The following is a 57671-nucleotide window of genomic DNA, read 5'->3' on the forward strand; positions in this document are numbered from 1 at the left end:
GTACTTGAGCGATTCCTTTGTCATTTAACTCTTGCTGGGTCTGTTTTAATCTCTCTTCATTCACATCGGCGAGCAAATAGATATCTTCCTTGTTTAACGCTTCTGCAATCGCTTTTCCCATGCCACCTGTACCACCAGTTATTACATGAACATTTGTCACTTATGTTCCCCTCCGTTATACTTCAATTTACTATCACTTATAATTGTAAAAAAACAAGCCAATACAAACAAACGACATTTTCACACTAAATGTCCAATTTAAGGAGATGAGGAAGCAATGCTACAAAATACATCTGCAAAAGCTTATATCATCACAGCACTACTAGAGCTATTACATCAAAAGACATTCTCTTCTATAACAGTAAAAGAGATTGTAAAAAGAGCAGGCATTAGTCGCTCTACCTTCTATGTCTATTACTATGATAAATATGATTTGCTTGAGCAACTCTCAAAGGACATTATCAACGAATTTTTAGCCTTTTATCCTCAAGCTAAAAAAATGCACCATCCCCATTTAAAGGTTGAAGAAACAACCAAGGATATATGTAATCATGTCTTTTCTTATCAATCTTTTTATAAAGAACAGTTAAAAAACCCACAATTCATTCACCAATTATCACGAGAACTATCTGCAGCATTAATGCATGTCTATAACCATAAAAGTTACGCCTCCTTTTCTAGCTATGGCACAGTTGGCTTTCTGGCTGAATGGGTATATGACTCTTTTCAAATGACACCTGAGGAAGCTGCTATTGAATTAAGAAAGATAGGGACTACAGATTGGTCAAGCTTCACATACAAACATGAAAACGGCGAACTCTAAGGAAAAATGATTATTCCATTAAGGATCTTTATTCTTTGGATATACAAGTCAATTGAATTTCTCTATGCAATAATATAAAAAAAGCAAGGTGAATACTTCCATTAAAGTAACCTTGCTTTTTATTTTATCTTCATTTATTTAACAAAAGTTCCTGCATTTAGTCGTCGTTGCATTTCTTTTACAACGAGGGATGGACGACTTAGTACACCATCAACAACCGTCCCCAAATATATTTGTAACGCTCTTACTGTATGAGGACCCATAAAACCATCAGGATTTGCACCAATCATTCGTTGTAATGCTTTTACCATCGGACTTCCTTGTTTTCCACTAGCAAAGTGAATCGTTCCATCATAGAAGGCATTCGTTACACTATTTTTCGGCTGATTACTGATGATACCATCAACAGGAGTACCAAGTGCTTTTTGTAGTGCTCTCGTTGTTGATTTTCCCCATTTTCCGTCCACATTCAGATTCGCTTTCGGGGCTATTTGTGGCTTCTTCGGCACTCCTTTTTTGATTTTTTCTAATAAAGCAATGTTTTGCGCCGCCGTACCTTGATAATTATTCATCCCATATTGCTTTGCTAATATTGCTCGATTCTTGAAAGATGAGTCGATCCCTTGTGCGTTAAGATAGTCGACAATACTATTTCCATTCTCAACCGGTTTTGGTTTTGGTTTCGGCTGATTAGGACCGGGGGAAGGGGATCCGAAATTTTCCTCTTCCTGCACCCCATCTACTTTATTCAAAAAATCCTCCCATGTAATGCCCTTATAACCCGCGCGCAATTGTGCTGGGCAGTTTTTCCCTGACCAATCGTGATGTTGTTTAATTCTACTCCGATCCAACCCATACTTGTCCATCAACATTTTGACTAATGCTGCTCCATTATTGATTGTCTGTTCATAACCTCCATCGGCATTGATGCACATTTCAATATGAATCGACGCCGTATTCCCCGGACCTCGCCCATCTCCTGCTGCCCAGCACATCACATCATCTTCAAATGACTGAATTACCATGCGATCATCCACTTGGTAGTGCCAACTAGCTTGTCTTGCATTTAAGTTCGACTGTAAATTAGCGTGCATCTGTGCATTTGCTCCGATTCCCATATTTCCTGTTTGATGTGGTGTTATATATTGAATTTTGTTCCCTTTACCATAAGAGCGTTGATTAACCACTTCCTGAGATACCAGCTGCTTTATCACATTAACCATATAAAAACACTCTCCTTTCTATAATATATAAGTAAAAAGGACTGCCCGTGTGGACAGCCCTTCATAAAAATACATATAGAAAGCCTATTTTTTCTATAGAATGGAGGAGTAAAAATATAATGAGCAAATTACTGGTCTAGGTATATAAGACGCATTTGCTACTCTATTGTTTCAACCGTGTTGTTAATGCAAATGCATTTGGCTTCCCAAAATAGCGTAGTAACCTAAAAACATAATCGACATTCAAAAATTATGACAATAAACGAACGACTTGCTGTTTTTGGGTGGGGAAATTCCTTGCATGCATCTCACTCTGTAGACAATTATGAAAAAGTAGCATGACTGATTAAACTAAATAACCTCTGACTTAAACTCAAAAAAAGAAGACGAACTAAAAAAGTTCGCCTCATATACTAAAAATAAACGAGAAAATAATCTGAATCGGCACGAACGTATTTTCCCTCTATTACTCCAAACAAAAAACCCTTAAATAATAAGGGTTTTAAGCATTTATCCAATTGAACCTTCCATCTCGAACTTGATCAAACGGTTCATTTCAACAGCATATTCCATTGGAAGTTCTTTTGTAAATGGTTCGATGAAGCCCATAACAATCATTTCTGTTGCCTCTTCTTCAGAAATACCTCTGCTCATTAGATAAAATAGTTGTTCTTCAGATACTTTAGATACCTTTGCTTCGTGCTCTAATGAAATATTGTCATTCATGATTTCATTATAAGGAATCGTATCAGAAGTTGACTGATTATCCATAATTAATGTATCACATTCAATATTTGAACGTGCGCCAGTTGCTTTACGTCCAAATTGAACAATTCCACGGTAAGTTACTTTACCACCTTGTTTAGCAATTGATTTAGAGACAATTGTCGAAGATGTATTAGGTGCTAAGTGTAGCATTTTCGCACCTGCATCTTGGTGTTGTCCTTTACCTGCTAATGCGATGGACAATGTCATACCACGAGCGCCTTCACCTTTAAGAATAACGGCTGGATATTTCATCGTTAGTTTGGATCCGATGTTACCATCAATCCATTCCATTGTTGCATTTTCTTCACAAACTGCACGTTTTGTAACGAGGTTAAACACGTTATTTGCCCAGTTTTGAATTGTTGTATAACGGCAATATGCGCCTTTTTTGATGATAATTTCAACTACGGCACTATGCAGTGAATTTGTTGTATAAACAGGTGCTGTACAACCTTCAACATAGTGTACATGTGCGCCTTCATCTACAATGATTAACGTACGCTCGAACTGACCCATATTCTCAGAGTTAATACGGAAGTAAGCTTGTAATGGTGTGTCTACTTTAATTCCTTTAGGAACGTAGATGAATGAACCACCAGACCATACGGCTGAGTTTAATGCAGCGAATTTATTATCTGTCGGTGGGATTACCTTTGCCCAGTGCTCACGGAAAATATCTTCGTTTTCACGTAGGGCAGAATCTGTATCTTTAAAGACAATTCCTTTTGACTCAAGATCCTCTTGCATATTATGGTAAACAACCTCAGATTCGTATTGAGCTGAAACCCCAGCAAGATATTTTTGCTCCGCTTCTGGAATACCTAACTTATCAAAAGTTTGTTTGATTTCTTCAGGTACCTCATCCCAAGAACGCTCTGTTTTCTCAGATGGTTTTACATAATACGTAATCTCATCAAAGTTTAGTGCTGATAGATCGCCACCCCATTGAGGCATTGGCATATTGTAGAAGTGCTCTAAAGATTTTAATCGGAAGTCAAGCATCCATTGAGGCTCTTCCTTCATTTTAGAAATCTCTTGCACGATTTCTTTAGTTAAACCGCGTTTTGACCGGAAAATGGAAATGTCCTTATCGGCAAATCCATACTTGTAATCGCCGATTTCAGGTGCTTTTTTTGCCATTTCGTATTCCTCCATTCTTATGGTTAGAAAAATCCTTCACCATGATTTATTTTAACGTCACAACTCTATGACTACTTAGCTGTATCTTCCTCGTTCATTCCCTTTTCCATCGCCTTCCACGCTAGTGTCGCACACTTAATACGTGCCGGAAATTGGGAAACACCTTGAAGTGCTTCAATATCACCCAAATCGATATCGTCGTCATAATCTTTCCCAAGCATCATATCAGAAAAAATATGAGATAGCTTTACTGCTTCTTCCTTTGTTTTTCCCTTAATCGCCTGTGTCATCATAGATGCCGATGACATTGAGATAGAACAGCCTTCACCTTCAAATTTGGCATCAGCGACTTTCCCATCTTCGAGCTTTAAGGTTAACTGAATTCTATCTCCACAAGTCGGATTATTCATATTAACTGTTAAGCTATCATCTTCAAGCACGCCTTTGTTTCGAGGGTTCTTGTAGTGATCCATAATCACTTGGCGATAGAGGGTATCTAAGTTATTAAAAGACATCGCTGAAATACTCCTTCGTTTTAATAAGCCCTGCTGTAAGCTTATCAATATCTTCTTCTGTGTTATATAAATAGAAGCTTGCTCTAGCTGTTGCTGATTGCTTCAACCATTTCATTAACGGCTGTGCACAATGATGTCCCGCTCTAATAGCGATTCCTTCAGCGTCTAATACCGTTGCCACATCATGCGGGTGAACATCATCTAAATTAAATGTAACAATTCCTGCACGATTTGCTGCTGTTTTTGGACCGAAAATTTTCATGCCTTCTACTTCAGAAAGTCTCTCTAAAGCATAAGCAGCAAGCTTATGTTCATGAGCCTCAATTTGGTCTAAACCAATTTCTTCCAAGAAATCAATCGCTGCACCTAGTCCAATCGCTCCAGCAATGATTGGTGTGCCACCTTCAAACTTCCACGGAAGTTCTTTCCATGTAGACTCATATAAGCCGACAAAATCAATCATTTCGCCACCAAATTCAACTGGCTCCATATTTTCTAAAAGTTGTTTCTTTCCATAAAGAACACCAATACCAGTAGGTCCACACATTTTATGTCCTGAAAAAGCAAGAAAATCACAATCTAGATCTTGCACATCAATTTTTAAATGCGGTGCCCCTTGTGCAGCATCAACAACCATTACAGCTCCATGCTGATGAGCAATTTTGGCAATATCTTTAATAGGATTGATTACACCCAATACGTTAGATACAAGTGTAACAGAAACAATTTTCGTTTGGTCTGTAATTGTAGCGGAAACATCACTCAGAGCAATTGTTCCATCTTCTTGTAATGGTAAATATTTTAATGTTGCACCAGTTTCCTTAGCCACTTGTTGCCAAGGAATAATATTACTATGGTGCTCCATATAGGAGATAACAATCTCATCCCCTTCTGAAAGATTCGCTCTCGCATAGCTTGCAGCCACTTTATTTATACTAGTCGTTGTTCCTCTAGTAAAGATAATTTCTTCAGTGGATTTTGCCCTGATAAACTTGCGGACTTTTTCTCTGGCGCCTTCATAGCCGTCAGTAGCCCTTGTACCTAAAGTGTGTACACCTCTATGAACATTTGAATTATCGTTATGATAATATTTTTGTACCGCTTCAATCACTTGAATTGGTTTTTGTGATGTAGCACCGCTATCTAAATACACTAATGGATGGCCATTGACTTCTTGATTTAGTATTGGAAATAGCTCGCGAATCTCTTTTGCATTCATTATTGAACTTTCCCTTCGATCACAGCTGTTAATTGCTTTTTAACCCCTTCGATAGGAAGAGCATTAACTACTGGAGCAAGGAAGCCATGAATAACAAGGCGTTCTGCTTCTTTTTGTGAAATACCACGACTCATCAAATAATATAATTGTAACGGGTCGACACGACCAACAGAAGCTGCGTGACCAGCTGTTACATCATCTTCATCAATCAATAGAATTGGATTCGCATCTCCACGTGCTTTTTCGCTTAACATTAATACACGAGATTCTTGTTCTGCATTTGCCTTTGTCGCTCCGTGCTCAATTTTACCAATTCCATTAAAGATGGAAGTAGCTGCATCCTTCATTACACCATGTTTTAAGATGTAACCTTCAGATGCTTTACCAAAGTGTACGATGTTTGTTGTAAAGTTTTGCGTTTGTTTCCCGCGACCTACAACGACTGTTTTCATATCTCCATATGAACCATCGCCGATTAAATTCGTTTTATTATCAGATACTGTATCGCCATCATTCATTAAGCCTAATGCCCATTCAATACGTGCATCTCGGCCAGCAACTCCGCGACGATTCACATATACAGTAGTTCCAGCAGATAAAGTGTCTACCGCTCCATAAGTTACTTTTGCATTTGTATTAGCAACAACTTCGGAAATGATGTTAAAAATGCCTTTGCTTTCTTCCATTGTTGAAATGTAGTTTTCTACATAAGTAACAGAACTATTATCTTCAGCAACCAATAATACATGATTGAATAGGTTTGCTTCTTGATCGTCGTGAATAAATACAGAGTGTAGTGGCTCTTTGATTTCTACATTTTTAGGAATATAGACAAATACGCCACCATTCATCAGTGCAGCATGTAAAGCTGTTAACTTATGTTCGTCAACCTTTACCCCATCTGTCATATAATATTTTTGTAACAGCTCTCCGTGCTCTCTAGCAGCAGTAAAGATGTCGGTGAAAATAACACCTTGATCTAGAACTGTCTTTGATAAAGAGATATATGCCGGACGATTATTACGCTGAATATATAAATTTTGGTCAGCTGATTCTAAATTGATTAAGCTTCTTACTTCTTCTGGCAAGTCAGTTAATGAAGAGTAATCTTCACTTCCCACGATATGCTTATCAAATTGAGTGAAATTCCATTTTGAAATATTTGTTTTATCAGGCTTAGGCATTGGAAGATCTTCAGCTTTCTCCAGTGCGTTTACACGGAGATCTGTCATCCATGCAGGCTCGCCCATATCTTTTGAAAAAGAATGTACGTATTCTTTATCAAATGGTAACTTTATTTCTGTTGACATAGTGATCCTCCTAACTTACGCTTCTTGCTCAACTGATTCGTCTTCAATACCTAATTCTTTTTTAATCCAGTCATAACCTTCAGCTTCTAGTCTTTGTGCTAATTCTGGTCCACCAGACTTAACGACACGACCTTGCATCATTACATGCACGTGATCAGGCGTGATGTAGTTTAATAGACGTTGATAGTGAGTAATAATTAAGCAACCAAATTCCTCACCGCGCATTTCATTAATCCCTTTAGAAACGACTTTCAATGCATCGATATCTAATCCAGAATCAATTTCATCAAGAATCGCAATTTTAGGCTCAATCATCATCATCTGTAGGATTTCATTACGTTTTTTCTCCCCACCAGAGAAGCCTTCGTTTAAGTAACGTTGGGCCATATCTGTATCCATTTCAAGATACTCCATGTTTTTATCCATTTTACGAATGAATTTCATTAGAGAAATCTCTTCGCCTTCTTCTCGACGGCTATTAATTGCGGAACGTAAAAAATCTGCATTTGTTACGCCACTGATTTCACTTGGGTACTGCATTGCTAGGAATAGACCTGCGCGCGCGCGCTCATCTACTTCCATTTCAAGTACATCTTCACCATCTAAAATAATACTTCCTTTTGTTACTTCATATTTCGGATGTCCCATAATTGCGGAAGATAATGTTGATTTACCTGTTCCGTTAGGACCCATAATTGCGTGGATTTCTCCACCCTTTATCTCAAGGTTAACACCTTTTAAAATCTCTTTTCCTTCAATTTCAACATGAAGGTCTTTAATTGTTAATGTAGATGCCATGTTTATACCTCCGTAATAAAAAAGATTTGCACTGTTAAGTCAAATCTCATTTCTAGTTTAATTCTCACTTTATTCTCATTACAATCTTATAACAAATTAAATGTGATATCAACTCTTTGCACATATTAGACGATATTTCCACTATGTATATGTTGTAAACCTATCACCATCCATTATTCTACACTAAATTTAGCGAAAATAACTCATTTTTCTTCTATTTATATATGACTTATTGTTAAGTTCTTTTCTACTTGCATTTATGTCCAAATTAAAATCGGCATAATCATCTTGTTCATAAGCCATTATATAAACAAAAGAAACCAAATTTTTACACAATATATGGTTTCACGCCACCTTAACATTGACGTAATTAAATCTCATTTTCATTTATTATATACAAAAAGAGCCGTCTAACTGACAGCTCTCCTCTTTATTTAAGCATGTGCTTTACGTTCGATATCGGCAACAATTCTTTGACTCTTTAAGTAATCTTTTTCACGCTGTTTTTCTACGCGCATCCTTACATCCTGTCTTTGGCAATACGTTTCATAACCTACTCCATATGCTCCGTGCATGGCCTTTTCCATTTCGCTTGTGTAATTCAGCTGTAGCTGACTAATAATGAATCAATCCTTTCAAATTTTCGCCGTTTAAAGCGTTATAATGATTACAATAAAAATACTACACTATAAACTTACCCGACTCAAACACGATAAAACACGAAAATACGCTTTTTTACTGAATTTATCGTGATTGGTTTTATCCACCTCTTTTATTCATAAATTCATGGGTCAATACTTACAAATATTCACCTTTACTCATACAAAGGTTAGGAATGACTATTTTGTCTGTGCAAAACACCTCTAATCAACAGTTAAGGTCACCTTTGTAAGATTAAGCAATATACAGAGAATTATTATTTGTTTTTTATTAAGATTTTTATTTTCAACTTCTGATATACGATCTAATCGGTTTTTGTTCTGCTATCTTTGCAATTTTCTCTCTCGTTCGCAAGCCGCTTTTATTAGCAATTTTTCGTATCCTTAACCTTGATGTACGCTGAAAACCGATCATGGGGAAAAGCTTGTAAATTATATTTATCATTTTCTTTCTTAATAATACAAATTTTCCTCACTTCTTGTTTCTATCAAATCAAATTCAGGGATTCTTCAAAAGCCATCTACCTTATCTCCATCAATTGTCCTAGTTAGCCCCAAAAGGTGATTGACTCAGTGGATGTATCTTTTACATCGCCTTACAAAAAAAAGAAGCCTACAACTAAGTAGACTTCTTTAATAAATTTCTATTATTCAGTAACAGGTACAACTGCACCTTCATATTGTTCTTCAATGAAACTTTGGATTTCTTCAGAGTGTAATACTTCTAGTAGTGCTTTTATTTCTTCTTTGTCTTCATCCCCAGCTCTAACTGCGATTACATTCACATATGGAGAATCACTTTCTTCAAGTGCAATTGCATCTTCCACTGGATTTAAGCCAGCATCAATTGCATAGTTAGAGTTAATTAGAACTGCGTCACCTTCTCCATTATTATATATTTGTGGAAGAAGTGCTGCTTCATACTCCGTATCAAACTTTAGATTTTTCGTATTTTCCTCAATATCATCAATTGTCGCTGTCGTTTTATCGACATCAGCTTTTAGTGTAATCAAACCTTCCTTTTCTAACATTGTCAAAATACGACCATGGTCAGGTACAGAGCTACTCATAATAACTGTTGCTCCTTCTGGAAGATCATCTAAGCTATCATATTCTTGTGAATAAACACCAATTGGCTCGATATGAACACCACCAGCATTAACAAAATCATAATCATTTTCAGCCATTTGAGATTCTAAATAAGGGATATGTTGGAAATAGTTCGCATCAATATCGCCACCCTCTAACGCTTGGTTCGGTACAATATAATCTTGGAACGTTGTGATATCCAGCTCAATTCCTTTTTCTTCTAATAAAGGTTTTGCTTCATTAAGGATTTCAGCATGCGGTACGTTAGATGCCCCAATTTTTAATGTTTTTGTTCCTTCATCAGATCCTTCGCTACCTTCATCTGAAGATCCACAGGCAGCAATAAATAATACAACAGCTGCAATCATTAAAACAGATAACCATTTTTTCATTTTTTTAGCTCTCCTATCGTTTGTCTAGTTTGGAAGTAATCAAATCACCAATCATTTGGATGATAAACACGATAATTAAGATAATAATCGTTGCAATCCATACAACGTCATATCTACTTCTTTGGAAACCTTCTAAGTAGGCAAGGTTCCCTAATCCTCCTGCACCTATGACACCTGCCATTGCCGTATATCCGACTAGCGCAATCGCTGTAACGGTAATACCCGAAACAAGCGCTGGCATAGATTCAGGGATGAGTACTTTCCATATAATTGTACTTGTTTTTGCACCCATCGATTTAGAGGCTTCAATGACACCTTTATCAATCTCACGTAAGCCAATTTCCACCATTCTTGCATAGAAAGGTGCTGCACCAATAATGAGTGCTGGTAATGCTGCATTTTCACCAATCATTGTCCCTAAAATCATTTTTGTGAAAGGGATTAATAACACAATCAAGATTAAAAACGGAATGGATCGAAAGACATTGACGAATGCCGCAATGATCTTATTAACTAGCTGATTTTGCCATATATTACCTTTAGAGGTTAAGAACAAAAGTAATCCAAGAATAATTCCTAAAATAAACGTGGCTATAACAGAAATACTTGTCATATATAAAGTTTCTTTTGTTGCTTCCCACATTCTTTCCCAATCCACATTTGGTAGCCATTCATTAAGCATGGGAAATCACCTCCACGCCAACCTTCTGCGAATGAATATATTCAATCGCGCGGGTAACCTCATCCGACTCTCCATCTATATGAATAAATAAGGTACCGTAAGAGCCACTTTGTGTTTGGGATATCTTTCCTTGTAATACATTCACTGTTACATTGTAGTGGCGAATTAAGTTTGTGATTAATGGTTGTTCCGCTGAACCACCTACAAATCCAAGTTGAACAATTTGGCCATTTGGATAAGCACTCAGTAAATGTGTAATCGTTTCCTTCGTTTCTTCCGGTTCGGTCACTTGTTGAACAAATCGCTTCGTAATAGGTTCTTTTGGCTTTTGGAACACATCTAGCACTTCGCCAATTTCAACAATTCTTCCACCTTCCATGACAGCCACACGGTGGCAAATCTTGCGAATGACATGCATTTCATGCGTAATTAACACAATAGTTAACCCTAAACGTTCATTAATATCAACAAGTAAGTCGAGAATACTATCAGTTGTTTGCGGATCTAGAGCACTTGTCGCCTCATCACATAACAGTACTTTAGGATTATTGGCAAGTGCTCTAGCAATACCTACTCGCTGTTTTTGTCCACCGCTTAATTGCGAGGGATAGGCATCCTCTCGACCATCTAGTCCAACCAATTTAATTAATTCATTAACTCTCTCTAGTCGCGCTTTCTTAGGTACACCAGCAATTTCTAATGGAAACGCAATGTTTTCTCGTACTGTTCGAGACCACAATAAATTAAAATGTTGGAAAATCATGCTTATTTCTTGTCTAGCCTTTCTTAAGCTAGCACCTTTTATGCGAGAAACTTCATTCCCAGCTACAGATACAACGCCTTCAGTCGGGATTTCAAGTCCATTTAACATACGAATCAATGTACTTTTACCCGCACCACTGTATCCGATTACACCGAATATTTCACCCTCGTTAATTTCGAGGTTAACATTGTCTACTGCATTTACTTTCCCGTTTTTCGTTGAGAAAATCTTTTTTACATCTTTTATTGAAATCATTTTATACTTCACCTCTTCAATCCAGAAAAACCAACACATTTATAGCATATCCATTGTTTATAAAAAAAGCCTTCCTGCTTATGAGCAGAAAGGCTTGTTATGAAAATTCCTTTCTCTCATCTTTCAAAGCTAATGCTTTGAGTGAATTGGCACCATTTCAATTAAATGACGGTTGCCGGGCTTCAAAGGGCACTTCCCTCCACCTCTCTAAATAAGAGCAAACTATGAATATATTGAATTTTTTTGTGTACCTGTGTAATAGTATCATGTCATTGAAGTAGGTGTCAAATCTGAAATAATAGTTGTTAGACCCTTATATTTAATGAAGCAATACCGGTTGCCGCTTCAATAGCAGATTCAAGATCATCGATCAAATCTTCTACATTTTCAATTCCAATTGATAATCGGATTAAGTCTTCAGGTACACCTGCTTGTTTTAACCCATCTTGATTAAGTTGTTGATGCGTTGTGCTTGCTGGATGTATAATAAGACTTTTTGCATCACCTACATTCGCTACATGTGCGAACAGCTCAACCGAATTAATAACCTTCGCACCTGCTTCACGCCCACCAGATATGCCAAAAACGACAACTGCCCCTGCACCTTTAGATAAATATTTGTCTGCTAATTCTTTATTAGGATGGTTGTCATCGCCCGGATAAAGTACCCAATTAACAGCAGAGTGATTATTTAAATATTGCACAATTTTTTTCGTATTAGCAATATGTTCTTTCATTCGAACCGTTAACGTTTCTAAACCTAACGTAAATTGGAAGGCGCTTTGTGCACTTAGTGCTGGACCTAAATCTCTTAGAAGCTGCACTCTCGCTTTAGTAATATATGCTACAGGGCCAAGTGCCTCACTATATACTAAATCGTTATAGCTTGTATCCGGCTGACTTAATCCTGGATACTTCTCTGAGTTCCAATCAAATTTACCACCGTCAACAATGATCCCCCCCATTGTCGTCCCATTCCCAAGTAACCATTTCGTAGCAGAATGAACAACAATATCTGCGCCATGCTCAATCGGCCGACATAGATAAGGAGTTGCAAATGTGTTATCAACCACTAACGGCACACCATGTTCATGGGCGATATTTGAAACTGTTTCAATATCTAGTACTTGTAAACTCGGGTTACCAATGGTTTCGGCAAATACAGCTCGTGTCTTCTCATTGATTGCTGCTCGTAGTTCCTCTTCATTATTAATATCGATAAGCCTAACGTTGATGCCGTACTTTGGTAAAGTGACTGTAAATAAATTATATGTACCTCCATATAAATTAGAGGCAGCTACAATTTCATCACCCGCTTGAACAATATTAAGAAGAGCTAAGTAAATGGCTGCTTGCCCGCTTGCTAATGCTAATGCGCCTGTTCCCCCTTCTAACAATGCAACTCTTTCCTCAAACACAGTAACCGTTGGATTATGAATACGAGAATAAATATATCCTGTTTCTTTTAAGCCAAATAAGTCTTGCGCATGCTCTGTATTCTGGAATTGATAAGCATTATTTTGATAGATTGGGACCGCTCTTGCCCCTGTTACTGGATCAGGTTTTAGCCCACCATGAACACCAATTGTTTCAAATCGAAGTTGCTTTTCTTTTTCTGCCATTTTACATCTCTCCTCTTTTTTAAATTGGAAAGAAAAGACGACCAAAAACCCTCTTCACAAAGAAGAGGGTTTATCATCTCTTCTTATCTACCAGAGCTTTTATGCTCTGCTGGAATTAGCACCGTGTATCAAACAACCGGTTGCCGGGTTTCATAGGGCCAGTCCCTCCACCACTCTCGATAAGAATATTTAATTTTCTAATTATTCTAAGGATAGAATAACAACCTTTTTTTGGGAAGTCAATCTTTTTTTAGGACATTTGATGTATTTATGATTATTTTTGATTTAATACGAAAATGGCATCTAATTTTAATAATTGTCTAAAAGTCGACTTAAGGATGATATGCTTTTCATCCACTTGTTTCTTTAGACTCGTACGCCCTTGAAGCAAAGAATGAAAGTGGTCAGCAGTAGTTTGAATGTTTATATGATAATTTTTCAATGGGCGAGTATGTTTAATTAGCAGCCTTTTACGGTCTAATGTCAAATACATTAGATTTTGTTCTAATTCTACTCGAATCCTTATAGGTTCCTTTAACATCATTAAAATATGATCATTTACTCTTAAAGATTGATTAAAATGATAAATGAGTTCCTCTATTGAAACCACCCCCAGCCCGCGTCTTATATTCTATAATTCTGTTCCAAGAAATGATTTCCTTCTCCTAACTATCGACTTTAACTGACAGAACATTTATTTCCAACAATGTTCACAACCTATTTCCCGAGAAATATGTCAAAAGCTAGACTTATCGACAGAAAAAAGAAATATCCCATCGATTCATCTGCCTAGAATGAGTGAGGGGTGTAATTAAACATTTACGCAACCCCCCTTGATTAAAAGCATAAGAAAACCACTTATTCCTAAACAATAAGTGGTTTTAAAATTGAGACTGTAATTCATATGATTGAATTTGTTCAAGTAAATAAGGTACTGAATGGAAAGCATAAAGCTTATCAACTAACTCTCCTTTTTTAAACACAAGTAAACACGGTACACTTTCAATTTCATACTTTTCTGCCACTGCTGGCAAAAAATTCAGGTCGGCTTTACCTATAGGAAGGTTCTGCAACAGTTGCTCAGTAATTGTTAGCATTTTCCCGGCAACTTGACATGTCCCACACATAGGAGTGAATAAATAAAATAAGCCGGATTGCTTCCTTGCGATCAAATCATTTAAGTCATTGTTTGACCAGTCAATCATGTTATCATCCTTTATCTAAATACTCGGTATATATATCTATATTTGCACTTATTAAGGCTGTAGCTAAATGATGCGCAGGTGCCGCCTCGACTTCACGATACATTTTATCAATATAGATATGCTCTGCCTCTGGTAATTCTCTCTTAAATTGTTTACGAAGTTTTTCTCCTGATGCGTCAGCATCGACTAATATATAGACTTCCTTCCCAATTAAATAATCAATTAATTCATCCAACTTCGAAGTGCCAATCGTTCCATTTGTACATAAGATCTCTACAGGTTCTCTGATTAGTCCTTTCACTTTTCGTTTGTCAGATTTACCTTCAACAATAATCACTTTATTGCCATGTTCTATATGCATGCTCATCACCTAATATATATCATTTATATATTTTATAATAGTAAGCCTTTTTACATTTGAAAACTTTTCAGCACTCATCTGGTATGTCTATATAGAAATTTAGAAAAAGGTCAAACCATTTAATGATTTGACCTTCTTTATTTAACTACAATTAATCTTCTTTTGTCATTTCTTCATATTGTTCAGCTGTCATTAGCTTGTCAATTTCACTTGCATCGGATGGCTCAACAACAATCATCCATGCTTTCTCGTAAGGAGATTCATTCACAAATTCTGGACTATCGCTAAGTTCTTCGTTAATCTCAACGATTTTACCACTAATTGGTGCATATAACTCAGAAACTGTTTTAACAGATTCTACGCTACCAAACGGTTCATCAGCAGTTACTTCATCTCCTACTTCTGGAAGCTCAACAAATACGATATCTCCAAGTTCTGATTGAGCAAAGTATGTAATACCAATACGAACTTTATCTCCTTCTGTTTTTACCCACTCGTGTTCTTCTGAATAACGTAATTCTTTAGGTGTGCTCATGTTTCATACCTCCATTAATTTAGGAAATTGTTTATTTTAATGACCGAATAAACGATCGTTTAAAACGTATAAAGCGCATCCACCATTTACAGCCAATTTTGTTCAAATTCTAGCTCTTTAAATCCGACTGTTACTTTCGTACCATCCGTTGTTAATGGACGTTTAATTAACATTCCATCCGATGCTAATAAATCTAACAGTTCCGACTCTGAGGCCGTTTTCACTCGGTCTTTTAATCCTAACTCACGATACTTTTGACCGCTTGTGTTGAAAAATTTTTTTAGCTCTAACCCACTCTTTTTGTAAAGATCTTCTAATTCCTTGCGGGATGGAGGATTTTCCACTATATGTATTGCATCATAGGCTATTTCATGTTCATCTAGCCATTTTTTCGCTTTTCGGCAAGTACCACATTTAGGATACCAATAGAAAGTAAGTGCCATGTTTTCACCACCTATTTTATCATACCTATATTCATGAATACTATCGTTTCATTAGCATAACATATTTCTTTTTATTTTCATAACGAAGAATTGTAATTATTATCATATTAAAAACAAAACAAAGAGGCCCAAATTTGTTCTTGAGCCTCAAGTCATAAACTTCGCAAATGGAGGAAGTAAATAGGTTACTTTCCTTCACTTTATTCAAGATAAATATTATACTACAAACCTTTCAGCTTCAATAATTTTCTCAGCCGCTTGACGTTTTTTCGCAATTACATTTGTTGGAGTATGTCTCGTAAACTTCTTAAGCGCTGAAAGCATCATTCGTAATGTATCGCCTTCTTCCACACCTACTAAAGTTTCTTTCGCAATCAACTCAATTTGATTAAATGCTTCTTGGCAGAAAATTTGTGTGTATAATAGCTTTTGCTCAGCTTTTGCTACTCCGTCTTTTACAATGGCTTTTTCAGTACGAAGAACAGTAGATTCCATAGAATAGGCGTAAGAAACCAGATCAGCAATATTCACAAGAACTTCTTGCTCTTTATCCAAAGCTTTTCCATATTTTTGTGCACATAAACCTGCTGCAAGTAATGCGATTTTCTTAGCGTTCTTTACAAGATATTTCTCTTGCTCTAATGCTTCAGAACCTGGCTCTTCTGGCATCATCATCATCAATTCCTCTTGAAGTGCCATTGCTTTTTCGAATAAAGGCAGTTCACCTTTCATTGCTTTTCTAACATACGTTCCTGGTACTAAAAGACGGTTGATTTCGTTTGTTCCTTCAAAGATTCGATTGATTCTAGAATCACGGTAAGCTCTTTCTACTTCATATTCTGCCATAAAGCCATAACCACCATGTAATTGAACTGCCTCATCAACTACATAATCTAGAACTTCGGTAGAGAAGAACTTATTAAGTGAGCATTCTATTGCATATTCAGCAATAGACTTCGCTACTTCTTTACCGTCTTTGACTTCTTCATCACTCAATTGACTCATTCTGTCATCAAATAGACCCACTGTACGGTAAACGGAGCTTTCAGCTGCATAAATTTTACTTGCCATTGTTCCGAATTTTTCCTTCGTTAAATTAAAAGAAGAAATAGGCGTACTGAATTGTTGACGTTGGTTAGCGTAAGTTACCCCTAATTTAAAGGCATGCTTAGAACCACCTACTGCACCTACACCAAGTTTGTAACGACCAATATTCAAAATGTTAAAGGCAATGACATGACCACGACCAATTTCACCTAGTACATTTTCAACTGGTACTTGTGCATCTTCTAAAATAAGTGTTCTTGTAGACGAGCTCTTAATACCCATTTTCTTTTCTTCAGCACCTGTTGATACACCCGGATATTCTCTTTCAACAATAAAAGCTGTGAATTGGTCACCGTTTATTTTGGCATAAACAACGAACACATCGGCAAACCCAGCATTCGTAATCCATTGTTTTTCCCCATTTAATAAATAATGTGTGCCTTCTGCGTTTAATTTAGCAGTTGTTTTTGCTCCTAATGCATCAGATCCTGAACTTGGTTCTGTTAGTGCATAGGCAGCTAATTTTTCGCCTGTCGCAAGCACCGGTAAGTATTTTTGCTTTTGCTCTTCATTCCCGAACAATACAATTGGAAGAGAACCAATACCTACATGGGCACCGTGTGAGATAGAGAAACCACCGACACGTGACATTTTTTCAGCGATAAGTGCTGAACTTACCTTATCTAAACCGAGTCCACCGTATTCCTCTGGCACATCTGTACCAAGTAAGCCCAAGTCACCAGCTTTTTTCAATAGTTTTACAGAGCGATCGAATTCATGCTGTTCTAAATAATCCACTTGAGGGACCACTTCATTTGTCACATAATCTTCTGTTGTTTTCGCAATCATGATTTGTTCTTCGCTAAAATCCTCTGGTGTGTACATATTTTCATAAGAAATATCTTCAATTAAAAAGCTTCCACCTTTAATAAATTTTTCAGTTTGATTTGACACGTTCATCATCCTCCATCTTCATTCTTTATGCTTTTTGCAGTTTTTGTTAACATTGTTTTTTCAAAGGTAGTTAAATAGAACTTTCACTTCGGTTCATTGCGGCACACACTCACTTTTTGCGGGGCTCAAATTTCTTTGATCTTTAACCGCAGGAGTCGAGTGTCTTCCGCTCTATAACACTATTGGTTTTAAAAACAAATATAGTCGTTTTTAAAGAAGTTCAAACACACCTGCGGCACCCATTCCGCCACCAATGCACATCGTTACAACACCAAATTGCTCATTTCTACGCTTCATTTCATGAATTAATGATAGAGTTAGCTTAGCCCCGGTACACCCAAGTGGATGCCCTAAAGCAATAGCTCCACCGTTAACATTCACTTTCTCTTCATCCAACCCTAATTCTCTAATAACTTGAATGGATTGAGAAGCAAAAGCTTCATTTAGTTCGAATAATCCGACATCTGATAGCTCTAACCCCGCTAGTTTTAAAGCTTTAGGAATTGCTACAATTGGCCCAATCCCCATAACCTCTGGCGGCACGCCTCCGACAGCAAAAGAACGAAACTTCACTAAAGGCTGCAGTCCTTGTGCATCTGCTTTCTCTCTGTCCATAATCATTACAGCTGCTGCACCATCACTTGTTTGTGATGAATTCCCCGCTGTGACTGAGCCTTTCACATTAAAAGCTGGTCTCAGTTTCCCTAAAGTTGCAACTGTTGAATCGCTCCGTACACCTTCATCTTGTAAAAACTGGAAGGTGCGTTCTTTCACTTTATTATCCGATCCAATTTGACGGAGTGTTACATCAACCGGAGTAATTTCATCAGCAAATTTACCTTCACTTATTGCTTTCGCTGCTTTTTGATGACTACGCACAGCGAATGCATCTTGTTCTTCTCTTGAAATGCCGTATTTCCCAGCAACTTGCTCTGCTGTATGCCCCATACTCATATAATATTCAGGAGCTGTCTCGGCTAAAGTTAAATTAGGACGGACAACATGACCCATCATAGGTACAAGACTCATGGATTCAGCTCCACCGGCGATCACTGTATCTGCGTGACCAAGCATGATTTTTTCGGCACCATAAGCGATTGATTGCAACCCTGATGAGCAATAGCGATTGACTGTGATTGCTGGTACCGAGTCTGGAAGCCCAGCTAATGCACCGATATTTCTGGCCATATTCAAACCTTGCTCTGCTTCTGGCATGGCACAACCAATAATTAAATCATCTATACTACCTTCATAATTTCCAGCTCGTTTCAACGTTTCTTTTACAACAAGTGCACCTAAATCATCTGGCCGTACAGTGGCAAGTGAGCCTTTTTTTGCTTTACCGACAGGTGTTCTAGCACCTGCAACAATTACAGCTTCTTTCATTGCTTTTTCCCTCTCCTTCTACTCTCGGTATCTTTTATTCTCTCTAGCAATCTATAATTAGTTACGGAGTGGTTTACCCTTTAAGAGCATGTGTTGCATTCGTTGTTGAGATTTTGGCTCTGCAATAAGTTTTAAAAATGCTTCTCTTTCAAGGTCTAACATATATTGCTCATCCACTTCTGTACCAAAAGGCACTTTGCCCCCAGCAATGACATATGCCAGTGCTTTGGCGATTTTCAAATCATGTTCTGAAATATAACCAGATAAATGCATAGAATTAGCACCTAAAAGTAATGCGGCATACCCTGTTTCACCAACTACTGGGAATTTCACTTTTGCTGGTGGAAGGTAACCTGCATTTGCCAATGCTAATACCGCTTGTTTAGCATCATAAATGAGGTGATCTCCATTCACACTAATTGCATCCGAAGCATTCAAAAAGTTATTTTCTCTCGCCTCTTCTCCTGATGTAGATACCTTTGCCATCGCAATTGTTTCAAAGACTTTATTGGCCACGTTCTGTAGATCAAACTGAACTCCTTTAGGCATGCTTGCTAAATGTTTCAAATATAGTGACTTGTTCCCTGCACCACCTGGAATTAATCCAACTCCTGCTTCCACCAAGCCCATATAAGTTTCACTTGATGCTTGAACATGTGCCGCACTTAAAGCTACTTCCGCTCCTCCGCCAAGTGTCATACCGAATGGGGCCACTACGACTGGTTTTGCACTATACTTGATTTTCGTCATCGCATTTTGGAATTGTTTGATAACCATATCTAATTCGAAGTAATTATCATCTTGAGCTTCCATTAACATCATTCCGATATTTGCACCGACACAGAAGTTCTTTCCTTGATTGGAGATAACAAGACCTTTATAATTTTTCTCTACTTCATCAATAGCGAAATTAATCATTTGAATAATGTCTAAACCAATCGCATTACTCTTTGAATGGAACTCTAAGATAGCGACGCCATCGCCTAAGTCGATTAAGCTTGCTCCAGTATTTTTCTTAATCACACCTTGTTTTTGTTTTAATTGCTTTAAGTTTATTACTTTTGCATTTAACTTAATCGGCTGATACTCACCATTTTCATACACATAAGTTGTCGCGTTCTCTTCCTTATAGAACTGTGTATGCCCATCAGCGATCATTTTCTCAACCCATTCTGGAATGTCTAATCCTTCCGCTTTCATTTTGTTAACTGATTGTTCCAAACCAATGGCATCCCATGTTTCAAATGGGCCCATATTCCAACCAAATCCCCATTTCATTGCATCATCAATGGATTGAATATCATCGGCAATTTCCCCTAGGAGTTGCGCAGAATAAACTAATGCTGGTGATAACACCTTCCATAATAATTCTCCAGCGCGATCATCTGCGTATACAAGCGCTTTCATTTTGTTTGCTGTCCCTTTTTGTTGTTTAGCTATTTCTACCGCTGCCGTTTTCAACTTTTTACGAGGACCGTATTCCAAGGTTTTAGGATTTAACTCTAAAATTTCTTTCCCCTGTTTTAAGAAAAAACCTTGTCCTGTCTTACTGCCTAACCAGCCTTTGTCTAACATCTTATTAATAAAATCTGGTACATCGAATACTTGTTTTTCTTCACCTTCTACTTGGTCATAAACATTTTTAGCTACATGGGCAAACGTATCTAAACCGACAACGTCCAATGTACGGAAAGTCGCACTTTTCGGTCTACCAATAAGTGGTCCCGTAATTGAATCTACTTCACCAACAGTAAATCCACCCTTTAACATTTCTTGTACTGTTACAAGGAGACCATATGTGCCGATTCTATTGGCAATAAAATTCGGCGTATCTTTTGCGATAACAACACCTTTTCCTAAAACATCCTCACCAAAAGTTTGCATAAAAGAAAGTACTTCAGGAGATGTTTCCTTAGTTGGAATCACTTCCAATAGTTTTAAGTAACGTGGTGGATTGAAGAAATGAGTGCCTAGGAAATGCTTCTTAAAGTCTTCAGAACGTCCTTCAGCCATTGCTTCGATGGAAATACCAGATGTATTAGAACTGACAATTGTTCCAGGACGACGATATTTGTCTACTTGGGCAAACACGTCTTTTTTCACACTGAGATTTTCTACCACCACCTCAATAATCCAATCCACTTCTTTCAAGCGCTCCATATCATCATCGAAGTTACCGGCCTCAATAAGATGAATATTTTTCTTCGCTGTTAACGGTGCAGGTTTTTGCTTTAATAGTTTTTGCTTACCACTTTCGGCAATTTTATTTTTGAACTGTTTATCCTTAAGGGTAATCCCCTTTACCTCTTCTTCTTTACTTAATTCGCGAGGAACAATATCTAATAAAAGTGTTGGTATACCAATATTCGCTAAATGTGCGGCTATTCCAGAGCCCATAACACCTGAGCCTAAAACAGCAGCCTTTCTAATCTGTTTGGTCAACTGTTCTTCCTCCTTCGATTTTGAATGAATGCTCATTCATTTTTTCTGTAAAAAATTTTGGAAATTCCTTTGATACTTATAATAATAAAATATTTGCAAAATTTAATCAATCATTTTCCTTATAGATTTTTTATTTCTTTTTCACTTTTTTCTTTCTGCATAAATTTTTCAGCAATTGACAAACTATTTTAGAAGAAAATCATCAAAATGGAGGTATTGGGATGCAACAACAAAATACAAACTTCTCGAATCAACAAGGAATTATGCAACAACCCCCAGTTATGGTATCAACAAAAGATGCACTTTACTTTAATGACATTCTTTCTTGGAATTTATTAGCAATGAAAAAAGCTCATTTCTATGCGGAACATTGTCAAGACCCTGCTTTAAAAACTGTTTTTGAACAATGTGGACAAATGCATCAACGCCATTATGAGCAGGTTTTGAAACATCTTAATACGACACAACCGTTTAATAATATGCAATAAGGAGGAAACTCAGTTGACTAATTCAAAAAAAGTACAAAATCCTGAAAAACAGATAGCCAAAACACCACAAATGAATGATCGTGATTTTACAAACGACCTACTCGCAATGGAAAAGTACATGAGTGATTCTTATAGCATTTATTTAAATGAAGTTAGTAATCAAACACTTTATGAAGATTTTATGCGTATTTTTACTGAAACAAAGAATGAACAACGTCATCTTTATAACCTCATGTTTGAAAGAGGTTGGTACAGTCTTGATGCAGCAGATCAACAAAATCTGCAACAATCTTACCAACAATTCCAAGGTTACTCTACACAATTTCCCTATGGAACAAACGGTAACATCCAATAGCTAAGTTAAAAGGAATAAAACAGGAACAGATGTTGACCAACAATCATCATCTGTTCTTATTTTTTTATTTTTTTTTATTATCATCAGGCTTTTGTTGCCGCTGTTTTTCATTTAAATCTTTAATCTTTGTAATTAGCTCCATCATTTCTTGCTTCCCTTCAGGGTACAATTGATTCCAATGTTTTACTAAAGGTGGCATCTGTTTAGCAATGAATGAATAGATAATCCATGATTTTACTTCTCCTTTTAATGTTTCGTCACTTTCTCCTAATAACAATTCCGTGTATTTTTCTACCATTGCTTCTATCTTCTGATCCAAATCATGAGCCAACTTTTATCGCTCCTTTACCATTTTTTAATCCTCATTCATAACACAACCAAATTTGGTAACAATATTAATTAGATGCATTTAATACTTCTGATTGACGGTGATACCTTTGAGCATATGGGATAAGTTTAAAAAAATCAAAGATGATGGTTGGAAATCTTTATTAAAGCAGTCAACTGATTTTCAGTCTACCTATTATTTTAATGAAAAAACGAATGAACGGTTTGGTTTTCATTTTTATGCGACTTTAGTAGATGAACAAATTATTCAGGAAAGTGCTTTACCAGCGCTTTTAACAAAAAAATTTGAATCACTGGAAGATTTGCATAGAATAGTTCCCATAGCAGATATTCATATTTTAAAAAATCCAAGCGATATAGAACAAAAGTTATTAAATGGATATGTACTTGTCACACTAGATTCTGATAAAAATCGTTTTGGATTTATTGCCGCTCAGAAAGAAATTGTCCGTTCTCTCACTCAACCTGAAATTGAGTTTTCTGTAATTGGACCTAAGGAAGCGTTTGTTGAGGCTATTGGTCAAAACTTAAACTTGATTAGAAAAAGATTACCTATTAAAGAATTAATTTCACAAGAATATACTGTTGGAAAACTTTCGAAAACAAAAGTAGCTGTCTTACATATAGAAGGAATTACTAATAAAGACAATGTTGATACTGTGAAACAACGTATAAAAAATATTGAGATTGACACGATTTCTGATAGTTCAAATATTGTTGAATTATTAAGTGATAATTCCAATTCCCTATTTCCACAATTGCTGGACACTGAGAGGCCTGATCGAGTAGCAGCTATTCTTGCTGAAGGAAAAATCGCCATAATCGTTGATGGTTCACCACATGTGTTAATAGCGCCCACGACGTTAATTGAATTTTTTAGCGCTTTCGAAGACTATTTTCTCAATTGGATTGTCGCTACATTTTTTCGCTTAGTGCGATTTTTTGCTGTTGTCTTTTCAGTATTGGTTACACCGATTTACGTTGCAGCTATGACATATCAATACGAGCTCATACCACCAGACTTATTAGGGTTATTAGTAACATCAAGAAGAACCATTCCGCTCCCCCCGATTCTCGAAGCATTATTCCTTGAGCTAACGATTGAATTATTGCGTGAGGCGGGGGCACGGCTCCCTACTAAAGTCGGTCAAACTATTGGTATCGTAGGGGGTATTGTTATTGGTACAGCATCAGTTGAAGCCGGTCTTACTAGTAACGTACTGTTAATCTTTGTCGCATTAGGTGCATTAGGTTCCTTTACAACACCTGTTTATAAAATGGGTAATACCATTAGGGTTTTACGATTTCCCTTTCTTCTGTTTGCACAATTTTGGGGTGTATTAGGAATTCTTTTTTGTTTCTGTATTCTCATTGCCCACTTATTACGCCTGACCTCACTAGGAAGACCTTTTTTGGCGCCAATATACCCGCTTAGATTAGCAGATATGAAGGATACACTTATTCGCGCACCATTACAAAAAATGTACAGGCGTCCACATGTTTTAAGAACGCAAAAACCAAAACGATTCAATAAGAAGAAAGCTGAAAACCCAAAAGACATTGATGAATAACCCTAGCCTTAATAGAGGTGATGAATATGCAAAGCCAAACGATTCCCAATAACTTAAAAATATCTCCCTATCTCGTTTTTTATGTGATGATCGCTATGCAAATTGGCATTGGCATTCTAGGATATCAAAGAATTATTGCCGACTATGCTGGATATGATGCATGGATTTCCATTCTCATTTTAGGTGTTTATATTCATATTGTATTATGGATGATGTACAAATTATGTGAAATGGTTAATGGAGATATTATTACCGTTCATGAATTTCTTTTTGGGCGATTCATTAGTAAAGTGGCAAGCTTCGCCTTTGTTTTATTTTATATCACTTACCTTCTTTCCTTTATATTGAATTTTATCGAAGTTATTCAAATATGGATGTTTCCAGATATAAATAATTTTGCGTTTTCGGTATTGTTCTTACTTCTATCAATATATATTGTATACGGTGGACTTAGGACAGTTGTGGGTGTTTGTTTTTTTGGAACCATTTTACCAGCCTATTTAGTATTCACATTCACCTTTACGCTAAAGTACGCTGACTTCACCCACTTATTACCGATTTGGCAACATAAAATCACCGAATTATTACAAGCTTCCTATCATATGTCACTAACTTCTGTTGGATTTGAAGCAATTTTATTTATCTATCCTTTTATTAACCAACCGCAGAAATCGAAAAAATGGGCACATATCGGAGTAGCCACCACGACAATTTTTTATACGATATTAGCGATAATTGCTTTTGCTTATTTCTCAAAAAAGCAATTAGAAAATACGATTTGGGCTACACTTTCTATGTGGCAAATGGTGCAATTTCCATTTGTTGAACGCTTTGAGTATATTGGGGTTGCCAATTGGTGTTTAATACTACTACCGAATATATGTCTCTCCCTTTGGATTGCTTCAAGGTTACTTAAAAGAGCCACTAAATTAAAGCAAAGAAAAGGTTCCATACTGATTTCAGTCATCTCTGTTATTATCGTTACTTTTTTTGAGAAGGGCTTAGATATTGAAAGGTTTAATCAAGTGGTTGAACTGGTGTCTGTTGCTTTTGTATTTGTTTATATTCCCTTTTTGTACTGTTTATCCCTCATTATAAAGAAGGTGAAGAAAACATGAAAAAATGGATATGTATCATTTGCTCCCTGTTTATACTTACTGGATGTGTACAAAAAAGAATAATAGATGAACTCAATATCGCAGTCGCAACTGGCTTTGACCCTGATACGAAAGATGAGCATTTGTTAAAGACAACCTTTCTTATGGAAGTATTCAACAAAGAAATGAGTGTAGAGAACAAAACTGTTACAACAACCGGTGATCTCAGGAGAGAGACACTGTATAAAGCAAACCGGCAATCACCCAATCCAATTGTAGTCGGTGGTTTAAGGCTTACATTATATAATATTGCCATTGCCGAACGTGGATTAACTGTTTATGTGGACGCCTATCAACGAGATGCTTCAATTGGAAAACGAATCTACTTTGCAACCACTGATAGTAGTACGGAGGAAATTTTAACAGGTGAATATGGCCCTCAAGGGAATGGAACTTTTATTTCTGACTTAATTGAACACAATGTTGACTATGGAGATTTACCTAAAACGAACTTAACCTTATTTATGAGAGATTTTTATCAAGAAGGGAAGGATATCTTCTTACCACATATCAAAAAAATCAATGAGCAAGAAATAGAACTAGCCGGCATATCATTATTCAAAGATGATGCTGCATATAAAATTCTTCCTAGTGATAAATTATTTTATTTTAAATTACTCGTTGATCGTTATAGTAGAGGTGATTTCTCTATCGACTTGCCGGATGGTCAAAAAGTGGCTATTAAAAGTATACATTCCAACCATAAATATAAATTAGATAAAAAGGATCCAACAAACATCACCATTAAAATTAAGGTCCAAGGTAATATAAAAGAATATTCAGGAAATAATTTGGATGATAAAAAAATAAAAGAGATAACGAATTTTATCAATAAGAAAATAAAAAATGAATGTTCAGCGCTTATTCAGTCATTTCAAGAAGATAATGCCGATCCAATCGGAATAGGTAAGGTTTATAGCACAAAAATACGCAATTTTGATTATAAAGAATGGAAAAAGGGATATCCTGACTTAAACATTAAAGTTGATGCGAAGGTAATTATACTGGATACTGGTGCATCTATCTAACAGCATTAACCCGAGAATTTAAAATTCTCGGGTTTCTTTTTCCTACGAAGATCTGGAAAACATGTACCGTTTACTATGAAATCCAATTGAAAAAATTAGCCCCATAGCGAGCATATTGCCCATTAGTGAGCTTCCTCCATAACTAATGAACGGTAGTGGGATTCCTGTAATCGGTAAAACACCAATTGTCATTCCGATATTTTGAAAGACATGGAAAGTTATTAAACTAATTACCCCTACACAAACATATGTATAGAATGGCGTTCTCGTACTAATACCTATTTTAGTCAAATGATAAATCAATAAGAAAAATAAACTAACAACCACACTTGCCCCAATAAAACCGAACTCTTCTCCTATGATACTAAAAATAAAATCTGTGTGACTTTCTGGTAAGTAAACTTCTCTTGTGCCGTAGCCCTTTCCTGTTGTCTCACCAGAACCGATTGCAAGTAAGGAGCGCGTTAGTTGAAAACCTGTAGAACTTTGATAATTATAAGGATCGATCCAAGAATAAATTCGCCCCAATTGGTATTCCTTTACTCCCAAATATTTCTCCAACAACTCTGGATGCCACAATACAAAATAAAAAATACCAACAACTAAAGTTACACCTACACTTACAATAGGCGCAAGTATTTTCCAAGTGATACCTGAGATAAAAACCATTCCGAGCAAAATCGCTAAAATTACCAAGGAAGTCCCCAAATCTGGTTGTTGCATGATGAGTAACAAAGGGAACCCAGTAACAATTAGCATTTTAAATAATAGGAAAAAATCTGTTTTCACAGTTTTTAATTGTGTCTTTTGATGATGGTCATCGATGACCCTGGCTAAAGCTAATATGAGAAAAACCTTTACTAACTCAGCAGGCTGTATTTGTCCAAGACCAGGCAGCCGTATCCATGATTTCGCTCCATTAATTACAGGAGCAATACTTTCAGGTGCGACAACAAGAAACCCAAGTAGCAATAGTCCAAAACCGTAAGCATACCAAGAAATTTTCTTTAATTGTTCAGCATCTAATGTAATGACTGCTAGTATAATCCCTATTCCCACTACATACCATACAATTTGTTTTAGTAAAAAATTCTCACCGTATTGTTCAGTCGTTTGTGCACTATATATAGAAATACAGCTCACTAAAAACAATAAAAATAAAATAAGAACTAAAGTATAATCAATTCTCGATGTTGTCGTTCGTTTAGAAGTCATTAATCAATCTCCTTATGAAACAAAGGCTCTTCATTAAAAATAATCTGTGTACAATACTTCATTATATTTTTTTTAGATGAAAATCACAACAGCTACGTATATTTCTTTTTTGTAACAAAGAAAAAATGCATATTATAATTGTACATATTTACTTTGAATATCCTTCACCATCCACATGATGTTATTAGGTACTTGTGGCAAGAAATATCCGATAAAAAGAGGGCTTGTTACATATCGAGGGACAATTTTTGCAAATATTTCATTCTCGAAATGGTAAAAGAATAGATTATAGCTGTTACATGTAAAAGGAAAATCCCTCAAAATATATTTGGTTGCCATTTGAATATATTTAGCAAACGCTGCGATATCCTTTTTCTGTCCTAATTTAACATTAAATTCATAAAAACCAATACGTGGTTTATTAGATAAAGAAAATTCAGTATCACCATGTTGATCAATTAACTCTCCTACAAAATCGTCAGCCTGCACCTTATTTTGATATACGACATCATATAAACCTACAATTTGCATATGAGGATGAGCAATGCTTCCACCTGAATGAGGACCATGATTCTTGAAAAAAATCACAGATTTATATTTATCACTTTTCTCCATACTTAACCAATTGTCTAAACCAAATGTAATCAATCTGACTAAATGGTTGTCATCATACTGTGAAAGTTCCGTGTCACACTGATCTGTCTCGATTAAGACCGTTTGATGAGCATTTTCTAATACGGGATATTTATTCTCCAACCAAATGATTGGACCATCCTCCGCAATAATCTTCGTCAATTGTTCTCTCTGACAGAACGGACACACTTGTTCTTTATTCCTTATACTATTAGGTTTCTGTTTACCAATGCTTGTATTAAAAAATAAATGAGTATTTGTCATTTGTTATTCTCTCCTGATTTCAATTACTTACTTCTATTATAAAGGGCTTCTTCTTTATAGTGTGAAAGTTTGATTATGATTAGTATAAAATTCATCAATATTAAAGGCAACTTCACTTGCGTAACATGAAAACAAAAGTACATTATTAAATAAGATAAAAAAGATATTTGCATATGCAAATATCTTTCTTCTACTGTTAATTTACTATGACCTCAAATTCACTATGTTCATGTAATCCTTCATCATTTTCTACATGAACGACAATCTTGTATGTTCCATTATCAGTAAATGCATGTGCTGCTGTATACATCCCACTAGTTTCCTCTACTGCATCTACCCATGCCACCTGATGATCATCAATTGACTGAACGATTTCTAACCTCACATTTGCCTCTTCAAGTCCTTGTTCTTCTTTAGTAATATGAATATCAAATGGAGTTTCCTCATTCGTCTTAATATCAGCAGTAGGACTTATATGTATCGCTACATTTCCATCATGCTCATGTGCGCTGTGGCCTTGATTTTCTTCTTCGTTATCTATTTCAGCACTGCCTACCGCCACTTTAACTTTAGGCATAGTGTGCATACTTCTTGCGGTGACATGTGACTGAATATGATAGATAGCATCTTTTTCAAATGTATAGGATGCAACGTACTTGCCATCATTCTCGTGTTCTGCTTCTATTAATTCACCATTATCCTTTTTCCCATCTTCCCACAATTCAAATTTTACTTCATCTGCATCTTCCACAGACTCGTCTCCCTGAGTAACAGTAACTTCCAAGCGTACTTCTTCGTTCCTTTTAATCTGACTTGGTATCGAGATACTGGCATCGATTGCAGCAGGAACTGATCCTTCCCCACCACTAGAGTTTGCATCATTCTCTGCATTTCCACAAGCAGCAAGAAAAATAATCATAATTACAGAAAAGGTTGATATCCACTTCTTCATAAAAAGCCCCTCTTTCTTAAACATCTAATCTTTCTCATCTATATTACTAATAATATGTGTTAGAAAAGTGAAATAATTTGTTAATGAGAGAAATATGTAAAATAAAGAAAATATAGGTATAAAAAAAGATTTATTTGGAGAAACTTCTATTACAAGTGTAAATCCCCCTTTTTAGCTTCCATTCATGGAAGCTTTTTTTTTGTACTTATCTACAAAGCTTTCAACTAGATGCCTAGAAGCTTAATTTAAAATTAATCATACAAAAAAAGCTCATAAACCTTATAGAAGATTTAAGAGCTTTGACGCGCCTTAGAGGATTCGAACCTCTGACCCACAGCTTAGAAGGCTGTTGCTCTATCCAGCTGAGCTAAAGGCGCAAACTAAAATATGTATGGCTCCGCAGGTAGGATTCGAACCTACGACCGTTCGGTTAACAGCCGAATGCTCTACCACTGAGCTACTGCGGAATAATATAAATGGTGGGCCTAAATGGACTCGAACCATCGACCTCACGCTTATCAGGCGTGCGCTCTAACCAGCTGAGCTATAGGCCCCTATTTAAGCGGGTGAAGGGAATCGAACCCTCATCATCAGCTTGGAAGGCTGAGGTTTTACCACTAAACTACACCCGCATTTAAGAACTTTAACATACCGGTGGTCGGGGTCGAACCGACACTCCCGAAGGAACACGATTTTGAGTCGTGCGCGTCTGCCAATTCCGCCACACCGGCATAAAGGCAACACCCGGATTTGAACCGGGGATAAAGGTTTTGCAGACCTCTGCCTTACCACTTGGCTATGCTGCCATAACTGGGCTAGTAGGGTTCGAACCTACGAATGACGGAATCAAAATCCGTTGCCTTACCACTTGGCTATAGCCCAATAAAATGTTTGAAAATGGGGCGGCTGATGGGAATCGAACCCACGAATGTCGGAACCACAATCCGATGCGTTAACCACTTCGCCACAACCGCCATAATTGGCAGGGGTAGTAGGAATCGAACCCACATCAAAGGTTTTGGAGACCTTCGTTTTACCATTAAACTATACCCCTAGATGGTGGAGGGGGGCAGATTCGAACTGCCGAACCCGAAGGAGCGGATTTACAGTCCGCCGCGTTTAGCCACTTCGCTACCCCTCCAAAAAAGACTAAATGGTGGCTCAGGACGGAATCGAACCGCCGACACAAGGATTTTCAGTCCTTTGCTCTACCGACTGAGCTACTGAGCCAAAATAATAAATATGTAAATGGCGGTCCGGACGGGACTCGAACCCGCGACCTCCTGCGTGACAGGCAGGCATTCTAACCAACTGAACTACCGGACCAGATTGCGGGGGCAGGATTTGAACCTGCGACCTTCGGGTTATGAGCCCGACGAGCTACCGGACTGCTCCACCCCGCGATAATAAATATTAATGGCGGAGGAAGAGGGATTCGAACCCCCGCGGGCTTTAACACCCCTGTCGGTTTTCAAGACCGATCCCTTCAGCCAGACTTGGGTATTCCTCCATTAATAAAAAAGCAATAGCGGCGGAGGGGATCGAACCCCCGACCTCACGGGTATGAACCGTACGCTCTAGCCAGCTGAGCTACACCGCCATAAAATATATTGTTAAAAATTAAATTGGTGGAGCCTAGCGGGATCGAACCGCTGACCTCCTGCGTGCAAAGCAGGCGCTCTCCCAGCTGAGCTAAGGCCCCTAAAAAGTATTCGTGGTCGGGAAGACAGGATTCGAACCTGCGACCCCTTGGTCCCAAACCAAGTGCTCTACCAAGCTGAGCTACTTCCCGAAATAAAACGCGCCCGAGAGGAGTCGAACCCCTAACCTTTTGATCCGTAGTCAAACGCTCTATCCAATTGAGCTACGGGCGCATATGGAGCGGAAGACGGGATTCGAACCCGCGACCCTCACCTTGGCAAGGTGATGTTCTACCACTGAACTACTTCCGCAAATATCCATTATAAAATACTAATGCGGGTGAAGGGAGTCGAACCCCCACGCCTTGCGGCGCCAGATCCTAAGTCTGGTGCGTCTGCCAATTCCGCCACACCCGCAAATATAAATGGTGAGCCATGAAGGACTCGAACCTTCGACCCTCTGATTAAAAGTCAGATGCTCTACCAACTGAGCTAATGGCTCGTACAAAGGACGAGTGGTGCCGGCCAGAGGACTTGAACCCCCAACCTACTGATTACAAGTCAGTTGCTCTACCAATTGAGCTAGGCCGGCAAATAAACACAAAAATGGTGGAGGATGACGGGATCGAACCGCCGACCCTCTGCTTGTAAGGCAGATGCTCTCCCAGCTGAGCTAATCCTCCAAAATGGTGACCCCTACGGGATTCGAACCCGTGTTACCGCCGTGAAAGGGCGGTGTCTTAACCGCTTGACCAAGGGGCCAAAAAATAACCCCAAAAATTGGGGTAGTTTGCCCGGCAGCGTCCTACTCTCACAAGGGGACAGCCCCTAACTACCATCGGCGCTGAGAAGCTTAACTTCCGTGTTCGGTATGGGAACGGGTGTGACCTTCTCGCTATCGCCACCGGACTATGAAATTGTAAGGGAATCGTTCCCTCAAAACTAGGTAATGTTGAAGAAGATATTTATTGAGTAATCGCCTGAATGCGTGCTGTAGGATACTACTTACGTAGTTCTGTCCAGCTGCGGCGCCTAGGTGCTCGAGGTCATAAGTCAAATTTGTCATGAGGTTAAAGAACAACCTCCTGTCAAATCTGTCTTATGCTTGTCGCACCTGTGCAAGGCGCTTTCGCTTTTCGTTTTTGGTTAAGTCCTCGATCGATTAGTATTAGTCAGCTACATGTGTCGCCACACTTCCACCTCTAACCTATCAACCTGATCATCTTTCAGGGATCTTACTAGCTTGCGCTATGGGAAATCTCATCTCGAGGGGGGCTTCATGCTTAGATGCTTTCAGCACTTATCCCTTCCGCACATAGCTACCCAGCGATGCCTTTGGCAAGACAACTGGTACACCAGCGGTGCGTCCATCCCGGTCCTCTCGTACTAAGGACAGCTCCTCTCAAATTTCCTGCGCCCACGACGGATAGGGACCGAACTGTCTCACGACGTTCTGAACCCAGCTCGCGTACCGCTTTAATGGGCGAACAGCCCAACCCTTGGGACCGACTACAGCCCCAGGATGCGATGAGCCGACATCGAGGTGCCAAACCTCCCCGTCGATGTGGACTCTTGGGGGAGATAAGCCTGTTATCCCCGGGGTAGCTTTTATCCGTTGAGCGATGGCCCTTCCATGCGGAACCACCGGATCACTAAGCCCGACTTTCGTCCCTGCTCGACTTGTAGGTCTCGCAGTCAAGCTCCCTTGTGCCTTTACACTCTACGAATGATTTCCAACCATTCTGAGGGAACCTTTGGGCGCCTCCGTTACTCTTTAGGAGGCGACCGCCCCAGTCAAACTGCCCACCTGACACTGTCTCCCATCCCGATAAGGGATGTGGGTTAGAATTTCAATACAGCCAGGGTAGTATCCCACCGACGCCTCCACCGAAGCTAGCGCTCCGGCTTCTAAGGCTCCTACCTATCCTGTACAAGCTGTACCAAAATTCAATATCAGGCTACAGTAAAGCTCCACGGGGTCTTTCCGTCCTGTCGCGGGTAACCTGCATCTTCACAGGTACTATAATTTCACCGAGTCTCTCGTTGAGACAGTGCCCAGATCGTTACGCCTTTCGTGCGGGTCGGAACTTACCCGACAAGGAATTTCGCTACCTTAGGACCGTTATAGTTACGGCCGCCGTTTACTGGGGCTTCGATTCAAAGCTTCGCGTGAGCTAACCTCTCCTCTTAACCTTCCAGCACCGGGCAGGCGTCAGCCCCTATACTTCGCCTTGCGGCTTCGCAGAGACCTGTGTTTTTGCTAAACAGTCGCCTGGGCCTATTCACTGCGGCTCATCAAGGCTTTAACACCCTAATGAGCACCCCTTCTCCCGAAGTTACGGGGTCATTTTGCCGAGTTCCTTAACGAGAGTTCTCTCGCTCACCTTAGGATTCTCTCCTCGCCTACCTGTGTCGGTTTGCGGTACGGGCACCTTATTCCTCGCTAGAGGCTTTTCTTGGCAGTGTGGAATCAAGAACTTCGGTACTAAATTTCCCTCGCTATCACAGCTCAAGGTATGTGACCATGGGATTTGCCTCATGGTCCCTCTAACTGCTTAGACGCACATCCAATAGTGCGCTTACCCTATCCTCCTGCGTCCCCCCATCACTCAAACAGAATACGGTGGTACAGGAATATCAACCTGTTGTCCATCGCCTACGCTTTTCAGCCTCGGCTTAGGTCCCGACTAACCCTGAGCGGACGAGCCTTCCTCAGGAAACCTTAGGCATTCGGTGGATGGGATTCTCACCCATCTTTCGCTACTCATACCGGCATTCTCACTTCTAAGCGCTCCACCAGTCCTTACGGTCTAGCTTCAACGCCCTTAGAACGCTCTCCTACCACTGAACATCAACGATGTTCAATCCACAGCTTCGGTGATACGTTTAGCCCCGGTACATTTTCGGCGCGGAGTCACTCGACCAGTGAGCTATTACGCACTCTTTAAATGGTGGCTGCTTCTAAGCCAACATCCTGGTTGTCTAAGCAACTCCACATCCTTTTCCACTTAACGTATACTTTGGGACCTTAGCTGGTGGTCTGGGCTGTTTCCCTCTTGACTACGGATCTTATCACTCGCAGTCTGACTCCCATGGATAAATCTTTGGCATTCGGAGTTTGTCTGAATTCGGTAACCCGATGAGGGCCCCTAGTCCAAACAGTGCTCTACCTCCAAGATTCTTACGCATGAGGCTAGCCCTAAAGCTATTTCGGAGAGAACCAGCTATCTCCAAGTTCGATTGGAATTTCTCCGCTACCCACACCTCATCCCCGCACTTTTCAACGTACGTGGGTTCGGGCCTCCATCCAGTGTTACCTGGACTTCACCCTGGACATGGGTAGATCACCTGGTTTCGGGTCTACGACCACATACTCATTCGCCCTATTCAGACTCGCTTTCGCTACGGCTCCGTCTGTCCAACTTAACCTCGCATGTAATCGTAACTCGCCGGTTCATTCTACAAAAGGCACGCTATCACCCATTAACGGGCTCTAACTACTTGTAGGCACACGGTTTCAGGATCTCTTTCACTCCCCTTCCGGGGTGCTTTTCACCTTTCCCTCACGGTACTGGTTCACTATCGGTCACTAGGGAGTATTTAGCCTTGGGAGATGGTCCTCCCTGCTTCCGACGGGATTTCTCGTGTCCCGCCGTACTCAGGATCCACTCTGGAGGGAACGAAGTTTCAACTACAGGGCTTTTACCTCCTATGGCGGGCCTTTCCAGACCTCTTCGTCTATCTCGTTCCTTTGTAACTCCGTATAGAATGTCCTACAACCCCAAGAGGCAAGCCTCTTGGTTTGGGCTAATCCCGTTTCGCTCGCCGCTACTCAGGGAATCGCGTTTGCTTTCTCTTCCTCCGGGTACTTAGATGTTTCAGTTCCCCGGGTCTGCCTTCCATACCCTATGTATTCAGGTATGGATCCTATCCCATAACGGATAGGGGGTTTCCCCATTCGGAAATCTCCGGATCAAAGCTTACTTACAGCTCCCCGAAGCATATCGGTGTTAGTCCCGTCCTTCATCGGCTCCTAGTGCCAAGGCATTCACCGTGCGCCCTTATTAACTTAACCATTGTTCGGCTTGCGATAAGCTACGCATTTCGGCGTCAGCTCACTCGTCAACATCCTCATGTGCACAAGACGCACACTCCGGTGTTTCCTCGCTCGCTTCCTTGAACTGCTTGCTTCTCACAACCCTCTCGGTTGTGTTTATTAAAAAAAGTTTAGTATTTTAAATCAATCTATAATATATAGAGAGTAAAAATAACTAAGGTGGCGATTACTCGGTAATCTTCTTCATTACATTATCTAGTTTTCAAAGAACGATTGAATTGAGAGATTATACTCTCAAAACTGAACGAACAGTCTAACATCAAGTTAATTCCGTATATTCCTTAGAAAGGAGGTGATCCAGCCGCACCTTCCGATACGGCTACCTTGTTACGACTTCACCCCAATCATCTGTCCCACCTTAGGCGGCTGGCTCCAAAAGGTTACCCCACCGACTTCGGGTGTTACAAACTCTCGTGGTGTGACGGGCGGTGTGTACAAGGCCCGGGAACGTATTCACCGCGGCATGCTGATCCGCGATTACTAGCGATTCCGGCTTCATGTAGGCGAGTTGCAGCCTACAATCCGAACTGAGAATGGTTTTATGGGATTGGCTAAACCTCGCGGTCTTGCAGCCCTTTGTACCATCCATTGTAGCACGTGTGTAGCCCAGGTCATAAGGGGCATGATGATTTGACGTCATCCCCACCTTCCTCCGGTTTGTCACCGGCAGTCACCTTAGAGTGCCCAACTAAATGCTGGCAACTAAGATCAAGGGTTGCGCTCGTTGCGGGACTTAACCCAACATCTCACGACACGAGCTGACGACAACCATGCACCACCTGTCACTCTGTCCCCCGAAGGGGAAAGTCCTATCTCTAGGATTGTCAGAGGATGTCAAGACCTGGTAAGGTTCTTCGCGTTGCTTCGAATTAAACCACATGCTCCACCGCTTGTGCGGGCCCCCGTCAATTCCTTTGAGTTTCAACCTTGCGGTCGTACTCCCCAGGCGGAGTGCTTAATGCGTTTGCTGCAGCACTAAAGGGCGGAAACCCTCTAACACTTAGCACTCATCGTTTACGGCGTGGACTACCAGGGTATCTAATCCTGTTTGCTCCCCACGCTTTCGCGCCTCAGCGTCAGTTACAGACCAGAAAGTCGCCTTCGCCACTGGTGTTCCTCCAAATCTCTACGCATTTCACCGCTACACTTGGAATTCCACTTTCCTCTTCTGCACTCAAGTTCCCCAGTTTCCAATGACCCTCCACGGTTGAGCCGTGGGCTTTCACATCAGACTTAAGGAACCGCCTGCGCGCGCTTTACGCCCAATAATTCCGGACAACGCTTGCCACCTACGTATTACCGCGGCTGCTGGCACGTAGTTAGCCGTGGCTTTCTGGTTAGGTACCGTCAAGGTACCGGCAGTTACTCCGATACTTGTTCTTCCCTAACAACAGAGTTTTACGATCCGAAAACCTTCATCACTCACGCGGCGTTGCTCCGTCAGACTTTCGTCCATTGCGGAAGATTCCCTACTGCTGCCTCCCGTAGGAGTCTGGGCCGTGTCTCAGTCCCAGTGTGGCCGATCACCCTCTCAGGTCGGCTACGCATCGTCGCCTTGGTGAGCCGTTACCTCACCAACTAGCTAATGCGCCGCGGGCCCATCTGTAAGTGATAGCAGAACCATCTTTCAATCTAATTATATGTATAAATAGATATTATCCGGTATTAGCCCCGGTTTCCCGGAGTTATCCCAGTCTTACAGGCAGGTTGCCCACGTGTTACTCACCCGTCCGCCGCTAATCTTTGGGAGCAAGCTCCCTCAGATTCGCTCGACTTGCATGTATTAGGCACGCCGCCAGCGTTCGTCCTGAGCCAGGATCAAACTCTCCAATAAAGTGTTTGATTAGCTCATTTGCACCTATGGTGCTTTGTTGCTGATAAATCAGCTTTTTAAAATTACGCTTGACGTTTTATGTTCGTTCAGTTTTCAAAGAACAATCTCGTTCGCTTCAGAAGCGACCTTCTTAATATATCACCCAGTGTGTTTGATGTCAATAACTTTTTTATAAAATCTTATGTAAGTTACTGCGTCAGTAACGACTACTTTAATATAATATCACCTGTTATTATTATTCGTCAATAACTTTTTTAAAAAAATTAATCTATTACATAAATAAAAAGGAGTCAGCACTTTCATGTTATGCTGACTCCTTTTTATTATAGTATTTGCGATAAGAACGCTTTCGTCCTTTCATGTTGTGGGTTATCAAATAATTCTACTGGTGTTCCCTCTTCCACAATTTCACCGTAATCAAATAGAACAATACGGTCAGCTACTTGGCGAGCGAATCCCATTTCATGTGTAACTACTACCATTGTCATTCCTGATTCAGCCAACGTCTTCATTACATCCAATACCTCTTTTACCATCTCAGGATCTAACGCTGAAGTCGGTTCATCAAATAACATGATTTTCGGTTGCATCGCCAGCGCTCTTGCAATAGCCACCCTTTGTTGTTGTCCACCTGAAAGTTGACCTGGATATTTATCAGCTTGTTCAGGGATACCCACCCTTTCAAGCAACTCTTTCGCGATTTGTTCAGCTTTTTGCTTCTTCCACCGCCTCACCCATATCGGTGCTAAAGAGATGTTTTTTAGAATCGTCATATGCGGAAAGAGATTAAAAGATTGAAAAACCATCCCTGTTTCTTTTCTTATTTCTTCTATATTCTTTAAATCATCAGTCAACTCAATACCATCTATCTTTATTTGTCCTTGTTGGAACTCTTCTAAAGCATTAAGGGTGCGAATAAAAGTAGATTTCCCTGAACCAGATGGCCCCAGAACAACAACAACCTCACCTTGTTTCACACTAATATTTACATCTTTTAAAACATGCAGTTGTCCAAACCATTTATTTAATCCCTTCACTTCTATTATATTTTCTCTTTTTTCAATAGGTATATCTATTTTCTCAACTCCAAATATACTTTCCATCTATATATATCCCCCTAACGCTCTCCAGCACCTAAAGTATTTTCTAATCTTCTACTTACATACGACATAAGCGAACAGAATATAAAGTAAATAAACGCGATAAACAGAAATACTTCCATGTTCTTACCTAAAAAGGCAGGATTTGCAATCACCTTTTGCCCCATCCCTAATAATTCAGTTAATCCTACAATCGCTACAAGAGAAGTATCTTTGAAAATTGAGATAAATTGACCAACACAAGCTGGAATTACAGCTTTGATAGCTTGAGGAAGAACAACAAAACCCATGGTATATGTGGAATTTAAACCTAAAGCTTGCGCTGCCTCGAATTGTCCCCTCGGGATCGATTGCAATCCACCTCTTATATTTTCAGCTAAATACGCCGCACTAAATAATGTGAAACCAACCATTGCCCTGAGGACATTACTCACGTCAATACTATTACCTAAAAAAAGCGGCAACATCAACTGAAATACAAATAGTATTGTAATTAGAGGGATCCCTCTTATCAGTTCAATATAAATGATACAAAACCATTTCACTACAGGGAGTTTACTTCGTCTTCCTAGAGCTAATAAAACTCCCAAAGGAAAAGAACAAACAATTGCCACACTTGCAATAAGTAGCGTTAACAAGAAACCTCCCCAAATATTAGAATTCACTTTTGGTAAAATACCGAAACCATTGAATAGAGAAATAACAAGCGGAATGAACAATATCCATAATAATAAAACTGGGATTTTTAGCTTCTTCACTTTTCTTCCTATTATATAAAAGAGGAAAATAAAAATAATATTCCCTACAAGAATAAGCCTCGTATTTGTTTGGATAAATGGCAGGACAAGCGAAACGAGCATTAGCCCAGCAATAACCAATGCCACATGCCTCATCACTCCTCGCCATAGCCCCCATGAGCTTCCTAAAAGAGCAGAAATGAGAAAAATAGCTACCCAAACTCTCCAAGTCTCCTCTAATGGAAATTGCCCAACCATGAGTAAACGAAAGTTCGTTTCGATAACAGTCCAATCAGCTGTGAAAATAAATTCCCCTGTATGGAAGACAACATATGAAATAATGGCAACTGACACGATAGTTAATATAATATTTGGCCAAGTACCGAATAAGTTTGTCTTTAACCAACCACCTACACCGACTGTTTTTTTAGGCGGTCCCACAACCGAAGTATCAGTAGTAACGTTTATTTGAGGTTCATTGTTCATGCTTACACCTACCTTTCAACGAGTTGTGCTTTCTTATTAAAGTAGTTCATAAATAAAGAAGTAATTAAACTAAACGTTAAATAAACAGCAATCATTATCGCAATGGCCTCTATTGGGCGCCCCGCTTGATTCATTACTGTGTTTCCGATACTTACAATCTCTTGATAACCAACTGCAACAGCCAAACTTGAATTCTTAGTTAAGTTCAAATACTGACTGGTTAAAGGTGGGATAATAATTCTAATAGCCTGTGGGAAAATCACCAATCTTAGAGCTGTTGAATTTTTTAACCCTAATGCTTTCGCAGCTTCAGACTGCCCCTTATTGACTCCATTGACCCCAGCTCGTATGATCTCTGCAATAAATGTAGATGTATAAATGACCAACCCGAGTAATATAGCGGAAAATCCAGGTGATAGGACAAAACCACCATCAAACCCATTTCCTGCAACAGACGGAGCATGGAAGGTTACTGGTGTATTTCCAGTGACTACGTAAGATATAATAGCAACCACCACGATAACGCCCAACGCCCACAATGATGGAAAAATCTTTTTCCCAGACTCGATTTGTTTCTTTAACATCAAACGATATACAAAAAAAGCAATTACCAGTGACACAAAGAATAAAATGCCCCAGAGTAAAATCCCTTGATTTTCTTCGTACCAAGGAATAGCTGTACCGCGATTTGAGAAAAGCATTGGTCCAATCTGAAGGGCTTCTTGAATTTTTGGCATTGGTAAAAACACGGCATAAAACCAAATAAAAATTTGTACAAGCAATGGTGTATTTCGAAAAATCTCGATGTACGCTCCGGCAAGTTTACTTAATAACCAGTTATTCGACATTCTCGACAACCCTACAATCAATCCAAGAATAGTCGTCAAAATGATACCAAAGAATGCAACCCTCAATGTATTAAGCATGCCTATGAGTAAAGCTTTTCCATATGTATCAGTCGGTTGATAATCAATCATCGCCTCCGAAATAGAAAACCCCGCTGTATTGACAAGGAAATCGAACCCTAACTGTAAACCTATTTGTCTTAGTCCACTTAACGCATTGTTAATTAAAAGATATCCGAATGCTAAAACGATAATAGCAAATACTACTTGTAATATAATTGGGATAATCTTTTTATTTCGCCAAAATGGTGGAGAAATCGACTTCTTCTGATTCGACAGTTCACTCACATCTTACACTCCCTTCTAGAGGTACCTATTTAACTAATAGTTTAAAATAGACCTGCTATAGAGAATTCTCATCAAGCAGGTCTATCTTTACTTAACGGAATGGAGGAGAGTAAAGAATTCCGCCATCAGTGTATAATGCGTTTAACCCTCTATCTAACTTGAAAATAGTATCTGCTCCAAGATTCTTCTCGAAAATTTCGCCATAATTCCCTACTTGTTTAATAATCTGGTAGGCAAAGTCATTAGGGAGCCCTAACTGTTCTCCAAGATTTCCTTCAGTTCCTAGCAATCTTCTAATTTCAGGATTTTCCGATTCTAAAAATTCATCAACATTTTTAGAATTGATGCCAAATTCTTCAGCTTGAATAGTAGCATTAACCATCCAGTTCACTGCATCAAACCACTTATCATCTCCACCTTTTACTGACGGTCCAAGTGGCTCTTTCGATAAGTTCTCTTCCAAAATCTTATGGTCATCAGGATTTTCCATAACTGCCTGTCTTGCAACTAATCCTGATTTATCTGTTGTCCATGCATCGATGCTTCCTGATTCATATGCCGCTACCACTGCATCTTGACCATCAAACACAACCGCCTCATGCTCAATACCAAGCGCCCTCATCTGATCTGCTAAGTTCAGCTCTGTTGTTGTTCCTGTATCTACACCAATACGCATACCTTTTAAATCCTCAAGAGACTCTACCCCACTGTCAGCTCTCACCATAATACCTTGCCCATCATAGAAAGTTGTTGGAGCAAAATTCAAACCAACTTCCGAATCCCGGTTTGTTGTCCATGTTGTGTTTCTAATTAACACATCAACTTCGCCTGTTTGCACAGCTGTAAATCTCTCTTGAGCAGATAAAGGTCTAAACTCAACGGCTTCGGCATCCCCTATCGCACCCGCTGCTAGTACTCGAGCGAAATCAACATCAAACCCAACGTTCTTACCACTCTCATCGATGTAGCCAAACCCTGGCAATTCATCATTCACCCCAGCAACTAGCTTCTTATTATCAATCACTTTACTAAGAATAGAACTTCCAGATGATCCATTATTTGAATCCCCGCTTTCCTTCCCCCCCGCCTCTTCATTTGAACAACCAGTTAAAGCAAGCAATACTACTAAAAATAAACTCATAAAACCAAAAGAAATTTTCTTCATAATTAACCCCCTTTATTCTGTTATTTAACAGAATTTTTAGATATTTAACAATAGTAATAGACTTACCATGTAAGATTGTCTATCACTATATGTTATATATTAACTTTATTGTTTTTTATAGTCAACATTTATATTTTAAATATTCTTAAAAATATAAATATTTAGAATTAATAAATCAACTTAAAATTTTACTAACATACTAATCTCTTCCTATACGATTGACGTCTAATCATGTTTACTTACAAATAAGAGTATTTCTTAATAATGTTTCTCGTTTAACTAACACTCATCCTAAATACCCATTCTACACATCGGATTAATAATCTTTTTTTACCAAAACGGACCACATTTTACCTTCCCCTTCTCTTCTTCCATTTTTTCGTAATTAATCCATAAAAGTAGTTTCTCAATATAACACTTTATCTTCTTTCTTTTTGCAGAAATAATGAATGAAAAAGATATAACTTTCGATTATAAATGACAAACGATTATAATATTGATGAGGTGAATAAATATGGGTAGAGATAGAAAGTTCTCCATTACAGAATTATACGAACATACACAAGCATTATTACTAGAAGTTGGATATGAAGGATTTACGTTTAGTTTACTAGCAGAAAGGCTACATGTAGCTAGAGGGACAATTTATAAGTATTTTGAAAATAAAGATGAACTTATTACAGCTTTTATGATTTATGAAATGAATCAGTTTATGAAAAAACTCGAGCAAATTGAGGAAAAAGGGGATTTTGAACGGCAATTTACTTACTTAATGGAGATTATCTTTGAAAGAACTGAGATTCAGGAATTAATCAATATTACAAAGCAAGTGAATACAACAAACGAAAAAACAGTTGCAAATCAAACTTATTTTAAGAGCATGAGTATAAATATGTATACATGCTTACAAAACTTTGTCCAATTAGGTAAGCAAGAAGGAAAGTTAAACCCCTCCTTGCCAGACACAATGATATTAGGCTTTATTTTTCAATCAGTAGCCATTCCAAATCATTTTCAGTTACCACGTGAGCAATGGGTTCAATCCATTATTGAAATGGTAAGTAACGGGATACGCACATAATAATTGACACATGTGTCACTTTGGAGCAAAATATGATAGAAGCATGGATTTTTATGATATTTACCCCAACCTAACTTGAAAGGATGTCCTATCAAATGAAAAACTTGCTCCATACTATTACTGATCGAGTAGCAACGAAAAAAGGGGCCTGGATTACCATCGTCTGTTGGCTAGTTATCGCGCTAGGGTTAGCATTTTTTGCTCCTAATGCGAAAGATTATCAAGTGGGAAGAATTGCTACTCTCCCTGAAGATAGCCAATCGATTATCGCCCAAAACAAATTAGAAAAGTACTTTCCAAGCGCTGACGGTATTCCTGCCATCCTTGTCTTTCAGGATAAAAATGATGAGCAACTTGAAACCTCTGTTTTAGCAGAACAACTAAATAGCTTTAAGGATAATGACATTAAAGGAATAACTGAGGTCATTCCACTAGAACAATTACCACCTGAAGCACTCAAAGGCTTCTTTTCTGATGATCAATCCATAGCAGTTATTCCACTACAATTTGCATCTAGTATGGAAAGCGGAGATATTCAAACTTCCATTCATCAAATGCAAGATATTGTCGAAGATCAAACAGACCTAAACTTTTGGGTAACTGGACCTGCTGGCATTAGTGCAGACTCTCTTGACCTATTTTCAAGAGCTGATGTTGTCCTTATTTTATCTACTGTCGCTTTAATATTAGTCTTACTTATTGTTATTTATCGCTCACCACTGCTTGCTATCATTCCTTTATTGGCTGCTGGCTTTGTTTATGAAGTTGTTATGAAGTCATTAGGTATTTTCGGAAGCCTAGGGTTAAATCTCAGTCAACAAACTATTTCGATTATGTTGATCTTGTTATTTGCAGCAGTAGTTGATTATTCACTTTTCGTATTTTCACGTTTTAGAGAAGCATTAAAAAACCATGAAAACTCTTTTGAAGCGATGAAAGTGGCCATGAGAAGCGTTGGCATGCCTGTTTTCTTCTCTGGAGGCACGGTTCTTGCCGCTATGCTTGTTCTGTTCTTTGCCGAGTTTGGTGATTATCGAAACTTCGCTCCAACTTTCGCAACAGCAATGGCGATTATCATGATCTCATCCATAACGCTCATCCCTGCGTTATTTGCGTTATTTGGCAGAAAAGCATTTTGGCCAAAAGTACCGCAAGTGGGAGACCATTCAGTGAAAGGAAGTTCTTTCTGGAGTAAGGTAGGACAATTCGTTGTCAAAAAACCGATTGTATCAGTTGTATCTGTCGGGGTTATCTTGGTCGTTTCTGCATTAAATATTTCAAACTTAGACTATGAATTTGATACGATAAAATCTTTCCCTGAAGATATGCCATCTCGTGTCGGTTATGAAGTATTAGAAGAAAACTTCTCTAGCGGCGATCTTGCACCAACAACTGTTTTAGTTGAATCATCACAAGCATTATCTGAAGAACAAATTTCTTCTATTGTCGAACAACTTTCATCAAGGTCAGAAGTAAATGAAGTTAGACCTTCTGGGACAGCTGAAAACAATCAAGTTCTTCAACTGAGCTTGACTTTCAATGACAGTCCTTATGCGATTGAAAGTATTAATGAACTAGAAAAAATAGTAAATGAGAAAGAAGAGTTATTAGATAACAGTAATATAGATGGTGACATTTATTTTTCAGGGGAAACAGCGTCATCATTAGATGATCGTAAAGTGAACAATAATGATATCCTTTTGATTGTTACCCTTGAAACGGTCCTAATCTTCTTGCTCCTTATTGCTTTGACAAAATCGATCAAAATGCCAATCTATATGATGGGAACTATTCTCATATCATTCTTAGCAGCATTAGGATTGGGAACATTTTTAACAGAGATATTTTTTGGAATCGATGCTGTAAGTAACCGCGTTCCTTTATATGCCTTTGTATTTCTTGTCGCACTTGGAATCGATTATAATATTATGCTCGTTTCTCGCTTTCAAGAAGAAAGAAAGCACCATAGTGTCAAAGAAGCTGTTCAATTAGCTGTTTCTCATACAGGTGGAGTCATTTCTTCAGCCGGCTTGATTCTAGCCGCAACATTCGCTGTTCTAATGACACAACCTATCGAGTTACTATTTGTATTCGGATTTATTGTAGCCGTTGGAATTCTATTAGATACATTCCTTATAAGAGGTGTACTTTTACCAGGATTAATTGTTTTATTAGAGAAAGATAAACAAGGAGATAAGCAAAAATCTAAATCTGCTAATAACGGATAGAATACAAAAATTAATTTATGTTTGTACTGCCACAGATGATGTTCTGTGGCAGTTTTTATACACTGAGAATATAACAGCCAAGGAGTTCTTACTGCAAACTTTCCTTTTGAACGGTCTTCAATTAGATAAACAGCGTTTAATACTCCTCTCCCAATATAAGATATATCTTTCACTTGCCAGGCCTCTTCAGACTCTAACGCTATTCGGATTTGTTGCTTTAAATGCTAATTCAACCTAAAATCACATTAGATTCCCCTAACTACTCTAACGTTTCTATACATATTTCGATCGCCCTTGTTAAATCCTCTTGACTCCAACTAGGCAGTTTACTATTGGTCAATGCTAATCGATGAGACGCAGGAATATGAATAAACCCTGCTGGGATATTAATGTTATGTTTTTTTATATAATACAGTACTTGATACATCACATGGTTACATAAATAAGCTCCTGCTGTATTAGAAATTTTTGCAGGGAAACCATGATGATGAAGCCTTTCGATCATTTGCCTATTAGGTAGCGTAGAGAAATAACCATCTTCGCCATCCATGTGAATAGGCTCATCCACTGGTTGAACTCCGTTATTATCAACAGGTCCATCATTTACATTAATCGCTATCCGCTCGGGCGTTATTTTATCTCTACCAGCTGCTAGCCCCATAAGTATCACGGCATCTGGATTCATTTCTTCCATTTTTGTTATAAGTGTTTGTTTTACATGTTTAAACGAGACAGGAAGCAAGGCCGTTTGCACATGATAATTCCCAATTTTTTTGCCATCTAATGCTTCCACAACTTCTGCGGTTGGATTAATTGGAAAATCTAAAAAAGGTTCAAAACCGGTTAATAATAATTTTTGCATTTATCTCACCCTTCATTATGTAGAATATTCAATTATTTTACCAAAAGAGAAATCGCTTCTTTTCTAAACAAGAAGCGATTTCGTTTTTAAGAATCTTTCCCCAACATTAATTGATCTTTGTTTTCCTTCTGATCTGCAAGGAGCTTGTCGGAATCAACATATACGCGAGTGCTTTCTAGCGCAATGATGACACCTTCTTGCTCAAGAATATCAATGATTTGAAAGTTAATATTCTCTTTAATTTTAAGGAATTCTCCCCAATTGGTTGTGTTCGTAAAGAAATACAAAAATAAGTCATATGAATTATCTTTAATTTCATCAAAAGTAACAAAGATGGTTTCTGGATGGATATCATCATTATTTACTAAAGTTGAATGAATTCTATCAACAATACGTTGTAGCTTATGTCTTGGTGTCTCATGTGAGATCGATAAATTAAAGGTAATTTGTCTTTTTCCCATTCGGCTCCAATTCGTAATGGGTTCATTCGCAATTGTCCCATTTGGTAATGTAACAATCGCCTGTGCGAATGTCCGGACTTTTGTACTTCTGAAGGAAATATCTTCTACGGTCCCTTCCACACTCGGCGTCATAATCCAATCACCGATTGTAAATGGTTTCTCGGTTATGATGACGAAACCTCCGAATAAGTTACCGATTGCATCCTTCGCTGCAAAAGCAATTGCAGCACCACCGATACCAAGCCCTGCTACAAGACCACTGATATGGTATCCAAACTCTTGCAAGATAATACTTGCAGCAATAACCATAATCACTATTCTTAACATACGTGATAAAAATGGAATGAGAATATCATCCACCTCTAACTTATACTTATCACGCATTTTTATAAAGACTGCTGATGAAGCTGATGCTACATTATATAATCCCCAAGCAATCATAGTGATAAATGCGGATTTTATAAGTGCAACAAATATCCTATTATGTTGTTCTAAATATGGGAAAAAGTCCATTGCGATATAGAGACCGACAATGATGAAAATCCATTTCACCGGTTTTTCAAAAGAAAGAAAGATATGAGATAAAAGCTGAGAGTTTGCCTTATTACTCACCTTCATTAATAGTTGAAACAAATATTTTGCAAAAATACCGCGAAAAATTAAAAAAAGTATTACGATTCCTATTGATATCCCTAGCTGTATCCAGGTGTTCTCAGAATCAAGGAATGAAAAAGCGCCTTCCATTTATCTGTCCCTCCTTATAATCTAGTGTTTATCATACCATAACACCGCTTGTTACCATTAGTAAAAAGATATTACTTTATGTAAATAACCGTTCCACACGTTAACAAACCTGATGGTTGAAAATAATGTCGAATGTATCTTGTCCTCTGCATTCTTATTCTTTCTCATTTTCAGCTATTCTACCTTGGAGATTTATGTTAAGAAATGCTGTCGAAAAATATTATGCACATTATTATTGATTTCATAATACTGTATGATATACACTATTGTTATTAACGAGGTGATTACAATTGAAAGACTTATTACATTCCCTTACAACAGAGCTAAAACGTGGAACACTTACATTAGCGGTTTTAAGTCAGTTAGACGAACCACAATATGGCTACTCTTTAGTACAAAACTTAGAACAATCAGGCATCGAAATAGAACAAAGTACTTTATACCCTCTACTTAGACGACTGGAAAAACAAGAACTTGTCACTAGTAGTTGGGACACAACCGAAAGCAGACCAAGAAAATATTATCAGCTTAGTGAATATGGGAAGAAAATATTCGCAGTATTAAAGGAGGAGTGGGCAAAAATGTCTACTGAAATGAATTTATTATTAGAGGGGGGAAATAACAATGGAATGGATTGATGTTTATATCCATGAGGTTACAAAGCGTCTACCAGAAAAACAACGGAATGACATTGCTTTAGAGCTAAAATCATCCATCTTAGATGCGCTACCAGAGAATTATTCGCTCGAAGATGTTAAAGCTGTATTGGAGGACTTAGGAGATCCTGCAGAAATCGCGAAGAATTATCGCGATGCGCCCTCCTATTTAATCGGTCCTGATTATTATGACTTATTCATGACCACTATGAAGATGATTTTACAACTTGCCATTGGGTTTGCTGTTGCTTTTATCGTTTTTGAAGGAGTAATTACTTACCTAAACAGCGATCAAGATTGGACTTATATATTTACTGTCTTTGGCAAAGGGATTTGGACGGTTATATCTACAGCTATCCAAGTCGTATTCTGGGTCGCTATTGTCTTCATCATTATGGAACGAACTGGCGTCGCGCCTTATGAAATCGCCGGTACAGGAGAAAAATGGACACCAGATGATTTGAAAAATATCACTGTTATTCCCAAGAAAAAAGGAATCACGAAGATCGATATTTTTGCTGCGTTCCTTTGGACAGCAATATGGGGTACCATTTACTTCATCGCACTTGATAGGGTCGGTATCTATACACAAAATAATCAAGAAACAGGGTTAACCCTACTGACGCCGATTTTCAACCAAGAGCTTCTTCTCTCATTCTGGCCACTTGTTTTGATTGTTCTTTTATGCGAGCTCACATTAACGGTATATAAATGGGTAAAGAGGCAGTGGACCAAATCTTTAGCAACCATTAACACTATCTATCAACTCTTGTATACAATTTTGTTCCTATTAATTATTCTGCAACCAAATCTCTTTCACAGTAATTTAATCAATGAACTTAGTCAGCTCTTTAACACAACAACAACAAGTATAAGCTCAATTCTTGACACAATTATTGGGGTATCTATTGCGATTACAATCATTTCAGCTGTTTATGCTTCGTATGATGGTTTTAAGAAAAGTAAAATAAAGAATGATACTTTACTGTAACTAAAAAGAAGCGCGAATAAAAGCCCCGCGCTTCTTTTATTTATTGCTCTTTTTTTCTTTTCTTCGGTTTAATATATAAACCCAATTCTTTCTTTTCTTGCATTAATGAACGATAAATTGAAATCATCATTAATATCATTATAAATGAGAAAGGGAAAGCGGAAATAATCAATGCATTTTGTAAACCTTGTAAGCCCCCACTATATAACAAAATTAAGGCTACTAATGATTGTGCCACTCCCCAAGTCAGCTTAACAGAATTATGAGGATTTAAAGAGCCATAAGTTGTTTGCATACCTAGCACAAATGTGGCCGAATCTGCTGAAGTAATGAAAAAAATGGCTACCAATAGAATAGCAATAATCGAAATCACCATAGACCCTGGAAACTCACTGAAAACACCAAATAGTACTTGTTCCGTTGGAAATTGACTTAAATCAACCGCTCCACTTCTTTGAACGTCCACGGCTGATGTACCAAATACCGCAAACCAGAAAAGACTAACTAACGCTGGAGCTAATAGTACACCTGAGATAAACTCTCTTATTGTTCTACCTTTTGAAACACGAGCGATAAAAATTCCGACAAATGGAGACCATGAAATCCACCATGCCCAGTAAAATATAGTCCAATCATTTATCCATGATCGATGGTCCTCATTCAGTGGTGAAATACTAAAACTCATTCGCATTATATTTTGTATGTAACCACCTATCGTATCTGTGAACATATTTAAAATAAGTACTGTTGGACCTAAAACAAAGACAAGCAGTACCAATATTACTGCTAAAACCATATTTACATTACTTAAATATTGAATGCCTTTACTCAAGCCTGACCACGCTGAAAGCATAAATAATACTGTGACAATCGCAACGATGATTACTTGTACTATAAAACTGTCAGGGATCCCGAATAAATACGTTAATCCTCCATTAATTTGTGCTGCACCAAACCCTAAGGTCGTTGCTACCCCTACAACTGTTGCAAATACAGCCAATACATCAATTAGTGTACCCCAAAAACCGTCCATCGCTTTTCCAAAAAGAGGCTTTAATGTGGCTGAGATTAAACCCGGTTCATCTTTTCTAAATTGAAAATAGGCTAATACTAAAGCGACAAGTCCATATATAGCCCATGCATGTATGCCCCAATGAAAGAAAGTATATCGTAAAGATTCTCTAAACGCTTCATCTGTCTCTCCGTTCGCCAGTGGAGGTGTGACATAATGAGATACCGGTTCTGCCGCTCCCCAGAATACAAGCCCGATGCCCATACCAGCACTAAACAACATCGCAAACCAAGAGATAGTAGAGAATTCCGGTTTAGAATCCTGTTTCCCTAATTTAATCGAGCCAATAGGACTAAAAATGAGAAATAGACAAAATACGACAATGATCGTTACCAAAATAAGGTAATACCATCCAAAACCATTTGTTAATAAATCTTGTAAATTAGCTGTTATCCTTTCGAACACACTAGGAATCGCTACACCTAAAGCGACAAAAATAAATACAATTACTACAGTTATCCAAAAAACATTCGATACTCTCTTCATAGATTGTTCCTTTCCCAAAAATCTTTTCTACTTCACTTTAATCTGCCTCTAAAAACCTTTGTTATAGTTTAAGACAAATTTTATTTATTATTCTTTGTCTGACAGAATACACAACCGTTCGACAAATCCCTTACACCTTTTACCCAATTAAAAATATATTAAACTCGATTTTCAAGACCTTTAGCCTTGTATCTTTGTATTAGCCACTTAATTAAAAAATGCCTTTATACATTATTCAGCATAAAAGGCAGTATTCGTTTTAATATTGATCCATACAACTCGTGTCAATAACCCACGGTTCCCCTGTATTCATATCAATCATTTTAATATGACCAGTAGTAAGTGGATAGGTCGGTAAATAAGTTAATGTGTATTGATGCTTCTCTATATTCTTTCCCCAGCTTAATTCCATAAAAAGCTTTTCCTTAATCATTTCTGTTGCCGCTTTAAATGTAAGGCTTGCGACAAATGATACCTTTGAGAAGTCTTGGAGTACCTCACTATCTACATCTACATATTTCACCAAGCCTGTATCGTCTATTTGAATATGAACCAAAGCATCAGCTACTTGAACGCCCCTTTCTTGTCGAATAAACGTAAAATCGTATATGCCGTTTGCGGGTTTTTGACTTATTGCATTATTGTCTAATTGTTGCAGTTTAAAATAATCATGAGGGTTATCACAAACTGCTTGTAACACTGATGTAGCAGTTAAAAGCGCCACTTTCGAATTAACATGTCCAGAAACAAACGTTTCAGAATCATCTAAGCCCATTAATTTAAGCAGTCTTCCATCCGCATTGAATACAAATTTTATCGCACCAGGGATATCTAATTCATCATCTAATAAATCTTCCTCACTCACCCGTAAAGATTTTTTAGGTAACTTACTCCATACCTCTAGTCTACCACTTTTCGTTTTTGCTTCAGCTACAAGCATATGGTCTTCCGTCATTCCCGCCAATGTATAAATATCTATAAATTCAGCCAAATCGGGTAAGGATGTCATCAGCGTTTTGCCAACACCAAACGAATCCGAGGTAAGTATTCCCCCATTTGTGTGTACACCAAGAATAAAATCCTCCAACTGATAAACATAGTGATACTCATCATCACCATTGACAAATATGTCATTATCATACTTTGCAATAACAGGTAGAATTCTTAAATGATTTAAATAAATCCGCTTCGCTTCTTCATTCGTAATCAGTGTTTTGGGATAGACAAGTTCAAAATCCATGCTTTCTCTTTCGACTGCACTTAATACCCCATTACTAAGCATTGTAAAACTAATTCCAGAATGAGGGAGTTCCTTATTCAACCGCTCATCTTTGCGATTATATAAAATCATATGATATTCACCTAAGTCAATGTATGCTGACAAATATAACCCATGCCTGAAAGTCGAATCATAGAACCTTTCTATAAACTGCTCTGCTTGCATGATCATATCAAACTTACTCATTTCCCCTGGAATTTCATCTAGTTCATCCGTATAAATGAAAAACTCTGCCACACCTAATTCATCCATACGAACCGAGCCAATTGACTCTCCCCAATCTTCCAACAGGATATCATACACATTTTCTTCAAATTCCATCTGCTCCATAACTAAATCATCTGGGTTGATTCCTTTAAAATAGGTTTTTAGTTGTTCCATTATTAAGTGATTCAAAGCAGCTGTTCTCCTTTAGTTATGATTTAATTAACGTGCAGGAAGTGAAATTTTAACATTAAATCGCTTCTATTTAAAGGTTCTCTTTAATTCTTCCCATAATAATAACATCTATAAATTAGAAAAGCGCAGGGCGCCCGCTTATCGGTGACAAGCATAAGACGAGCCGGCAGAAAGGTTGTTTTTTAACCTTTTTGCCGGATTGGCTTATGACCTCGAGCCGATGGCGTCCGGAGCTAGACAAAGCCTCGTTAAACATTTCATATAATGCAATCGCACTTATATTATCTGCACATACATCTAACACTAATCTGATGAGTCCTAACTCTACATCGGCAAGCTTTACTATTCGCTCAAGAAGCGTCTTGCCAATCCCTCTTCCTTGTACTTCTTCATTAATAGAGATGGACACATTCCCGCTATATCTTAACTTTCCACTTCTCTCTTCTAAGGAAGCTATCCCTCGAACATGACCGTTACATTCTGCAACAAATACATGGTCTTCTTATGTAAGTCCTTCAATATAATCTTCAATATCTTTTAATCTCCCCGATGATAAGGCCATTGTTTGTTGAATAATAGAATCTTGCCTATGCATTTCATGAATATCTCTTGCATCATTTATATGTATCAGTCTAATCTTTATTTCTTCCCCCATATAAAAACTCCTTTTTTTATAAAACTGTTCTGAATGAAAACTTATAAACCAAGACTACCACTTTTCTTAGTTTGAAAATATTGCTTTATTCATTTACGAATGAACAGTATAAAAAGTTTCTTATCATTGCACTGACATAATCACTACGATACAAAATATATATGAAAGGAGGCATCGAGGTATTTTATGAGCATCCAAAGGAGGGTAATTTGTATATGCTTGCTTTGTTCAGTCTTTTTCTAGTTGTCGGCTACAGTTTCTTTTTCTTGATTAGTGCCGTTAGAAAAAAGAAAGAAATAGCTACAAAATATTCTAAATGTATTCCCATGGTGGTTGGTATGACGAGTAGCTTAACAATCGGTTTGATTATATCTGTGTGGTTACCAGAAATGGCTAAAGCAACTGTATTATCAATTCTCATTAGCGCTGTCATTGCCATTTTTATAGGACTACCGTTTAAAACAAACGGACTCGTTGAAGCTCAAGCGTCAAGTCTCATGGGAAGTATGATGGGGGCAATGCTAGGCATTATGTTGGTACCCAGTGAAGTTACATTTATGATCATTAGCATGGATCTGATTTATTTAATTAGTATTTTTGCCATGATGCTTCTCATGCACAAAAAACATTCATTAAAGGAAGCATTGAAAAATCGACCTGTGCCCTTCTATCTAACATTCTTATTAAGCATCGCCATTATCTGCGCATCGGGAATTCATCAAGAAGCGAAGAACTCAATTCATCCGATTGAAGAAAACACCCCACAAGTAGAACACCATCACTAGTTTAATGATTAATTTCAATTATGTTATTGACTTTTCATGTAATAGATAATATTATGAATATAATTTAATAAAGCATTTTCTCTTATAAAGAGCGGCTGAGGGACTGGCCCTGCGACGCCCGGCAACCATTCATATACCCATATGAACAGGTGCTAAATCCTGCAAAATACTTTTTGGTATTTTGATATATGAGAGAGGTCACTACTATTCTAGTATATTTATGCCTCTCATGATGAGAGGCATTTTTGTTTTTATCATCACATCCAAAGAGAAACGAGGAGAGGAAATGACTGCAACAATCGTAAAAGGGGCTCCAGGACATTATTTATTAGGTTCAGGCATTCTAACAGAACTCCCCGACCTACTTAAAGATATTTCTGTTTCCAAATACCATATAATAACCGGTAAAAAAGCTTGGCAAGCCGTGCAACCCTACTTGCCCAAGGAAGTAATAGATAACAACGTTCACCTTCATTATATAGATGGTCACACTACCTTAAAAAAGGTCCATGACATCCAAGAAATAATAACAAATGATGGTGCTAATGGCGTAATAGGTATTGGTGGTGGGACAGCATTAGATATAACAAAAGCAGTTGCGATTGAAGCATCTGTTCAATCCATTCTTATACCAACAATCGCAGCTACCTGTGCCGCATGGACACCATTAAGTGTTTTTTATAATGAAGAAGGCAGCTTTACTCATTATACCGAGTTCCCTATTGCGACAACCCTCGTATTGGTTGAACCTGAAATTATTGCTAAAGCGCCTATTACTTATTTAAAAGCAGGAATTGGGGATACATTAGCCAAGTTTTATGAAGCTGAAGCTCTAATTGAAAGTTTTTACCCTGAAGAAACACTTCCTGTACCTAAACAAGTTTCGCAATTTTCAGCTAAAATTTGCCGAGATACATTGCTTAATGATGGTGAAGCCGCACTACAATCAGTAGCCAAAAACGAAACCTCAAAAGCACTTATCCGTGTGATTGAAACGATTATCATGACTGGGGGTATGGTCGGTGGATTCGGCGAAAAAGCAGGACGAATCGCTGGTGCCCATTCGTTTCATAATGGACTAACCGTAGCGGATGCAGCCCAAGATTTTCTTCATGGGGAATTAGTCGCTTACGGGATTCTTGGTCAATTGGCCATTGAAGAAAAATGGACAGAAGTTGATTACCTTCTCCCGTTTTATGAGAGCTGGCAATTGCCAAGTAGTCTCTCTAGTCTAACTATTGATGTGAATGATGAGCAATTAATGAAGACAATTGTAAAAAAGGCGATACGCCCAACTGAATCTATTCACTTTATGAAAAACGAGATAAGTGAACATTCTGTTTTACAAGCACTTCGATTATTAGAAAAACAAAATGAACAAAAAGGAGTTCAAACATCATGAAAAAATGGTTACTAACTGGAACATTCTTATTATCTTTAACAGGCTTAGCTGCATGTGGTAGTGATGAAGCCAGCAACTCTACAGAAGGATTATATGACGATGAAGAATTAGTCATTGGTGTCACTGCAGGTCCACATGAGCAAATCTTAGAAAAAGTAATTGAATTAGCTAAAGAAGAAGATATCAACATTAAATCACAAGTATTTACTGATTATGTGATGCCAAATGTCGCATTAGCTGAAAAAGAGATTGACTTAAACATTTTTCAAACAGAGCCTTATTTTAATGCATTTAAAGAAGATAGAAATTTAGATTTAGTTAAATCTTTTGATACCGTTTCATTCCCGATGGGCATCTATGCACTCAATGTAAAAGATGTAGCTGAATTAAAAGATGGCGCAAAAATCGGTCTTCCGAGTGACCCAACAAATAGTGGCCGAGCTCTATTACTATTTGAAAAAGCGGGATTAATCGAATTAGATCCTGAAACAGGTATTAATTCAACAGTTCGTGATATTGAAAAAAACAATGGTAACTATGAATTTATTGAACTTGACTCTGCTCAAATCGCTCGTCAGCTAGAAGAGCTTGACGCTGCAGCTATTAACACGAACTTTGCAATTGAAGCTGGTTTTGTCCCTTCTAAAGACGCTATCTTTATCGAGCCTAAGGATTCACCTTACGTAAACCACGCTGCTGTCCGTACGGAGAATAAAGATGATGAAATTCTTGAAAAATTAGCTGATATCTACCGCAGTGAAGAAATTGAAAAGTTTGTTGAAGAGGAATTTGACGGATCAGTTATCGTCTCTTGGTAAAATGATTAAAAATGAGCGTTACGGAGGGAGCATCAAATCATGATAGAGCTTAAGAATATAACCAAAACCTTTACAGGAAAACAAGGAAGCATCCATGCATTAAAGGATGTCTCACTATCAGTGAATCAAGGAGAAATCTACGGGGTTATCGGATACAGCGGCGCTGGTAAAAGTACATTAATTCGCTGTGTGAACTTACTTGAAAAACCTGATAGTGGTTCTGTAAAAGTCAATGGGGTGGATTTAACCACGCTGACACCAGGAAAACTCCGTGAAGCAAGAAGTCATATCGGCATGATTTTTCAAGGGTTTAACTTATTAAAAACAGCAACAGTTTATGATAATATTGCTATCCCTCTTAAACTAACAGGATTAGATAAGAAAGAAGTAAAGAGCCGCGTTAATAAATATTTAGAGATTGTCGGTTTAAGTGAAAAACAAAATGCTTATCCAGCTGAGTTATCTGGTGGCCAAAAGCAAAGGGTTGCTATTGCACGTGCATTATCGCATGAACCAGAAGTATTACTCAGCGATGAAGCAACAAGCGCCTTAGATCCAAATACAACAGAGGCAATTCTTGATTTGCTATTAAAAATCAATAAAGAATTAGGGATTACGATTCTCCTTATTACACATGAGATGAATGTTATCCAAAGGATTTGCGATTGTGTGGCCGTTATGGAAAATGGGGAAATTATTGAAGAGGGACGAACGAAGGATATCTTTACCTCTCCTCAACACAGTACAACAAAAAGATTCGTTAATAGCTTATTTTCACATGATATCCCCGATGATCTATTAGAGGAATTAAGTGAAAGTGGCCAAGTGGCAACATTATCTTTCTTTGGTGAATCATCAGGTGATCCTGCACTTGCATTAGTAACGAAAAAATATGATATTTTCCCTAATATCTTATCTGGTAATATTACAAGATTAAAAGATGAAGCATTCGGACAGTTGCTTGTCCATTTTAAAGGCGATACAGCAGAAATTAACAAAGCCATACAATTTTTACAAGAGAAACAAGTCCATGTGGAAGGAGTGACACTCAATGAACGCCATCAACGAATTTCTTGATGCATGGGGTGCTGATTTATGGGAATCAACGATACAAACCTTCCAAATGGTTGGTATCTCTCTCGCTATTTCCATTCTGATCGGGCTACCATTAGGGATTCTCCTTGTTTTGACTAGACCAGGTAAAGCCCTAGATAATAAATTTGTATATAATGTGCTCAACGTAGTGATTAACGTCATTCGTTCCGTACCTTTTATCATCTTATTATTTTTCATTCTACCGTTTACCAAATTTATTGTCGGTACATCGATTGGTGTAAAAGGCGTAATTGTCCCACTTGTTATTTATACTGCTCCATATATTGCGCGCTTAATTGAATCAGCATTACTTGAGGTTGACCGTGGCGTAGTCGAAGCCTATGAAGCAATGGGAATTAAAACAAGACATATTATATGGAATGTACTTGTTAGAGAATCTCGCTCTTCAATCGTTCTTGGACTCACGATTGCAACAATTGGATTAATTGGTGCTACAGCAATGGCGGGACTCGTTGGCGGCGGAGGACTTGGTGACTTAGCCTACCGTTATGGACATTTAAGATATGAAGTTGATGTGATGTATGTCACAGTCATTTTACTGATTATTTTAGTACAAGGATTACAGTCATTAGGGAATTTCTGGGCTGCGAAGTTAAAGAAGGATTAAAGCAAAAGAGCCGAAGCGAATGTTCGGCTCTTTTCTTATTTCTGATAGAAGGGTCTTAAGAAAACCGGGGAAGAGATTGTTCTTCTTAACTTTAGGCCTCTTCTCTTCTTCTCTT

The 57671-nt window shown here is 38.2% G+C and carries 49 protein-coding genes, 24 tRNA genes, 3 rRNA genes and 3 riboswitches (2 of these 79 running past the window's edge); of the genes, 15 read left to right on the forward strand and 61 right to left on the reverse strand.

Annotation, left to right across the window (positions count from 1 at the left end):
- Positions 1 to 160, reverse strand: the beginning of a protein-coding gene (locus tag MKX67_RS19305) for an SDR family oxidoreductase (protein ID WP_095372001.1). The gene continues 638 nt to the left of window position 1, outside the view; 160 of the gene's 798 nt are visible here — the first part of the coding sequence; it begins with the start codon at positions 158 to 160; the stop codon falls past the left edge of the window.
- A 117-nt stretch (positions 161 to 277) separates the two neighbouring features.
- On the opposite strand from MKX67_RS19305, the gene MKX67_RS19310 reads away from it, so the two are divergent.
- Complete coding sequence (locus MKX67_RS19310) at positions 278 to 823, forward strand: TetR/AcrR family transcriptional regulator (RefSeq protein WP_095372000.1); 546 nt, start codon at positions 278 to 280, stop codon at positions 821 to 823.
- 134 nt (positions 824 to 957) lie between these two features.
- Here the strand turns inward: MKX67_RS19310 and MKX67_RS19315 are convergent, their stop codons facing one another.
- The 19 genes from MKX67_RS19315 to MKX67_RS19405 all read right to left on the reverse strand — a co-directional run bounded on the left by MKX67_RS19315 (position 958) and on the right by MKX67_RS19405 (position 21631).
- Positions 958 to 2046 carry an N-acetylmuramoyl-L-alanine amidase gene (locus tag MKX67_RS19315; protein WP_342488605.1) on the reverse strand — a complete coding sequence of 363 codons (1089 nt, stop codon included), beginning with the start codon at positions 2044 to 2046 and terminating at the stop codon, positions 958 to 960.
- A 510-nt stretch (positions 2047 to 2556) separates the two neighbouring features.
- Positions 2557 to 3954 (reverse strand): Fe-S cluster assembly protein SufB, encoded by a 1398-nt coding sequence (sufB, locus tag MKX67_RS19320; protein ID WP_095371998.1) that lies wholly within the window; start codon positions 3952 to 3954, stop codon positions 2557 to 2559.
- A 71-nt stretch (positions 3955 to 4025) separates the two neighbouring features.
- A complete protein-coding gene (sufU, locus tag MKX67_RS19325) occupies positions 4026 to 4469 on the reverse strand; it encodes a Fe-S cluster assembly sulfur transfer protein SufU (protein ID WP_095371997.1) in 444 nt (147 codons plus the stop codon).
- Positions 4459 to 5688, reverse strand: a complete 1230-nt coding sequence (locus MKX67_RS19330; protein WP_095371996.1) for a cysteine desulfurase — start codon at positions 5686 to 5688, stop codon at positions 4459 to 4461. The genes sufU and MKX67_RS19330 overlap by 11 nt, the downstream gene beginning before the upstream one ends.
- Positions 5688 to 6998 (reverse strand): Fe-S cluster assembly protein SufD, encoded by a 1311-nt coding sequence (gene sufD / locus MKX67_RS19335; RefSeq protein WP_342488606.1) that lies wholly within the window; start codon positions 6996 to 6998, stop codon positions 5688 to 5690. The genes MKX67_RS19330 and sufD overlap by 1 nt, the downstream gene beginning before the upstream one ends.
- Before the next feature lie 15 nt (positions 6999 to 7013).
- Positions 7014 to 7796: a Fe-S cluster assembly ATPase SufC gene (gene sufC / locus MKX67_RS19340; protein WP_095371994.1), complete on the reverse strand. Its 783-nt coding sequence runs from the start codon at positions 7794 to 7796 to the stop codon at positions 7014 to 7016.
- Positions 7797 to 8230: 434 nt separating this feature from the next.
- Positions 8231 to 8371, reverse strand: a complete 141-nt coding sequence (locus MKX67_RS19345) for a hypothetical protein (protein ID WP_180316907.1) — start codon at positions 8369 to 8371, stop codon at positions 8231 to 8233.
- A gap of 731 nt (positions 8372 to 9102) precedes the next feature.
- Complete coding sequence (locus MKX67_RS19350; protein ID WP_342488607.1) at positions 9103 to 9936, reverse strand: MetQ/NlpA family ABC transporter substrate-binding protein; 834 nt, start codon at positions 9934 to 9936, stop codon at positions 9103 to 9105.
- A gap of 13 nt (positions 9937 to 9949) precedes the next feature.
- On the reverse strand, positions 9950 to 10618 hold the full coding sequence (locus MKX67_RS19355) for a methionine ABC transporter permease (protein WP_095371992.1): 669 nt from the start codon (positions 10616 to 10618) through the stop codon (positions 9950 to 9952).
- Positions 10611 to 11636: a methionine ABC transporter ATP-binding protein gene (locus MKX67_RS19360; RefSeq protein ID WP_095371991.1), complete on the reverse strand. Its 1026-nt coding sequence runs from the start codon at positions 11634 to 11636 to the stop codon at positions 10611 to 10613. The genes MKX67_RS19355 and MKX67_RS19360 overlap by 8 nt, the downstream gene beginning before the upstream one ends.
- A gap of 113 nt (positions 11637 to 11749) precedes the next feature.
- Positions 11750 to 11854, reverse strand: a riboswitch (SAM riboswitch).
- 87 nt (positions 11855 to 11941) lie between these two features.
- A complete protein-coding gene (locus tag MKX67_RS19365) occupies positions 11942 to 13258 on the reverse strand; it encodes an O-acetylhomoserine aminocarboxypropyltransferase/cysteine synthase family protein (RefSeq protein ID WP_341097877.1) in 1317 nt (438 codons plus the stop codon).
- Between the two features lie 80 nt (positions 13259 to 13338).
- Positions 13339 to 13444: riboswitch (SAM riboswitch) on the reverse strand.
- Between the two features lie 88 nt (positions 13445 to 13532).
- The gene (locus MKX67_RS19370; protein WP_095371989.1) at positions 13533 to 13868 is read right to left on the reverse strand and encodes a hypothetical protein; all 336 of its coding nucleotides are present in this window, start codon (positions 13866 to 13868) and stop codon (positions 13533 to 13535) included.
- A 271-nt stretch (positions 13869 to 14139) separates the two neighbouring features.
- Entirely contained in the window at positions 14140 to 14463 is a 324-nt protein-coding gene (locus tag MKX67_RS19375) for a thioredoxin family protein (RefSeq protein ID WP_095371988.1), read from the reverse strand.
- A 4-nt stretch (positions 14464 to 14467) separates the two neighbouring features.
- Positions 14468 to 14824, reverse strand: coding sequence for a toprim domain-containing protein (locus MKX67_RS19380; protein WP_095371987.1), 357 nt, complete (start codon positions 14822 to 14824; stop codon positions 14468 to 14470).
- A 151-nt stretch (positions 14825 to 14975) separates the two neighbouring features.
- Complete coding sequence (gene gcvH / locus MKX67_RS19385) at positions 14976 to 15359, reverse strand: glycine cleavage system protein GcvH (RefSeq protein ID WP_095371986.1); 384 nt, start codon at positions 15357 to 15359, stop codon at positions 14976 to 14978.
- Between the two features lie 86 nt (positions 15360 to 15445).
- Entirely contained in the window at positions 15446 to 15802 is a 357-nt protein-coding gene (locus tag MKX67_RS19390) for an arsenate reductase family protein (RefSeq protein WP_095371985.1), read from the reverse strand.
- A 216-nt stretch (positions 15803 to 16018) separates the two neighbouring features.
- Positions 16019 to 17803 (reverse strand): acyl-CoA dehydrogenase family protein, encoded by a 1785-nt coding sequence (locus MKX67_RS19395; protein WP_095371984.1) that lies wholly within the window; start codon positions 17801 to 17803, stop codon positions 16019 to 16021.
- Positions 17804 to 18013: 210 nt separating this feature from the next.
- Positions 18014 to 19189 carry an acetyl-CoA C-acetyltransferase gene (locus tag MKX67_RS19400; protein ID WP_095371983.1) on the reverse strand — a complete coding sequence of 392 codons (1176 nt, stop codon included), beginning with the start codon at positions 19187 to 19189 and terminating at the stop codon, positions 18014 to 18016.
- Between the two features lie 57 nt (positions 19190 to 19246).
- Positions 19247 to 21631 carry a 3-hydroxyacyl-CoA dehydrogenase NAD-binding domain-containing protein gene (locus tag MKX67_RS19405; protein ID WP_341052084.1) on the reverse strand — a complete coding sequence of 795 codons (2385 nt, stop codon included), beginning with the start codon at positions 21629 to 21631 and terminating at the stop codon, positions 19247 to 19249.
- Positions 21632 to 21852: 221 nt separating this feature from the next.
- Here MKX67_RS19405 and MKX67_RS19410 point away from each other — a divergent pair, with 221 nt between their 5' ends.
- Both MKX67_RS19410 and MKX67_RS19415 read left to right on the forward strand, forming a co-directional pair.
- Positions 21853 to 22119 (forward strand): hypothetical protein, encoded by a 267-nt coding sequence (locus MKX67_RS19410; protein ID WP_095371981.1) that lies wholly within the window; start codon positions 21853 to 21855, stop codon positions 22117 to 22119.
- A 70-nt stretch (positions 22120 to 22189) separates the two neighbouring features.
- Positions 22190 to 22474: a spore coat protein gene (locus tag MKX67_RS19415; protein WP_095373606.1), complete on the forward strand. Its 285-nt coding sequence runs from the start codon at positions 22190 to 22192 to the stop codon at positions 22472 to 22474.
- 64 nt (positions 22475 to 22538) lie between these two features.
- On the opposite strand, the gene MKX67_RS19420 is transcribed toward MKX67_RS19415, so the two are convergent.
- Complete coding sequence (locus MKX67_RS19420) at positions 22539 to 22805, reverse strand: DUF2573 family protein (RefSeq protein WP_095371980.1); 267 nt, start codon at positions 22803 to 22805, stop codon at positions 22539 to 22541.
- Between the two features lie 106 nt (positions 22806 to 22911).
- Here MKX67_RS19420 and MKX67_RS19425 point away from each other — a divergent pair, with 106 nt between their 5' ends.
- Genes MKX67_RS19425 through MKX67_RS19435 form a run of 3 tightly spaced genes read left to right on the forward strand, consistent with a single transcriptional unit; the run spans position 22912 to position 26578 of the window.
- On the forward strand, positions 22912 to 24393 hold the full coding sequence (locus tag MKX67_RS19425; protein WP_095371979.1) for a spore germination protein: 1482 nt from the start codon (positions 22912 to 22914) through the stop codon (positions 24391 to 24393).
- A 26-nt stretch (positions 24394 to 24419) separates the two neighbouring features.
- Positions 24420 to 25511 carry a GerAB/ArcD/ProY family transporter gene (locus MKX67_RS19430; RefSeq protein WP_322910435.1) on the forward strand — a complete coding sequence of 364 codons (1092 nt, stop codon included), beginning with the start codon at positions 24420 to 24422 and terminating at the stop codon, positions 25509 to 25511.
- On the forward strand, positions 25508 to 26578 hold the full coding sequence (locus tag MKX67_RS19435) for a Ger(x)C family spore germination protein (protein ID WP_342488613.1): 1071 nt from the start codon (positions 25508 to 25510) through the stop codon (positions 26576 to 26578). Before MKX67_RS19430 ends, MKX67_RS19435 begins: the two co-directional genes overlap by 4 nt.
- 42 nt (positions 26579 to 26620) lie before the next feature.
- Here MKX67_RS19435 and rodA read toward each other — a convergent pair whose 3' ends face one another.
- The 34 genes from rodA to MKX67_RS19605 form a co-directional block, all read right to left on the reverse strand.
- Positions 26621 to 27793, reverse strand: a complete 1173-nt coding sequence (gene rodA / locus MKX67_RS19440) for a rod shape-determining protein RodA (protein ID WP_095371977.1) — start codon at positions 27791 to 27793, stop codon at positions 26621 to 26623.
- 132 nt (positions 27794 to 27925) lie between these two features.
- A complete protein-coding gene (locus MKX67_RS19445; RefSeq protein WP_095371976.1) occupies positions 27926 to 28690 on the reverse strand; it encodes a DUF4931 domain-containing protein in 765 nt (254 codons plus the stop codon).
- A 196-nt stretch (positions 28691 to 28886) separates the two neighbouring features.
- Complete coding sequence (locus tag MKX67_RS19450) at positions 28887 to 29642, reverse strand: FixH family protein (protein WP_180316934.1); 756 nt, start codon at positions 29640 to 29642, stop codon at positions 28887 to 28889.
- 303 nt (positions 29643 to 29945) lie between these two features.
- A tRNA-Arg gene (locus MKX67_RS19455) sits at positions 29946 to 30019 on the reverse strand.
- Between the two features lie 15 nt (positions 30020 to 30034).
- Positions 30035 to 30109: transfer RNA gene (locus tag MKX67_RS19460), tRNA-Asn, on the reverse strand.
- Positions 30110 to 30119: 10 nt separating this feature from the next.
- A tRNA-Ile gene (locus MKX67_RS19465) sits at positions 30120 to 30196 on the reverse strand.
- A gap of 7 nt (positions 30197 to 30203) precedes the next feature.
- Positions 30204 to 30274 (reverse strand) — tRNA-Gly (locus tag MKX67_RS19470).
- A 17-nt stretch (positions 30275 to 30291) separates the two neighbouring features.
- Positions 30292 to 30373, reverse strand: a tRNA-Leu gene (locus MKX67_RS19475).
- A 4-nt stretch (positions 30374 to 30377) separates the two neighbouring features.
- Positions 30378 to 30448: transfer RNA gene (locus tag MKX67_RS19480), tRNA-Cys, on the reverse strand.
- Between the two features lie 4 nt (positions 30449 to 30452).
- A tRNA-Gln gene (locus tag MKX67_RS19485) sits at positions 30453 to 30524 on the reverse strand.
- 16 nt (positions 30525 to 30540) lie between these two features.
- A tRNA-His gene (locus MKX67_RS19490) sits at positions 30541 to 30616 on the reverse strand.
- 6 nt (positions 30617 to 30622) lie between these two features.
- Positions 30623 to 30696 (reverse strand) — tRNA-Trp (locus tag MKX67_RS19495).
- Positions 30697 to 30699: 3 nt separating this feature from the next.
- Positions 30700 to 30783: transfer RNA gene (locus MKX67_RS19500), tRNA-Tyr, on the reverse strand.
- Positions 30784 to 30796: 13 nt separating this feature from the next.
- Positions 30797 to 30872: transfer RNA gene (locus tag MKX67_RS19505), tRNA-Phe, on the reverse strand.
- 19 nt (positions 30873 to 30891) lie between these two features.
- A tRNA-Asp gene (locus MKX67_RS19510) sits at positions 30892 to 30968 on the reverse strand.
- Between the two features lie 3 nt (positions 30969 to 30971).
- Positions 30972 to 31045, reverse strand: a tRNA-Met gene (locus MKX67_RS19515).
- Between the two features lie 14 nt (positions 31046 to 31059).
- A tRNA-Ser gene (locus tag MKX67_RS19520) sits at positions 31060 to 31152 on the reverse strand.
- A 16-nt stretch (positions 31153 to 31168) separates the two neighbouring features.
- Positions 31169 to 31242: transfer RNA gene (locus MKX67_RS19525), tRNA-Met, on the reverse strand.
- Positions 31243 to 31268: 26 nt separating this feature from the next.
- A tRNA-Ala gene (locus MKX67_RS19530) sits at positions 31269 to 31344 on the reverse strand.
- 13 nt (positions 31345 to 31357) lie between these two features.
- Positions 31358 to 31434 (reverse strand) — tRNA-Pro (locus MKX67_RS19535).
- An 8-nt stretch (positions 31435 to 31442) separates the two neighbouring features.
- Positions 31443 to 31516: transfer RNA gene (locus tag MKX67_RS19540), tRNA-Arg, on the reverse strand.
- A 3-nt stretch (positions 31517 to 31519) separates the two neighbouring features.
- Positions 31520 to 31594, reverse strand: a tRNA-Gly gene (locus MKX67_RS19545).
- 23 nt (positions 31595 to 31617) lie between these two features.
- Positions 31618 to 31699: transfer RNA gene (locus tag MKX67_RS19550), tRNA-Leu, on the reverse strand.
- Between the two features lie 9 nt (positions 31700 to 31708).
- Positions 31709 to 31784: transfer RNA gene (locus tag MKX67_RS19555), tRNA-Lys, on the reverse strand.
- A 14-nt stretch (positions 31785 to 31798) separates the two neighbouring features.
- Positions 31799 to 31874, reverse strand: a tRNA-Thr gene (locus MKX67_RS19560).
- Positions 31875 to 31889: 15 nt separating this feature from the next.
- A tRNA-Val gene (locus MKX67_RS19565) sits at positions 31890 to 31965 on the reverse strand.
- Between the two features lie 4 nt (positions 31966 to 31969).
- Positions 31970 to 32044: transfer RNA gene (locus tag MKX67_RS19570), tRNA-Glu, on the reverse strand.
- A 30-nt stretch (positions 32045 to 32074) separates the two neighbouring features.
- A 5S ribosomal RNA gene (rrf, locus tag MKX67_RS19575) occupies positions 32075 to 32191 on the reverse strand.
- A 233-nt stretch (positions 32192 to 32424) separates the two neighbouring features.
- Positions 32425 to 35357 (reverse strand): 23S ribosomal RNA (locus tag MKX67_RS19580).
- 327 nt (positions 35358 to 35684) lie between these two features.
- Positions 35685 to 37233: ribosomal RNA gene (locus MKX67_RS19585) — 16S ribosomal RNA — on the reverse strand.
- The 16S, 23S and 5S rRNA genes sit together here with 24 tRNA genes alongside, the layout of an rRNA operon.
- Before the next feature lie 323 nt (positions 37234 to 37556).
- A complete protein-coding gene (locus tag MKX67_RS19590; RefSeq protein ID WP_095371974.1) occupies positions 37557 to 38336 on the reverse strand; it encodes an amino acid ABC transporter ATP-binding protein in 780 nt (259 codons plus the stop codon).
- Positions 38337 to 38350: 14 nt separating this feature from the next.
- Positions 38351 to 39556 carry an amino acid ABC transporter permease gene (locus MKX67_RS19595; protein WP_095371973.1) on the reverse strand — a complete coding sequence of 402 codons (1206 nt, stop codon included), beginning with the start codon at positions 39554 to 39556 and terminating at the stop codon, positions 38351 to 38353.
- Between the two features lie 8 nt (positions 39557 to 39564).
- Positions 39565 to 40749: an ABC transporter permease subunit gene (locus MKX67_RS19600; protein WP_342488617.1), complete on the reverse strand. Its 1185-nt coding sequence runs from the start codon at positions 40747 to 40749 to the stop codon at positions 39565 to 39567.
- Between the two features lie 91 nt (positions 40750 to 40840).
- Positions 40841 to 41914 (reverse strand): amino acid ABC transporter substrate-binding protein, encoded by a 1074-nt coding sequence (locus tag MKX67_RS19605; protein WP_095371971.1) that lies wholly within the window; start codon positions 41912 to 41914, stop codon positions 40841 to 40843.
- Positions 41915 to 42428: 514 nt separating this feature from the next.
- Between MKX67_RS19605 and MKX67_RS19610 the strand changes: the two genes are divergently transcribed.
- Positions 42429 to 42995: a TetR/AcrR family transcriptional regulator gene (locus MKX67_RS19610; protein ID WP_095371970.1), complete on the forward strand. Its 567-nt coding sequence runs from the start codon at positions 42429 to 42431 to the stop codon at positions 42993 to 42995.
- Between the two features lie 95 nt (positions 42996 to 43090).
- On the forward strand, positions 43091 to 45223 hold the full coding sequence (locus MKX67_RS19615) for an MMPL family transporter (protein ID WP_095371969.1): 2133 nt from the start codon (positions 43091 to 43093) through the stop codon (positions 45221 to 45223).
- Positions 45224 to 45482: 259 nt separating this feature from the next.
- Here the strand turns inward: MKX67_RS19615 and MKX67_RS19620 are convergent, their stop codons facing one another.
- On the reverse strand, positions 45483 to 46085 hold the full coding sequence (locus tag MKX67_RS19620) for a pyroglutamyl-peptidase I (RefSeq protein WP_095371968.1): 603 nt from the start codon (positions 46083 to 46085) through the stop codon (positions 45483 to 45485).
- Between the two features lie 86 nt (positions 46086 to 46171).
- Positions 46172 to 47290 carry a mechanosensitive ion channel family protein gene (locus tag MKX67_RS19625; protein ID WP_095371967.1) on the reverse strand — a complete coding sequence of 373 codons (1119 nt, stop codon included), beginning with the start codon at positions 47288 to 47290 and terminating at the stop codon, positions 46172 to 46174.
- Positions 47291 to 47580: 290 nt separating this feature from the next.
- Between MKX67_RS19625 and MKX67_RS19630 the strand changes: the two genes are divergently transcribed.
- Entirely contained in the window at positions 47581 to 47928 is a 348-nt protein-coding gene (locus MKX67_RS19630; protein WP_095371966.1) for a helix-turn-helix transcriptional regulator, read from the forward strand.
- Positions 47915 to 48937, forward strand: a complete 1023-nt coding sequence (locus MKX67_RS19635; protein ID WP_307317709.1) for a hypothetical protein — start codon at positions 47915 to 47917, stop codon at positions 48935 to 48937. Before MKX67_RS19630 ends, MKX67_RS19635 begins: the two co-directional genes overlap by 14 nt.
- A gap of 40 nt (positions 48938 to 48977) precedes the next feature.
- Here MKX67_RS19635 and MKX67_RS19640 read toward each other — a convergent pair whose 3' ends face one another.
- The 3 genes from MKX67_RS19640 to MKX67_RS19650 form a co-directional block, all read right to left on the reverse strand.
- Entirely contained in the window at positions 48978 to 50495 is a 1518-nt protein-coding gene (locus MKX67_RS19640) for a BCCT family transporter (protein WP_095373605.1), read from the reverse strand.
- Positions 50496 to 50754: 259 nt separating this feature from the next.
- Entirely contained in the window at positions 50755 to 52170 is a 1416-nt protein-coding gene (locus MKX67_RS19645; protein ID WP_307317711.1) for a hypothetical protein, read from the reverse strand.
- A 505-nt stretch (positions 52171 to 52675) separates the two neighbouring features.
- The gene (locus tag MKX67_RS19650; protein ID WP_342488621.1) at positions 52676 to 52828 is read right to left on the reverse strand and encodes a hypothetical protein; all 153 of its coding nucleotides are present in this window, start codon (positions 52826 to 52828) and stop codon (positions 52676 to 52678) included.
- 215 nt (positions 52829 to 53043) lie between these two features.
- On the opposite strand from MKX67_RS19650, the gene MKX67_RS19655 reads away from it, so the two are divergent.
- The 5 genes from MKX67_RS19655 to MKX67_RS19675 all read left to right on the forward strand — a co-directional run bounded on the left by MKX67_RS19655 (position 53044) and on the right by MKX67_RS19675 (position 57556).
- Entirely contained in the window at positions 53044 to 53613 is a 570-nt protein-coding gene (locus tag MKX67_RS19655; protein WP_342488623.1) for a hypothetical protein, read from the forward strand.
- Between the two features lie 79 nt (positions 53614 to 53692).
- Positions 53693 to 53808: riboswitch (SAM riboswitch) on the forward strand.
- A gap of 91 nt (positions 53809 to 53899) precedes the next feature.
- The gene (locus MKX67_RS19660; RefSeq protein ID WP_342488625.1) at positions 53900 to 55015 is read left to right on the forward strand and encodes an iron-containing alcohol dehydrogenase family protein; all 1116 of its coding nucleotides are present in this window, start codon (positions 53900 to 53902) and stop codon (positions 55013 to 55015) included.
- Positions 55012 to 55833, forward strand: a complete 822-nt coding sequence (locus MKX67_RS19665) for a MetQ/NlpA family ABC transporter substrate-binding protein (protein WP_340976391.1) — start codon at positions 55012 to 55014, stop codon at positions 55831 to 55833. The genes MKX67_RS19660 and MKX67_RS19665 overlap by 4 nt, the downstream gene beginning before the upstream one ends.
- A 39-nt stretch (positions 55834 to 55872) precedes the next feature.
- A complete protein-coding gene (locus MKX67_RS19670; RefSeq protein ID WP_342488626.1) occupies positions 55873 to 56910 on the forward strand; it encodes a methionine ABC transporter ATP-binding protein in 1038 nt (345 codons plus the stop codon).
- Positions 56885 to 57556 (forward strand): methionine ABC transporter permease, encoded by a 672-nt coding sequence (locus MKX67_RS19675; RefSeq protein WP_342488627.1) that lies wholly within the window; start codon positions 56885 to 56887, stop codon positions 57554 to 57556. Before MKX67_RS19670 ends, MKX67_RS19675 begins: the two co-directional genes overlap by 26 nt.
- A gap of 91 nt (positions 57557 to 57647) precedes the next feature.
- On the opposite strand, the gene MKX67_RS19680 is transcribed toward MKX67_RS19675, so the two are convergent.
- On the reverse strand, positions 57648 to 57671 hold the final stretch of the coding sequence (locus MKX67_RS19680; protein ID WP_342488628.1) for an MMPL family transporter. The gene runs 3081 nt beyond the window's last position; 24 of the gene's 3105 nt are visible here — the last part of the coding sequence; the start codon falls outside the window, past its right edge; the stop codon is at positions 57648 to 57650.

This window comes from Cytobacillus sp. FSL W7-1323 (assembly GCF_038595015.1).
Lineage (GTDB): Bacteria > Bacillota > Bacilli > Bacillales > Cytobacillaceae > Cytobacillus > Cytobacillus kochii.

Excerpts from the sequence above, each read along its gene's own strand:
- MKX67_RS19310 (WP_095372000.1), top strand. The coding sequence starts at position 278 with ATGCTACAAAATACATCTGCAAAAGCTTATATCATCACAGCACTACTA.
- MKX67_RS19675 (WP_342488627.1), top strand. The coding sequence starts at position 56,885 with ATGAACGCCATCAACGAATTTCTTGATGCATGGGGTGCTGATTTATGG.
- MKX67_RS19590 (WP_095371974.1), bottom strand. The coding sequence starts at position 38,336 with ATGGAAAGTATATTTGGAGTTGAGAAAATAGATATACCTATTGAAAAA.
- MKX67_RS19330 (WP_095371996.1), bottom strand. The coding sequence starts at position 5,688 with ATGAATGCAAAAGAGATTCGCGAGCTATTTCCAATACTAAATCAAGAA.
- MKX67_RS19615 (WP_095371969.1), top strand. The coding sequence starts at position 43,091 with ATGAAAAACTTGCTCCATACTATTACTGATCGAGTAGCAACGAAAAAA.
- MKX67_RS19350 (WP_342488607.1), bottom strand. The coding sequence starts at position 9,936 with ATGAAAAAATGGTTATCTGTTTTAATGATTGCAGCTGTTGTATTATTT.
- MKX67_RS19380 (WP_095371987.1), bottom strand. The coding sequence starts at position 14,824 with ATGCATATAGAACATGGCAATAAAGTGATTATTGTTGAAGGTAAATCT.
- MKX67_RS19605 (WP_095371971.1), bottom strand. The coding sequence starts at position 41,914 with ATGAAGAAAATTTCTTTTGGTTTTATGAGTTTATTTTTAGTAGTATTG.
- MKX67_RS19355 (WP_095371992.1), bottom strand. The coding sequence starts at position 10,618 with ATGCTTAATGAATGGCTACCAAATGTGGATTGGGAAAGAATGTGGGAA.
- rodA (WP_095371977.1), bottom strand. The coding sequence starts at position 27,793 with ATGACTTCTAAACGAACGACAACATCGAGAATTGATTATACTTTAGTT.
- MKX67_RS19620 (WP_095371968.1), bottom strand. The coding sequence starts at position 46,085 with ATGCAAAAATTATTATTAACCGGTTTTGAACCTTTTTTAGATTTTCCA.
- gcvH (WP_095371986.1), bottom strand. The coding sequence starts at position 15,359 with ATGAGCACACCTAAAGAATTACGTTATTCAGAAGAACACGAGTGGGTA.
- MKX67_RS19640 (WP_095373605.1), bottom strand. The coding sequence starts at position 50,495 with ATGAAGAGAGTATCGAATGTTTTTTGGATAACTGTAGTAATTGTATTT.
- MKX67_RS19375 (WP_095371988.1), bottom strand. The coding sequence starts at position 14,463 with ATGATTGACTGGTCAAACAATGACTTAAATGATTTGATCGCAAGGAAG.
- MKX67_RS19390 (WP_095371985.1), bottom strand. The coding sequence starts at position 15,802 with ATGGCACTTACTTTCTATTGGTATCCTAAATGTGGTACTTGCCGAAAA.
- MKX67_RS19345 (WP_180316907.1), bottom strand. The coding sequence starts at position 8,371 with ATGCACGGAGCATATGGAGTAGGTTATGAAACGTATTGCCAAAGACAG.
- MKX67_RS19315 (WP_342488605.1), bottom strand. The coding sequence starts at position 2,046 with ATGGTTAATGTGATAAAGCAGCTGGTATCTCAGGAAGTGGTTAATCAA.
- MKX67_RS19660 (WP_342488625.1), top strand. The coding sequence starts at position 53,900 with ATGACTGCAACAATCGTAAAAGGGGCTCCAGGACATTATTTATTAGGT.
- MKX67_RS19635 (WP_307317709.1), top strand. The coding sequence starts at position 47,915 with ATGGAATGGATTGATGTTTATATCCATGAGGTTACAAAGCGTCTACCA.
- sufC (WP_095371994.1), bottom strand. The coding sequence starts at position 7,796 with ATGGCATCTACATTAACAATTAAAGACCTTCATGTTGAAATTGAAGGA.
- MKX67_RS19360 (WP_095371991.1), bottom strand. The coding sequence starts at position 11,636 with ATGATTTCAATAAAAGATGTAAAAAAGATTTTCTCAACGAAAAACGGG.
- MKX67_RS19625 (WP_095371967.1), bottom strand. The coding sequence starts at position 47,290 with ATGGAAGGCGCTTTTTCATTCCTTGATTCTGAGAACACCTGGATACAG.
- MKX67_RS19430 (WP_322910435.1), top strand. The coding sequence starts at position 24,420 with ATGCAAAGCCAAACGATTCCCAATAACTTAAAAATATCTCCCTATCTC.
- MKX67_RS19445 (WP_095371976.1), bottom strand. The coding sequence starts at position 28,690 with ATGACAAATACTCATTTATTTTTTAATACAAGCATTGGTAAACAGAAA.
- sufD (WP_342488606.1), bottom strand. The coding sequence starts at position 6,998 with ATGTCAACAGAAATAAAGTTACCATTTGATAAAGAATACGTACATTCT.
- MKX67_RS19655 (WP_342488623.1), top strand. The coding sequence starts at position 53,044 with ATGCTTGCTTTGTTCAGTCTTTTTCTAGTTGTCGGCTACAGTTTCTTT.
- MKX67_RS19450 (WP_180316934.1), bottom strand. The coding sequence starts at position 29,642 with ATGAAGAAGTGGATATCAACCTTTTCTGTAATTATGATTATTTTTCTT.
- MKX67_RS19665 (WP_340976391.1), top strand. The coding sequence starts at position 55,012 with ATGAAAAAATGGTTACTAACTGGAACATTCTTATTATCTTTAACAGGC.
- sufU (WP_095371997.1), bottom strand. The coding sequence starts at position 4,469 with ATGTCTTTTAATAACTTAGATACCCTCTATCGCCAAGTGATTATGGAT.
- MKX67_RS19365 (WP_341097877.1), bottom strand. The coding sequence starts at position 13,258 with ATGGCAGAAAAAGAAAAGCAACTTCGATTTGAAACAATTGGTGTTCAT.
- sufB (WP_095371998.1), bottom strand. The coding sequence starts at position 3,954 with ATGGCAAAAAAAGCACCTGAAATCGGCGATTACAAGTATGGATTTGCC.
- MKX67_RS19400 (WP_095371983.1), bottom strand. The coding sequence starts at position 19,189 with ATGAAAGAAGCTGTAATTGTTGCAGGTGCTAGAACACCTGTCGGTAAA.
- MKX67_RS19610 (WP_095371970.1), top strand. The coding sequence starts at position 42,429 with ATGGGTAGAGATAGAAAGTTCTCCATTACAGAATTATACGAACATACA.
- MKX67_RS19435 (WP_342488613.1), top strand. The coding sequence starts at position 25,508 with ATGAAAAAATGGATATGTATCATTTGCTCCCTGTTTATACTTACTGGA.
- MKX67_RS19670 (WP_342488626.1), top strand. The coding sequence starts at position 55,873 with ATGATAGAGCTTAAGAATATAACCAAAACCTTTACAGGAAAACAAGGA.
- MKX67_RS19415 (WP_095373606.1), top strand. The coding sequence starts at position 22,190 with ATGAATGATCGTGATTTTACAAACGACCTACTCGCAATGGAAAAGTAC.
- MKX67_RS19410 (WP_095371981.1), top strand. The coding sequence starts at position 21,853 with ATGCAACAACAAAATACAAACTTCTCGAATCAACAAGGAATTATGCAA.
- MKX67_RS19595 (WP_095371973.1), bottom strand. The coding sequence starts at position 39,556 with ATGAACAATGAACCTCAAATAAACGTTACTACTGATACTTCGGTTGTG.
- MKX67_RS19650 (WP_342488621.1), bottom strand. The coding sequence starts at position 52,828 with ATGGGGGAAGAAATAAAGATTAGACTGATACATATAAATGATGCAAGA.